Source organism: Cronobacter sp. HA18006, from assembly GCF_011605445.1.
In the GTDB taxonomy this organism is placed as follows: Bacteria; Pseudomonadota; Gammaproteobacteria; order Enterobacterales; family Enterobacteriaceae; genus Cronobacter; species Cronobacter sakazakii.
Map to the genome: position 1 here is coordinate 402,142 of NZ_JAANQB010000011.1, position 56,511 is coordinate 458,652.

The window sequence follows — 56,511 nt, forward strand, 5'->3', positions numbered from 1 at the left end:
ATGATCGACATGATGCCCGCTTCGATGGCGCTGCTTGCGCCAAATGTTAACTCCTACCGCCGTTTCCAGCCGGGGATGTATGTCCCGACTCAGGCCTCGTGGGGCCACAACAACCGCACCGTCGCGTTGCGCATTCCCTGCGGCGATCGCGACAGCCACCGCGTGGAATATCGCGTGGCGGGCGCGGATGCGAACCCTTATCTCGTGATGTCTGCGGTACTTGCAGGTATAGTGCACGGCCTGGAAAACGACTTACCGCTGCCAGAGGCGGTGGAGGGCAACGGTCTGGAGCAGGAAGGAGCGCCGTTTCCTATCCGCCAGAGCGACGCCCTGTATGAATTCCAGGTTCATCCGGCGATGCGCGAGCGGCTGGGCGCGCGTTTTTGCGAGGTGTTTCACGCCTGCAAGAACGACGAGCTTATCCAGTTTGAGCGGCTCATCACCGAAACGGAAATTGAGTGGATGCTGAAAAACGCCTGACGGCTGGCCTGAAACTTTCACCCGCTTTATGGCAGGCGGGCGTTATCCAGGCTACAGGTTGTTAATACCCAAAGCGGATTCAGTACGCACCATGCCGCGCCACAGAAGGCCGCGGCAAAAGCTCGCCGGGCCTGTTGCGCCGGCTTTTCCGGTGTCGCGTGAAGGATTAGCGCGCGACAGCGGTTTACAGACGACGTTCAGGATACGTTACGAGGATATTGAGATGGTGCCACTTTATGTCTGTCCGCTGCGCGCGGGCACCCGCCTGAGCCGCAGTAACTACGGGCCCGCGCCCGAGGCATTGCTTCATCCGCGTTTTCAGCGCGCGTCACGACGACTCCCTCCGGCCTCTGTTTCGCGACGAATCACAGAGACGAAAGGGGGAACGCGCGATGGCGATTAACTACGATCTCAACGTTGCCGCGGCGCGTCCGCAGCTGCGCAAATCGCTCAAACTCTGGCAGGTGGTGATGATGGGCCTGGCCTATCTGACCCCGATGACCGTGTTCGACACCTTCGGCATTGTATCCGGTATCAGCAACGGCCACGTGCCAGCCTCTTATTTGCTGGCGCTGGCGGGCGTGCTGTTTACCGCCATCAGCTACGGCAAACTGGTCAAGCGCTTTCCGACGGCAGGCTCTGCCTATACCTACGCCCAGCAGGCGATTAACCCGCACGTCGGGTTTCTGGTGGGCTGGTCGTCGCTGCTCGATTATCTGTTCCTGCCGATGATCAACGTGCTGCTGGCGAAGCTCTATCTCTCCGCGATGTTCCCCGACGTGCCGCAGTGGATCTGGGTGGTGCTTTACGTGGGCATCATGACGCTCGCGAACCTGAAAAGCGTCAATCTGGTGGCGAATTTCAACACGCTGTTTGTGACGGTGCAGGTGGCCATCATCGTGGTGTTTATTTTCCTGGTGATCCACGGTCTGCATAAAGGCGAGGGGACGGGCACCATCTGGTCGGTACAGCCGTTTGTCAGTGAAAACGCGCAGCTGTTGCCGATTATCACCGGGGCGACCATCGTCTGTTTTTCGTTTCTCGGATTCGACGCGGTGACGACGCTTTCAGAAGAGACGCCGGATGCTGGCAAAACCATTCCGCGCGCGATTTTCCTGACGGCGCTCTACGGCGGCGTGATTTTCATCGCGGCCTCGTTTTTTATTCAGCTCTTTTTCCCGACGATGGGACGCTTTAAAGAGCCGGACGCGGCGCTGCCGGAAATCGCGCTTTATGTGGGCGGCAAGCTGTTCCAGTCGGTTTTCCTGTGCTGTACGTTTGTGAACACGCTGGCGTCTGGTCTTGCGTCGCACGCCAGCGTGTCGCGCCTGCTGTATGTGATGGGCCGCGATAACGTCTTCCCGGAAAAGGTCTTCGGTTATGTGCACCCGAAATGGCGCACTCCTGCGCTGAACGTGATTCTGGTGGGCGTCGTGGCGCTGAGCGCGCTTTCCTTCGACCTGGTGACCGCGACAGCGTTGATTAACTTCGGCGCGCTGGTGGCGTTTACGTTTGTGAACCTCTCGGTGGTGAATCACTTTTTCCTGCGGGAAGGGCGTAACAAAGGCTGGAAGGACCGAATTAATTATCTGATCCTTCCGCTGGTGGGCGCGCTGACGGTTGCGGTGCTGTGGCTGAACCTGGAGAAGAGTTCGCTGACGATGGGGCTTATCTGGGCCGCGCTGGGGCTGATGTATCTGACGTGGCTGACGCGCCGTTTCCGTCGCCCGCCGCCGATGTTTAAGGGTGAATGATTCGTGTAGGGCGGGTAAGCGCAGCGCACCCGCCAGCAAACGAAAGCCGCCGTTAGCGTAGGGCGGGTAAGCAATGCGCACCCGCCAGTAAACGGAAACCACCGTTGCCGTAGGGCGGGTAAGCGTAGCGCACCCGCCATCAGGCAGGTGTTCAGATGATATATACCAGGGCGGTGAACACGTTCCGTTCGCCATAATGTTCCCTTTATATGGATGTACGTATTACGCGAACGTGTAAAGGGGGCTCGCCGCCCCCCCCTTTGCAATCCCGGCTCCCGGCGGAAAGTCGGCCCTGATGGGCCGCTTTTTTTTAGCCGGAGTAAAACCATTACCTTACCGTTCGTTTTGTGGCCGGGTGAAAAAACGGTGGGTGCGCTTCGCTTACCCACCCTACATTAAACGTGAGGCCCAATATCTCGTAGGGCGGGTAAGTGCAGCGCACCCGCCATCAGGCAGGTGTTCAGATGATATATACCGGGCGGTGAACACATTCCGTTCGCCATAATGTTCCCTTTATATGGATGTACGTATCACGCGAACGTGCAAAGGGGGCTTGCCGCCGCCCCTTTGCAATCCCGGCTCCCGGCGGAAAATCGGCCCTGATGGGCCGCTTTTTTTTAGCCGGAGTTAAAACCATTACCTTACCGTTCGTTTTGTGGCAGGGTGAAAAAACGGTGGGTGCGCTTCGCTTACCCACCCTACATTAAACGTGAGGCCCGATATCTCGTAGGGCGGGTAAGCAACGCGCACCCGCCAAAAATCCCCCGCCAAAAATCACTCCCCAAAACCGCAACGCTTACAGCGCTTCCTTATCGATCCCCAGCCGCTTCATTCGTGAAAGCAGCGTCGTGCGCTTCACGCCCAGGCGCGCGGCGGCGCCTTTCGGCCCGGCGATCACGCCGTTGGTTTCCCTCAAAACCCGCGTTATCCGCGCCACCTCATCTTCGCCGTCGCGCACCTCGACGGGCGGCGGCGCGACCGGTTTTTTCGCCGGGCGCAGCGTCAGCTCCGGCAGTGAGAGCTGCAACACATTGCCGCGCGTCAGCAGCACCGCGCGCTCAATCACGTTTTCCAGCTCGCGCACGTTACCCTGCCACTCCATCTCGCTCAGAGCATGCAGCGTTTCGGCGGGAATACTGTCGATGCTGCGCCCCAGACGGCGCGCGATTTTAAACGTGAACGCCTTCACCAGCAGCGGGATATCCTCCGGGCGCTCGCGCAGCGGTGGCAGGTGGATCGGGAACACGTTCAGGCGGTAGTAAAGATCGCTTCTGAACTCGCGGTCCGCCACCATCTGGCGTAAATCGCGGTTGGTGGCGGCAATCAGTCGCACGTCGGTCTGGATAACTTTGTTACTGCCGAGCCGCTCAAACTCCTGCTCCTGCAACACGCGCAGCAGTTTCGGCTGCAAATCCAGTGGCATATCGCCCACTTCATCCAGAAACAGGCTGCTCTTATCGGCAAGCTCAAAACGTCCGATGCGCTGGGCGCTGGCGCCGGTAAACGCGCCGCGCTCATGGCCGAAGAGATCGCTTTCCAGAAGCCCTGCGGGCATCGCCGCGCAGTTCATCTTCACCATGCGCCGCCCGTTGCGGTCGCTCAGGTTATGAATCGCGCGCGCGATAAGCTCTTTACCCGTGCCGGTTTCGCCAAGAATTAGCACCGTGCTGTCGCTTTTGGCGACCATTTCCACCTGCTTCATCACGGACATCATCGCATCCGATCGCCCGATGATTTCGCCGAAATCCGCCGGAACATTGTTAATCTGCTCGGTCAGCGCCAGGTTCTCATCCACCAGCCGCTCTTTAAGGCGGTGGATCTCCTGGTACGCCAGTGCGTTATCCACCGCAATCGCGATGCGCTCGGCAATCTGGCGCAGCAGTTTTAAATTAGCGGCGGTGAAAATATGCTCCTCGCACTGTGCGAGCTTCAGCACGCCCAGCATCTTCTCGCCAAACATCAGCGGCAGCAGGCAGATGGTCTGGATCTGGTTATCCCACATCTCAAACAGCATCTGTTCGTAAGGCGCGAGATCGTCGCGCTGGTGCAGATTCACCAGCAGCATTTCGCGCGAGCTGAACACGCGCGCCGAGAGCGTGCCTTTCTCCTGCACTTCGCTCTGATCGTGCAGCGGCGCGGCTTCATCGACATAGTGCGTGGAGTAAATCGTCAGTTTGCCTTTGCGCGACGCCGGCAGAACGATACTGATGGAGTCGATGCTGAAATAGCGGTGGATCTCATGCGAAATCTCGGTCACCAGCTCGTCGAGATGCAGTTTGGAGAGCACTGCGTTAGTGATGGCGACCAGAATGCGAAAGTCGTCGCGCTCCCGGCACAGCAGCGCGTAATCCTGGCTGTTGCCAAGCCGCGTCTGGATTTGCTCCGCCGCGACGCTCACGATTTGCGTCAGCGTCTGCAGCCGGGAAAACTCTTTTTCGCTAAAGCTCGCGGGCGTGTCGCGAATAAACTCGCAGCCGCCGAAAATATGGCCTTCGGCGGCGAGCGGGGCCAGGCAGTAGTAGCCAAAGGCCGGGTAGAGCGGGAGGGCCGCAAGCTGCGGCCAGGTCTCGGCGAATTCATCATACTGGCAGTGCAGCACTTCGGGGCGCGAGAGCAGCCGACGCACCGGGCCGTGAGAGAGCACCGTTTCGTCTTCATACGTCACGGCATTGCCGACGCTGTCGACGCTGTAAAAACAGGTACGCTGATGTTTCGGGTGATACAGCAGAATGTTAACCCGATCCGCCATGCCGGAGGCGTTAAGCAGCGATTTCAGCGCCTCCGCCAGCGCGCAGAGATCGGGCTGGCGCATCAGAGTGCGAGTGATGTCGAACAGCCCTTGCTGGCCGAGATCGCTCATGGGTGTGTATGACATTGGCTCATCCAGAATGCGTTCGCAACGTGCAGAAACGTAAATCAATATTGTAGGCACAGCCTGTTTATCAGGTTCTTGCGCAAAAACAGGGTTTAGCAGATCCGGGGTAAAGGTTCGCTATGCGGCAGATCAAGCGTGCGCTTCACGCCGTAAATCCCGGCGAGCCGCACGCCTTTTTGCGCCACCACCTCGCCGATGATGGCCGCATCCTGCCCCAGCGGATGCGCACGCAGCGCTTCCAGCACGTGTTGCGCCGCCTCGCGCGCCACGCCTATCACCAGTTTGCCTTCGTTGGCGAAATTCAGCGCATCCAGCCCGAGCAGCTCGCAAACGCCGCGCACGGCGGGTTTGAGCGGCAGCGCGCGTTCCTGTAATTCGATCCCACACCCCGCGCTTGCCGCGAATTCATGCGCCACGGCGTTAACGCCGCCGCGGGTGGCGTCGCGCAGGGCTTTCACGCCAGGCACGGCACGTAGTTGCTGAATCAGCGGCGAGAGCAGGGCGCAGTCGCTTGCAAGCTCTCCTTCAAGCCCCAGTTGTTCTCGCAGGTTGAGAATCGTCGCGCCGTGATCGCCAAGCGTGCCGGAGACCAGCAGCACGTCGCCGGGCGCAAGCTGCTGCGCGCCCCAGTGAATATCCGCAGGGATAGCCCCAAGCCCGGCGGTATTGATAAAAAGCTTATCCGCCGCGCCGCGAGGCACCACTTTGGTGTCGCCGGTGACTATCTGAATGCCCGCCGCGCGCGCCGTCGCGGCCATACTGTGGGCGACTTTCTCAAGCGTCGCCATCGCCAGCCCCTCTTCAAGAATAAACCCGCAGGAGAGCCAGCGCGGAACGGCACCGCTCACCGCGACGTCATTGGCGGTGCCGCAAACTGCGAGCTTGCCGATGTCGCCGCCGGGGAAAAACAGCGGATCGATAACATAGCTGTCGGTGGAAAACGCCAGCCGGTCGCCAGCCGCCGTCAGTTCGGCGAGCGGCAGTCGCGCCTGATCTTCCTGCTCCGCCAGCCACGGGTTTGCAAACGCCTGCATAAACAGGTGGTCGATCAACTGTTGCATCGCCTGGCCGCCGCTGCCGTGGGCGAGGGTAATCGTGTTCATGCGTCGCACTCCTCTGAACGATACTGATACCAGGCGGCGCAGGCTCCTTCCGAGGAGACCATCAGTGCGCCGAAGGCGTTTTGTGGGTTACAGTGAGCGCCGAAGAGCGGGCACTGGGCGGGTTTACAGCGACCGGTCAGCACCTCGCCGCAACGGGCGTCGGGGGAATCGTTGACCTGCTGCGGCGAGGGCGCGAAATGCGCCTCGGCGTCAAAGGACTGAAACGCCTGGCGAAGCCGCACGCCGGAGTGGTTTATCACGCCGAGCCCGCGCCATTCGCTGTCGCCCTCGACACAAAACACCGTGTCGATCGCCTGCTGCGCCGCCGGGTTGCCCGCGTCCGGCACCACGCGGCGGTACTGGTTTTCCACGCGGCTTTCTCCGGCGATGCGCTGTTCAACCAGCATCAGCACGCCCTGTAGCAGATCCAGCGGCTCAAAACCGGCCACCACCAGCGGGCGCGCGAAACGCCCGGCAATGAAATCATACGGGTGCGTGCCGATCACCATGCTGACATGCCCCGGCGCCAGGAACGCGTCGATCTGGTTATCCGGCTGCTCCAGCAGGCTTTGCAGCGTCGGGATAAGCGTAATGTGTTGGCAGAAAAAGTAAAAATTACGCACGTCGCGCGCTTTCGCCTGGATAAGCGTCAGCGCGGTGGCAGGCATGGTGGTTTCAAAGCCTAAGCCGAAAAACACCACCTCGCGCGCCGGGTTCTGCCCGGCGATCTTCAGCGCGTCCATCGGCGAATAGACGATACGCACGTCCGCGCCTTCGGCTTTGGCCTGGAGCAGCGAGCCGTTTTTGCCCGGCACGCGCATGGCGTCGCCGAAGGTGCAGAAAATAACGCCGGGGCGGCGGGCGATTTCGGTGGCGTTGTCGATGCGTCCCATCGGCAGTACGCAGACCGGGCAGCCGGGGCCGTGGATAAACTCGATGTTCTCCGGCAGCAGGCGATCGAGGCCGAATTTAAAAATGGCATGGGTGTGGCCACCGCACACTTCCATAATGCGCAGCGGTTTCTGCGCCGTGTGGCTTAAGCGCGGCGCGCGCTCGCACAGCCGGTCCATCAGGCGCAGCACCCGTTCCGGGTTGCGGTATTCATCGACATAACGCATCAGCGGTTCTCCTCGCCATACAGCAGCGCGCCGACATCCGGCTCCACCTCAAACATCGTTTGCAGCGCCTCCAGCGTCTCGCGCGCCTCGCGCTCATTAATCAGGCTCATGGCGAAACCCACATGCACCAGCACCCACTGGCCGAGGCGCGGCTGGCCGTTCTCGTCATGCGTGCCCACCAGCGTTAAATCGACGTCGCGCCGCACGCCGCACACCTCGACGCGCGCGAGATTGCCGGTGAGCAGTTCACAGATTTGCCCCGGAATGCCTATGCACATCGCTGTTCCTCCAGCCAGGCGAGCCACGCGCTCATGCCGTCGCCGCGCGTGGCGGAGACCAGCAGGATAGTGATATCCGGGTTGACTTCACGCGCGTAAGCCATGCATTTCTCAACGTCGAAGTTCAGGTACGGCAGCAGGTCGATTTTATTGAGCAGCATCAGCGAGGCGGCGGCGAACATATGCGGGTATTTGAGCGGCTTATCTTCACCTTCGGTTACCGAGAGCACCGCCACTTTGTGGCGCTCGCCGAGATCAAACCCCGCCGGGCAGACCAGATTGCCGACGTTTTCAATAAACAGCACGCCGTTATCCGCGAGCGGCAGACGCGCCATCGCGTCCTCTATCATCTGCGCGTCGAGATGACACCCTTTGCCGGTATTGACCTGAATCGCCGGGGTGCCGGTAGCGCGAATACGCTCGGCGTCGTTTACCGTCTGCTGATCGCCTTCGATAACGGCGCAGGGCGTGGTGTCGCGCAGGCGATTAAGCGTTTCGGTGAGCAGCGTTGTTTTGCCGGAGCCGGGGCTGGAGACCAGGTTCAGCGCCAGCTGACCGCGCGCGGCGAGCCGCTGGCGGTTGCGCTGAGCAATCTGGTTATTTTTATCGAGCACGTTGATTTCAATCTCCACCATTTTGCGCTGGCTTAAGCCGGGCGCATGGGTGCCCGCCTCGCCGAGGCCGTAATTGAGAGAGCCATCCGGTGTCTCGTCAGGGGTAAACGCGTTCACGTTTATGCTGGAGATGGGGGCCGTGACACGCGGCGCGGCGGCAAAGGGGGCGGCGCGAAACGGCGAATGCGGGTTGTGCTCATCGCCTTCTATATAAAGGTTGCCGTGCTGGCAACCGCAGGTCGTACACATCTTCTACTCCTGTTCTATTTCGAGACGCTTGATTTGCACGCTGTCATCGGCATCGATGCGCAGATCCGCGCTATGGCAATGCGGGCAGCGGCGTACCAGCGTCGTGAGTAACTGAACGTTGCGCTGGCACTGCGGGCACCAGCACTTCGCCTCCTGCTGGCTTAAATGCAGCGTGCAGCCTTCGGCGCGGGTGTCGCGGCACGCCAGATCAAAGCAAAACTCCAGCGCGCCGCGCTCAACGCAGGAGAACGCGCCGATTTCCAGCCACACGCCGGTGACTTTTCGTGCGCCACGCTGCTGCGCCTGTTGTTCAATGATTTCTACTGCCCGCTGGCAGAGGGTGAGTTCATGCATAACGCCTCCGGTACGCTTTGCGTTTGCGAATGCCACAGGCAATGCAATAACGGTGCCAGCGCATGAGAGGCGCGGCGGGAGGCTGTCGCGGCGGGTGTCGAGGCTGTCGAAATGACACGTCATGACAGACGTTAAAACGTGACGTTTAAGAATAAATCATTAAAAAACAGCAAATTAAAAAATGGCATGGTTCCTGCTAAAGACGGGTATCTCTGTTAAATGAGCTAATAACTATGATCCTTTCCGAATTAAGCCAGAAGGCGGAATTTATCGCCGATCGTCACCGCGCGTTACAGACGCACTGGCACACCTACTGCAACACGCTGGTCCAGGCCATTACGCTGTCGCGCCAGAAGCTGCATCACTCGCTCGGCTGCGAGCCGCAAAACGGGCTGTGCTTCTTTCTTTTTGAGCACTTCGCCATCCGCGTGGAGCAGGCCGAAGGCTTTCACTGCCGCACCATTAACTATCTGATAGCCCGCCGCGACGGCAGCGAAGAGACGCTGCTCGCCACCGCGCAGCTCGACGCAAAAGGCCTGCTGGATGGCGTTGTGGATATCCGCGACCGCGAGCGGGTGCTGGCGCACTATCTCGACAAAATCGGCGCGCTGGTCGACGGACTCTATGACGCCGTGCAGCAGGATACGCCGCTGCGCATCAGCGAGATCCTGGCGGCCCGCGACGCGTCGTCACATTAACCGGGCGAGGTGTCGCTGACTGTCGAAATCGTCCGTCGTCGTCACTTTTCGTCAAAAATGTCCATCACCTGAGGAACACCTGGTGAACCGTTTTATCATTGCCGACTCCACGCTCTGCATCGGCTGCCACACCTGTGAGGCCGCCTGTTCGGAGACGCACCGCCTGCATGGACTGCAATCCAGGCCGCGCCTGACGGTTATGCGTAACCAAAAAGATTCCGCCCCGCAGCTGTGCCACCACTGCGAAGACGCGCCGTGCGCGCAGGTCTGTCCGGTGAACGCCATTACCCGCGAGGCGGGGGCGATTCAGCTCAATGAAAGCCTGTGCGTGAGCTGCAAACTCTGCGGCATCGCCTGTCCGTTCGGCGCGATTGAATTCTCCGGCAGCCGCCCGCTGCATATTCCGGCTAACGTCAACAGCCCGAAAGCGCCGCCCGCGCCGCCTGCGCCTGCGCGCGTCGGCGCGTTTCTCGACTGGACCCCCGGCGTGCGCGCTGTGGCGGTGAAGTGCGATCTCTGCCAGTTCGACGCAGACGGCCCGGCCTGCATACGCACCTGTCCGACCGGCGCGCTGAAGCTTGTCGATAACCACGACATCGCCCGCGCCAGCCGCCGTAAACGCGAGCTGACCATTAACGCCGACCTCGGCGATTTATCGCTGCTGCTGCAACCGCGCGGAGGAGAATAATGAACGCGATTTACTTATATCAGGGCGCGCTGGCGGCCTTTGGCGCGGGGCTTGCGCTCGCACTGCTGTGCGCCTGGCATAAGCCGCTCAGCGCGCTGCTTGGTGGCCTTGGCGGCGCGCTCGGTTGCCTGTGCGCACTGGCGGCGGGCGGCTGGCTGCTGCTCAACGTGAACGACGGGCCGCTTACGACGCACATCGGCGCGCTTGATGTGCATCTCACCGCCTTTAACGCCATCTGGCTTGCGACACTCGGCCTGCCAGGATTTTTTATCTGCCTGTTTACGCTTATCCCTCCGCGCGACGGCCACGCGCGCGCCAGCGGGGCGCTTATCAATCTGCTGCTTGGCGCGGCTACCCTTGCGGTCACGGCGCAGAGCCTCGCCGCGCTGGTGGTGATGGCGGAAATCATGGCGCTCGCCGCGGTATTCCTGACCGGCGACAGCGCGGGCGGCAAGCTCTGGTTTGCGCTGGGGCGTCTCGGCACGCTGCTGCTGGCGCTCGCCTGCTGGCTGCTATGGCGGCAGTACGGCACGCTCGACATGCTGGCGCTGAGTTCCCTTACCGCCGGGCAGCCGTTTAGCGCGACCATCTGGCTCTCGGGGCTGGCAGGGTTTGGGCTGCTCGCAGGCGTTATTCCGCTGCACGGCGGCGTGGTGCAGGGGCATGCGCAGGCCACCGCGCCCGCCGCCGCGCTCTTCTCCGCCGTGGTGTTGAAAGTGGGGCTGTACGGCATCCTGGTCTTTTCACTGATGAACGCCGCGCTGCCGCTCTGGTGCGGCGTGCTGGTGCTGCTGCTCGGCATGTTGACCGCGTTTATCGGCGGGCTTTACGCGCTGCTTGAGCACAATATCCACCGGCTGCTGGCGTACCACACGCTTGAGAACATCGGCATTATCCTGCTGGGGCTCGGCGCGGGGCTTGTGGGCATTTCGCTTGGTGAGCCTGCGCTGGTGGCGCTCGGTCTGGTGGGTGGGCTCTATCATCTCTTCAACCACAGCCTGTTTAAAACCACGCTGTTTCTCGGCGCGGGCGCGGTCTTTCACCGCACCGGCCTGCGCGATATCGAAAAGCTTGGCGGTATCGGCAAAACCATGCCGCTCATTTCGATCTCTATGCTGGTAGGCCTGATGGCGATGGCCGCGCTGCCGCCGCTGAACGGCTTCGCGGGCGAGTGGGTGATTTATCAGGCGTTCTTTAACCTGGGCGCGCAGCCGCTGCTTATCGCCCGTCTGCTCGGGCCGCTGCTGGCGGTGGGGCTGGCGATTACCGGCGCACTGGCGGTGATGTGTATGGCGAAAGTCTACGGCGTGACGTTCCTCGGCGCGCCGCGCACGCAGGCCGCTGCGCAGGCGACTGACGCGCCCTGGCTCATGCGCTTCTGTGTCGCGATGCTGGCGCTGTGCTGTGTGGCAGGCGGCGTCGCCGCGCCGTGGCTGCTGCCGCTGCTGGGCCGCGCCGTTCCGCTGCCGATCGTCACCGCAGGCACTGCCGTCTCGCAGCCGGTGATTACGCTGCTGCTGGCAGGCTCGCTGCTGCTGCCGTTCCTGCTGATGACGATCTTTAAAGGCGACCGCCTGCCGGCGCGCACGCGCGGCAGCGCCTGGGTCTGCGGTTACGACCACGAGCCGGAGATGGTCATTACCGCGCATGGGTTCGCACGGCCCGTCAAGGCCGCCTTCGCGCCGCTGATTCAGCTACGCCACATCCTTAATCCGGCGCGTCTGCTGCCGGGCTGGCAGAGCGCTGGCCTGCCAGTGCTGTGTCGTCGTCTGGCGGCGGTCGAACTGGCCGTGTTGCTGGTCGTCGTGATTTCACGGGGAGTCTGAGATGCAAAACGTTATTTTCCCTCTTTTACAGGCGCTGGTGCTGTTTGCCTGCGCGCCTTTGCTCGCGGGCGTCACCCGCGTGGCGCGCGCCCGTCTGCATAACCGGCGCGGGCCGGGCGTGCTGCAGGAGTATCGCGATCTCATCAAACTGCTGGGCCGCCAGAGCGTCGCGCCTGCGGCGTCCGGCTGGGTGTTCCGGTTCACGCCGTACGCCATGCTGGCGGTGATGTTTACCATCGCCGCCGCGCTGCCGGTCGTGACCGTTCACTCGCCGCTGCCGGGCGCGGGCGATCTCATTACGCTTATCTATCTCTTCGCCATTGCGCGCTTCTTTTTTGCCATTGCCGGGCTGGATACTGGCAGCCCGTTCACCGGCATCGGCGCAAGCCGTGAAGCGATGCTGGGCGTGCTGGTGGAGCCGATTCTGCTGCTCGGCCTGTGGGTCGCGGCAACGGTGGCGGGTTCAACACATATCAGCCAGATAGCCGCACGCGTCTATGACTGGCCCGTCGCGCACAGCCTGACGCTGGTGCTGGCGCTCGCGGCCTGCGCCTTCGCCACGTTCATCGAAATGGGCAAGATGCCGTTCGATCTCGCCGAAGCGGAGCAGGAGTTACAGGAAGGCCCGCTGTCGGAGTACAGCGGTGCAGGCTTTGCGCTGCTGAAATGGGGCGTCAGCCTCAAGCAACTGGTGGTGTTACAGATGTTTGTCGGCGTGTTTGTGCCCTGGGGCCAGATGCTGACTTTCAGTGCGGGCGGCCTGGCGATAGCGCTGGCACTGGCCGTCGTCAAACTGCTGGTGGGCGTGCTGATTATCGCGCTCTTTGAAAACAGCATGGCGCGCCTGCGCTTTAACGCCGTTTCACGCGTTACCTGGACCGGTTTCGGCCTGGCCTTTTTAGCTTTCGTCTCCTTGCTGGCGGCGTGATAAGAGAACTGAACGATGTCTGAAGAAAAAACAGGGCAACACTATCTGCGCGCACTGCACGAGGCGTTTCCCGGCGTGGTGCTCGATGAAGCCTGGCAAACCAAAGACCAGCTGACGGTCACGGTGAAAATCAATTATCTGCCGGAAGTGGTGCAGTTTCTTTACTACCAGCAGGGCGGCTGGCTGTCGGTGCTGTTTGGCAACGACGAGCGCAAGCTCTGCGGCAGCTACGCGGTCTACTACGTGCTCTCGATGGAGCAGGGCGTGAAGTGCTGGATAACGGTGCGTGTCGAGGTGGACGCGAATAAACCGGAGTTTCCGTCTGTGACGCCTCGCGTGCCCGCCGCCGTCTGGGGCGAGCGCGAAGTGCGCGATATGTATGGCCTGATCCCGGTCGGTCTGCCAGATGAGCGTCGTCTGGTGCTGCCGGATGACTGGCCGGACGACCTCTATCCGCTGCGCAAAGACAGCATGGATTACCGCCAGCGCCCGGCGCCGACCAGCGATAAAGAAACCTATGAGTTCATTAACGAACTGGGCGATGCCAAAAATAACGTGGTGCCCATCGGCCCGCTGCATGTCACCTCCGACGAGCCGGGCCACTTCCGGCTGTTTGTGGATGGCGAAAACATCATCGATGCCGACTACCGGCTTTTTTACGTCCACCGCGGCATGGAGAAACTCGCCGAAACCCGCATGGGCTACAACGAAGTGACGTTTCTCTCCGACCGCGTCTGCGGCATCTGCGGGTTCGCCCACAGTACGGCCTACACCACGTCGGTGGAAAACGCGATGGGTATTCAGGTGCCGGAGCGCGCGCAGGCGATCCGCGCCATTCTGCTGGAAGTCGAGCGGCTGCACAGCCACCTGCTGAATCTCGGTCTGGCGTGCCATTTTGTCGGGTTCGACTCCGGCTTTATGCAGTTTTTCCGCGTGCGTGAAACCTCCATGAAGATGGCGGAAATCCTGACCGGCGCACGCAAAACCTACGGCATGAACCTGATTGGCGGCATTCGCCGCGATCTGCTGAAAGATGACATGACGCAGACCCGTCAACTGGCCCAGCAGATGCGCCGCGAGGTGCAGGATCTGGTGAGCATTTTGCTCAGCACGCCGAATATCGAACAGCGTACGGCGGGCATTGGCCGTCTCGACCCGCAGATCGCCCGCGATTTCAGTAATGTCGGGCCGATGGTGCGCGCGAGCGGCCACGCCCGCGACACCCGCGCCGATCATCCGTTTGTGGGGTACGGCCTGCTGCCGATGGAAGTGCACATCGAGCAAGGTTGCGACGTGATTTCCCGCCTGAAAGTGCGCATTAACGAGGTGTTTACCGCGCTCAATATGATCGACTTCGGGCTGGATAACCTGCCCGGTGGGCCGCTGCTGGTGGAAGGGTTTACCTATATTCCGAACCGTTTCGCGCTGGGGTTTTCCGAAGCGCCGCGCGGCGATGATATTCACTGGAGCATGACCGGCGACAACCAGAAGCTCTACCGCTGGCGCTGCCGGGCGGCGACCTATGCCAACTGGCCGACGCTGCGCTATATGCTGCGCGGCAATACGGTGTCGGACGCGCCGCTGATTATCGGCAGCCTCGACCCGTGCTACTCCTGCACTGACCGCATGACGGTGGTGGACGTACGCAAGAAGAAAAGCCAGGTTGTGCCGTACAAAGAGCTGGAGCGCTACAGCATTGAGCGCAAGAACTCGCCGTTGAAATAGGCGGCCACGGTGGGTGCGCTGCGCTTACCCACCCTACGGAGACGGCTCACCTGTTAATCCTGGCGGGTAAGCGCAGCGCACCCGCCGGGTAGAACCGTCACAAAATGATCGTAGGGCGGGTAAGCGACAGCGCATCCGCCGGTTAAAACCGTCGCAAAGTGTTCCCAGGGCGGGTAAGTGACAGCGCACCCGCCAGGTAAAACCGTCGCGCAGGCGACAGGAGACAACATGTTTACCTTTATCAAAAAAGCCTTAAAAACCGGCGTGGCGACGCAGCCTTATCCGCTGCAACCGATGCCGGTCGACAAAAATTTTCGCGGCAAGCCGCAGCACAATCCGCAGCAGTGTATCGGCTGCGCGGCCTGCATCAACGCCTGCCCGTCCAATGCATTGACGGTTGAAACTGACCTTCAACACGACCGCCTCGACTGGCAGTTCAATCTCGGCCGCTGCATCTTCTGCGGCCGCTGCGAAGAGGTCTGCCCGACGGCGGCCATTCGCCTGACGCCCGAATATGAACTGGCGGTCTGGCGCAAAGAGGATTTTCTCCAGCAGGCAAGCTTCGCGCTCTGTCGCTGCCGCGTCTGCCAGCAGCCGTTCGCGGTACAAAAAGAGGTGGATTACGCAATAGCGCTGCTGGCGCATAACGGCGATGAACGCGCCGAGCGCCATCGCGCGAGCTTTGAAACCTGTCCTGACTGCAAACGCCAGCAGGGCCTTGCGCCCTCGGAGCTTATCGACCTGACCCGCGAAATGAAGGAGGCGGTGTGATGAACCTGCTCGGCCCACGCGATGGCAACAACATTCCGGTGCCCGTGACGGTGGAGGAATCCATCGCGCGTATGAAAACGTCGCTTCTGAAAAACATCAGGCGCTCGGCGTATGTCTACCGCGTCGACTGCGGCGGCTGCAACGGCTGCGAAATCGAAATTTTCGCCACCCTCTCGCCGCTCTTTGACGCCGAACGCTTCGGCATCAAAGTGGTGCCGTCGCCGCGCCACGCCGACATTCTGCTGTTTACCGGCGCGGTGACGCGCGCGATGCGCTCGCCCGCACTGCGCGCCTGGGAATCGGCGCCCGATCCGAAAATCTGTATCTCTTACGGCGCGTGCGGCAACAGCGGCGGCATTTTCCACGATCTCTACTGCGTGTGGGGCGGCACCGACAAAATCGTTCCGGTGGATGTTTACATCCCGGGCTGCCCGCCGACGCCCGCCGCGACGCTCTACGGCTTTGCGATGGCGCTCGGCCTGCTGGAGCAGAAAATCCACGCCCGCGCGCCTGGTGATGAGGACAATCAGGCTGCCGCCATTCTGCAACCGGAGATGGTGCAGCCGCTGCGTGTGCGCGTTGACCGCGCCGCACGTCGTCTGGCGGGGTATCGCTACGGTCGTCAGATTGCCGATGCCTACCTGCGCCATCTGACGGCAGGCGAGCAGAGCGTGGCGGGGTGGCTGTCGCAGGAAAACGACCCGCGTCTTAGCGAAATCGTCGCGCAGCTTGAGGCGGTGGTGGCGCAGGAGCGCATCGGATGAGCGAAACCGTCGTGTTCAGCCGCCTGTCGCGCAAGTTCGTTGATGAAAATGATACGACGCCGCCGCAGGCGCAGCAGGTTATCTACTACAGCCTGGCGATAGGCCATCATCTGGGCGTGATCGACTGTCTTAAGGCGTCGCTGGTCTGCCCGTTTGAGGCCTATCAGGCGTGGATCGCCACCCTCGCGCCCGGCGAGGCGCAGCGCAAAATGCAGGGCGTGCCGCGCTACGGAGAGATCGTTATCGATCAGAATCATGTCTCGCTGCTGGCGCGGGCGTTTGACGAGGCGTTGCCGCGCCAGAACGCGCAGCAGCAGGCGTGGAGCCGCGAGCTTTTAGGGCTGCTTCAGGCCATCCAGCGTGAGCCGGCGGTGTATGTGATGGTGAGGAGAGATCGTGTCTGACGTTTTATTGTGTGTCGGGAACAGCATGATGGGCGACGACGGCGCAGGGCCGCTGCTCGCCGAGAAATTCCGCGCCGCGCCGCAGGGCGAGTGGGTGCTGGTGGATGGCGGCAGCGCGCCGGAGAATGACATCGGTGCCATCCGCGAACTGCGCCCGCGTCGGTTGTTGCTGGTGGATGCCACCGAGATGGGGTTGAACCCAGGCGAGATCCGCATCATTGATCCGGACGATATTTCAGAGATGTTTATGATGACGACCCACAATATGCCGCTGAATTATCTGGTGGATCAGCTGCGCGAGGATGTGGGCGAGGTGATTTTCCTCGGCATCCAGCCTGATATTGTGGGGTTTTATTACCCGATGACTGACGCGGTAAAACGCGCCGTTGATACCGTGTATGACCGTCTGGCGCAGTGGACCGACAACGGCGGGTTTGCGGCGCTGGCGGTGGAGGAGGGCGTGTAGTCAGGTGGGATGGCGGGTGCGCGATGCTTACCCGCCCTACAAACTACAAACCACGCGGCGCTGATGTCGGTGGTTATGCTCCGGCTAAAAAAAATCGGCCCCTTAGGGCCGATTTCCGCCGGGAGCCGGGATTGCAAAGGGGGCGGCGGCGAGCCCCCTTTGCACGTTCGCGTGAGGGAAGCGCCCATATAAAGATGACGTTGTGGCGAACGGAACGAATTCACCGACCTGATATATTAAAAGCTGGATGGCGGGTGCGCTGCGCTTACCCGCCCTACGGCGAAGGTGAGCGCCTTTGGATGGCGGGTGGGGTGCGCTTACCCGCCCTACGGTGAAGGTGAGTGCCTTTGGATGGCGGGTGCGCATTCGCTTACCCGCCCTACGGTGAGAATGCTTTTTTGTAGGGTGGGTAAGCATCGCGCACCCACCTTTATTTTCATTGTACATATCTTGCTCACTCACCAACTCAATCTTTAAAAATCAACGCCTCCCGCTTACCGGAACCTTCCGAAACCGCCTCATGCCTACCAGGAATCCTCTGAATAAAAAAAGCGCGGTGCAGCATCGTATACAGTTGTTGAACTGGAGGGAGAAACTGATGAACAGACAAGATATTTATTCGTTCAAGAACTTTGATTTTCTGGCGAGCAGTTTTGCCCGTATGAACGGAGAAGGACGTCGTATCGATATCGATGCCGTCACCGGCAATATGAGCGAGGCGCAGTCCGCCTGGTTTCGTGAACGTTACAACCACTACCGTAAACAAGGGCTGCAACTGACAATGAGCGCCGCCCGTAATGAAACGGATCTGTGCGCATAACGGCATAAAACGTACTACCGATGAAGCGGGTTATCAGACCCGCTTTTTTGTTGCCTGAAATCCGTCAATTTCATCGTCATAAATGTCGATGACACCTTCGCTCCAGCCTCCCTCGAAAATAAAATCATTTAAAATCATCATATTAAAATCTGGCACGGATCGTGTATTAGCGAGTGGGTTCAACCCATAGCCGGAGATCATGATGAACCGCTTCATCATTGCTGATTCAAGTAAATGTATAGGATGCCGCACCTGCGAGGTGGCGTGCGTGGTATCGCACCAGGAAAACCAGGACTGCGCCGCGCTCACCCCGCAAACCTTTCTGCCGCGCATTCACGTCGTTAAAGGCGTCAACGTTTCAACCGCCACCATGTGCCGCCAGTGTGAAGACGCACCGTGCGCCAGCGTCTGTCCGAATGGCGCGATCACCCGCGACAATGATTTTGTCCACGTCCACCAGCAGCGTTGCATAGGCTGCAAAACCTGCGTCGTGGCGTGCCCGTACGGCGCGATGGAAGTCGTGGTGCGCCCGGTGGTACGCAACAGCGGCGCGGGCCTCAACGTCCTGGCCGAGAAAGCCGAAGCTAACAAATGCGATCTCTGCCATCACCGCGCCGAAGGCCCGGCCTGCATCGAGGCATGCCCGACTAACGCCATCGTCTGCATCGATCGCAACCGCCTGGAAGCGCTCAGCGCCGAACGCCGCCGCCGTGCCGCGCTCGATGGCCTCTCATCCCTGGCTTTCTAAGCCACTGATTTCACTTTTAACAGGTCTGTTACTGATGAAAAAAATCACCAGCGTCTGTCCGTACTGCGGTGCGGGTTGCAAACTCAAGCTCGTCGTGGATAACAATAAAATCGTTCGCGCCGAGGCCGCCGAAGGCGTCACCAACCAGAACCAGCTCTGCCTGAAAGGCTATTACGGCTGGGATTTCTTAAACGATACCCAGCTTCTGACGCCGCGCCTCACCCAGCCGATGATCCGCTACCAGAAAGGCTGCGCATTCCAGGCGGTCTCCTGGGATGAGGCCATTCGCTATACCGCAGAGCGCCTCTCGGCCATCAAAAAGCAGTATGGCCCGCGCGCCATCATGACCACCGGCTCCTCGCGCGGCACCGGCAACGAAACCAACTACGTGATGCAGAAATTCGCCCGCGCAGTGCTCAACACCAATAATGTCGACTGCTGCGCGCGCGTCTGTCACGGGCCGTCGGTGGCGGGGCTGCAGCAGACGCTCGGCAACGGCGCGATGAGCAACTCCATTGGCGATATTGAAAACTCAAAATGTTTGCTGGTGTTTGGCTATAACTGTGCCGATTCGCACCCGATTGTGGCGCGTCGCGTGCTGAAAGCCAAAGAAAACGGCGCGAAAGTGATTGTCTGCGACCCGCGCAAAATCGAAACCGCGCGTATCGCCGATCAGCATCTGCAAATCAATAACGGCTGCAACATGGCGCTGGTCAACGCTTTTGGTTACGTGCTGCTTGAAGAAGCGCTGTATGACAAAGAGTATGTGGCGCGCTACACCGAAGGGCTCGACGCCTACCGCGAGACCGTAAAAGATTACGCGCCGGAAGCCGTCGAGCATCTCACCGGCGTCAGCGCGCAGCAGATCCGCCAGGCGATGCGCACCTTCGCCGCCGCGCCGTCCGCCACCATTATGTGGGGCATGGGCGTCACGCAGTTCGGCCAGGCGGTGGATGTCGTCAAGGGGCTCTCAAGCCTGGCGCTGCTTACCGGTAATCTCGGGCGCGAGCATGTCGGCGTCGGCCCGGTGCGCGGCCAGAACAACGTGCAGGGCGCGTGCGATATGGGCGTGCTGCCAAACCAGTTCCCTGGCTATCAGGATGTCGAAGACGCGGCGGTGCGGGAAAAATTCGCGCGCGCCTGGGGCATCGATCCGGCCGTGATGGACGACAAAATCGGCGTGCGCATCACCGAGGTGCCGCACCTGGCGCTCGAAGGCAAAGTCAAAGCCTACTACATCATGGGCGAAGATCCGCTCCAGACCGAAGCCGATCTCGGCCTGGTCCGTCAGGGCTTCGACGCGCTCGATTTTGTGGTGGTGCAGGACATCTTTATGACCAAAACTGCCGAAGTGGCGGACGTTCTGCTGCCCGCCACCTCCTGGGGCGAACATGGCGGTGTCTTTACCTGCGCCGATCGCGGTTTCCAGCGCTTTGAAGCGGCGGTGAAACCTAAATATAACGTCAAGCGCGACTGGGAAATCATCAGCCTTATCGCCACCGCGATGGGCTACCCGATGCATTACGACAACAACCAGCAGATCTGGGACGAAATGCGCGAACTCTGCCCGCTCTTCTACGGCGTGACGTACCAGAAAATGGGCGATATGGGGCACGTGCAGTGGCCATGCCCGACGCTGGAACACCCCGGCACGCCGTACCTCTACGCCGGGAATCACTTCGATACGCCGACCGGCAAAGGCCAGCTTTTCGCGGCACCGTGGCGCGCGCCGGCGGAACAGCCGGACGCCGACTACCCGCTGGTGCTGTGTACCGTGCGCGAAGTGGGGCACTACTCCTGCCGCTCGATGACCGGCAACTGCGCGGCGCTGCAAACGCTCGCCGACGAGCCGGGCCGCGTGCAGATGCACCCGCAGGATGCGGAACGCCTCGGCGTGCGGGACGGTCAGCTGGTGTGGGTCAACTCGCGTCGCGGGCGGGTCATCAGCCGCGCTGACGTCAGCGAGCGCATCAATCCCGGTGCGGTCTACATGACCTATCAGTGGTGGATCGGCGCGTGCAACGAGCTCACCCAGGACAATCTCGACCCGGTCTCCAAAACGCCGGAAACCAAATATTGCGCGGTGAATGTCGAGGCTATCGCCGATCAGCGCGAGGCCGAAGCCTATGTCCAGACCACCTATACCAGCATGAAGGCGCGCCTGCGCGACGCCGCTGCGGTATAGCTCAGCCTGCGCGGGCCTTGTGCCCGCGCGTTTTTGACGAGACGATGAACCTTAACGGTACGATTTTACGCATTCAGGGCCGCGTGCAGGGGGTCGGTTTTCGCCCCTTCGTCTGGCAACTGGCGCAGCGGCTGGCGCTTACCGGCGACGTCTGCAACGACGGCGCGGGGGTGGAAGTGCGCCTGACCGGCGGCGAAGGGGCGTTTATCGCCGCGTTGTGGCAGCACTGCCCGCCGCTCGCGCGTATCGACAGCGTCAGCGCCGCGCCGTTTCGCTGGCCGCAGCGGCCTGACGCGTTTTCCATTCGCGAGAGCGGCGGCGGGGCGATGCGCACGCAAATCACCCCGGACGCCGCCACCTGCCCGCAATGCCTGCGCGAACTCAACGATCCCGCAGACCCGCGCTGGCGCTATCCGTTTATTAACTGCACCCATTGCGGCCCGCGCTTTACCATTATTCGCGCGATGCCCTATGACCGTCCCAATACCGCGATGGCGGGCTTTCCGCTCTGCGCGCCATGCGAGACGCAATACCGCAATCCGGCCGACCGGCGCTTTCACGCGCAGCCCGTGGCCTGCCCGACATGTGGCCCGCAGCTGAGTTGGGTGAGCGGTGAAAAGACGGCACAAAAAGAGGCGGCGCTGCAGGCCGCCATCGCTGCGCTCATTGCAGGCCAGATTGTTGCCATTAAAGGCATCGGCGGGTTTCATCTCGCCTGCGACGCGCAAAACGCTATCGCCGTGGCGCGCCTGCGCGTGCGTAAGCATCGCCCGACCAAACCGCTGGCGGTGATGCTGACGGACGCCGCAGGGCTGCCGGATGACGCCCGCGCGCAACTGACTACGCCTGCTGCCCCGATTGTGCTGGTGAATAATGCGCACCTGCCGCCGCTGTGTGAGGCCATCGCGCCGGGGCTTAACGAAACTGGCGTGATGCTGCCTGCGAACCCGCTACAACACCTGCTGATGCAGGGCGTCGGGCGTCCGCTGGTGATGACCTCCGGCAACCGCAGCGGCGAGCCGCCCGCGCTCACCAGTGCGCAGGCGCTCTCGCAGCTTAGTGAGATTGCCGACGGCTTTTTGCTGCATAACCGCGACATCCTGCAGCGGATGGATGATTCGGTGATGCGATCCTGCGGCGAGATGCTGCGCCGGGCGCGCGGCTTTGTGCCGGACGCCATCCCGCTGCCGCCGGGCTTTGCCGATATCCCCGCCACGCTCTGCCTCGGAGCCGATCTTAAAAACACCTTTTGTCTCGCGCGCGGCGGCGAGGCGGTGCTGAGCCAGCATCTGGGCGATCTCAGCAATCCGCAGACCGAAGCGCAGTGGCGCACGGCGCTGGCGCTGTTTCGCGACATTTACGATTTTCACCCGCAGCAGGTGGTGGTGGATGCGCATACGGGGTATCGCAGCAGCGCGCTCGGTGAGGCGATGGGGCTGCCGGTGAAACGCGTTCTGCATCACCATGCGCATATTGCCGCCTGCCTTGCCGAGCACCGCTGGCCGCGCGACGGCGGCCCCGTCATTGCGCTGGCGCTGGATGGCATCGGCATGGGAGAGGGCGGCGCGCTGTGGGGTGGCGAGTGTTTGCTGGTGGATTATGACCGCTGCGAACGGCTCGGCGGCCTGCCTGCGGTGGCGCTGCCGGGCGGTGACCTCGCGGCGCGTCAGCCGTGGCGTAACTGGCTCGCACAGTGGCAGGCGTTTGTGCCGCAGTGGCAAACGCTTCCGCAGGCCGCCGGGCTTCTCGTTAAACCCTGGGCACCGCTTACGCGCGCGATGGTGCGCGGCATTAATGCGCCGCTTGCGTCATCGACCGGGCGTTTATTTGACGCCGTGGCGGCGATGCTCGGCGTGGCACCTGAGACGCAAAGCTATGAAGGCGAGGCGGCCTGCCGCCTGGAAGCGCTGGCGCAGCGTCATGGCCCGGTGTCGCATTCAGTGACGTTGTCACTTAAGGGCGATGCTTTCGACATGCCCGCCTTCTGGGCGAGTCTGCTGGCATTTGACGCACCATCGGGTGCCCGCGCCTGGGCGTTTCACGACGCACTCGCAAGCGGCCTCGCGATAATGGCGCGCCGTCACGCCAGCGCGCGCGGCATCACCACCATCGCCTGCGGCGGCGGGGTGCTGCATAACCAGCTTATGCGCGAACGGCTCGCCTTTTATCTTCACGATTTCCGGCTGCTGCTGCCGCACGTGTTGCCCGCAGGCGACGGCGCGGTGGCGTTCGGCCAGGCGGCGATTGCCGCCGCCGCGTTTTCATCACTTACAGGAACGACGTCATGCTGACTCAAATGCGTAATCTTCCCCCCCGCGCGCTGGCCCTGGTGGCCGTGCTCGGTCTTGCCAACCTGGCCGCCTGGATCTGGGCGTTTTATGCGTTTCACGACACTCCCGCGCTGATGGCCGCGAGTCTGCTCGCCTGGGGCTACGGCCTGCGCCACGCGGTTGACGCCGACCATATCGCCGCCATTGATAACGTTACGCGTAAAATGATGCAGCAGGGTAAACACCCGTGTGGCGTCGGGGCGTGGTTTTCGCTCGGCCACTCCAGCATTGTGGTGCTGGCGTCGGTCGCCATTGCCGCGACCGCCGCGGCGGTAAAAGAAGACATGGCCTGGTTTCATGAGGTGGGCGGCGTGATTGGCACCACCGTCTCGGCGGTATTTCTGCTGGCGATGGCGCTGGTGAATCTGGTTATCCTGCGCGGTATCTGGCAGAGCTTCAGCCGCTTAAAACGTGGCGAACCGCTGAATATGCCCGCGGATGCCGTGACCGCCGGCGGGCTGATGAGCTGGGTGTTTCGCGCCACCTTCCGGCTGGTGAGTAAAAGCTGGCATATGTATCTGGTCGGTTTTCTCTTCGGGCTCGGCTTTGACACCGCCACCGAGATTGGCGTGCTGGGCATCTCGGCGGCGGGCGCGTCACACGGCATGTCGGTCTGGTCGATTCTGGTCTTCCCGGCGCTCTTTACCAGCGGTATGGCGCTTGTCGACACGCTCGACAATCTGGTGATGGTCGGCGCGTATGGCTGGGCTTTCAGCAAACCGCAGCGCAAGCTCTACTACAACATGACCATTACCGGCACGTCGGTGGTGGTGGCGCTGTTTATCGGCGGGCTGGAGGCGCTGGGGCTGCTGATGGATAAATTCGGTCTTTCCGGCGGTTTCTGGAGCTGGGTGGCGGGCGTGAACGATAATCTTGGCGACGCCGGGTTTATCGTGGTTGGTTTGTTCATCGCCTGCTGGGCGCTGTCTATTCTCAACTACCGCCTGAAAGGCTACGACGCGCTGCCTGCGCGCTGAGCCGCCACGCGCCTTTCGTCACGTCACTTTTGACGAAAGGCGCGCCCTCGACAGTGATTTTTCCTTTTCAACCCGCGTGCGGCGCGCTTTCCGGCAGCTGGCACGCTTTCTGCATTATTCGCTCCACTCTTTACGCAGTTAACTCTGGAGCATAACCGATGAAAAAAGTCGTTACGGTTTGCCCCTATTGCGCGTCGGGTTGCAAAATCAACCTGATCGTCGATAACGGCAAGGTCGTTAAGGCGGAAGCGGCAATGGGGAAAACGAATCAGGGCGATTTATGCCTGAAAGGCTATTACGGCTGGGATTTTATTAATGATACCCAGATCCTCACCCCGCGCCTGAAAACGCCAATGATCCGCCGCAGCCGCGGCGGCCGGCTGGAAGCGGTCTCCTGGGAGGAGGCGCTCAATTATGTGGCGCAGCGCCTTGGCGACATCAAAGCCAAATATGGGCCCGATGCCATCATGACCACCGGCTCCTCACGCGGTACCGGCAACGAAACCAACTATGTGATGCAAAAATTTGCCCGCGCGGCGATCGGCACCAATAACGTCGATTGCTGCGCGCGCGTCTGACACGGCCCCTCGGTTGCAGGTCTGCACCAGTCGGTCGGTAACGGCGCCATGAGCAACTCCATCACTGGCATTGAAAATACCGATTTAGTCTTTGTATTTGGGTACAACCCGGCGGATTCGCATCCGATCGTCGCTAATCGCGTGATCAAAGCGAAGAAAAACGGGGCGAAAATTATCGTCTGTGACCCGCGGAAAATCGAAACCGCGCGGATTGCGGATAGACATCTGGCGCTGAAAAACGGCTCCAACATCGCGCTGCTGAACGCGATGGGGCACGTGATTATCGAAGAAGATCTCTGGGACCACGCCTTTGTATCGGCGCGTACTGAAGGTTTTGAAGAGTATCGCAAAATCGTCGAGGGCTATACGCCGGAGTCGGTGGAAGCTATTACCGGCGTCAGCGCTGAGGAGATCCGCGAAGCAGCGCGGATGTACGCCCGCGCGGAACGTGCGGCGATCCTCTGGGGCATGGGCGTGACGCAGTTTTACCAGGGCGTCGAGACCGTGCGTTCACTGACCAGCCTCGCGCTGCTGACGGGTAACCTCGGCAAACCGAGCGCGGGCGTTAACCCGGTACGCGGGCAGAATAACGTACAGGGCGCGTGCGACATGGGCGCGCTGCCGGATACTTATCCGGGCTATCAGTATGTGAAATTCCCTGAGCACCGTGAGAAATTCGCCAAAGCCTGGGGCGTGGCGTCGCTGCCGGCGCATACTGGTTATCGCATCAGCGAGCTGCCGCACCGCGCGGCGCATGGCGAAGTGCGCGCCGCTTACATCATGGGCGAAGATCCGCTGCAAACCGATGCCGAGCTCTCGGCGGTGCGCCAGGCATTCGAGACGCTGGAGCTGGTGATTGTGCAGGACATTTTCATGACCAAAACCGCTGCGGCGGCGGACGTGATTTTGCCTTCCACCTCCTGGGGCGAGCATGAAGGGGTCTACACGGCGGCGGATCGCGGCTTTCAGCGTTTCTTTAAAGCGGTGGAGCCGAAGTGGGATCTGAAAACCGACTGGCAGATCATCAGCGAGATCGCCACCCGGATGGGCTACCCGATGCATTACGACAACACTAAACAGATCTGGGATGAGCTGCGCGCGCTGTGCCCCGATTTTTATGGTGCCACCTACGAGAAAATGGGTGAGCTTGGCTACATCCAGTGGCCGTGTCGTGATGAATCCGACGCCGATCAGGGCACCGATTACCTCTTTGAGAAGGAATTCTCCACGCCTAACGGTCTGGGGCAGTTCTTCACCTGCGACTGGGCGCCGCCGCTCGACCGGGTCAATGAGGAGTATCCGCTGGTGCTCTCCACGGTGCGCGAAGTGGGGCACTACTCCTGCCGCTCGATGACCGGCAACTGCGCCGCGCTGGCAGCGCTGGCGGATGAGCCGGGTTATGCGCAAATCAACAGCGCCGACGCACAGCGCCTCGGCATTAAAGACGAGGCGCTGGTGTGGGTGGTATCGCGCAAAGGCAAAGTCATTACCCGCGCGCAGGTGAGCGACAGGCCGAACAAAGGCGCGGTCTACATGACGTACCAGTGGTGGATTGGTGCCTGTAACGAGCTGGTGGCGGAGAATCTAAGCCCGATCACGAAAACGCCGGAGTATAAATACTGCGCCGTGCGGGTCGAACCGATAGCCGATCAGCGAGCCGCCGAGCAGTATGTGATTGACGAGTATAACGCCCTGAAAACCCGGCTGCGGGAGTCGGCGCAGGGTTAAATAGCTAATCCCCCGCAAGGGGGATTTTTTTGCCCGGCATTCAGCCTTCCGGCATCCGCGCGCGGCACTCCGCCAGGACAAACTGGCGCAGCCAGCGGTGCGCCGGATCTGCATCCAGACGCGGATGCCACATCTGTGAGACGGTAATGGGCCGGGTCGCCACAGGTAATTCAAACCACGTAAGCCCGGTATCGCCCGGCAGATTAATCAGAAACGAGGCGGGCACCAGCGCCACCAGATCGGTACCGCGCGCGACGGCGAGCGCCGCCGGGAACCCCGGCACCACCGCGGCAATATTACGTGACAGCCCCAGTTGCTCGAGCGCGTCATCGACCGGCCCGGTCAGCACGCCGCGCCGCGACGCCGCCACATGGTTCCACGCGGTGTAATCCTCTGGCGTGACGTTACGCCCGGCGAGCGGGTGATCGCTTCTCACCACGCCCACGAAGCGGTCACTAAACAGCCGCTGCTGTTTGATTTCCGGCCCCATCTCGCCCGGCACACCGATTTCCAGATCCGCCTCGCCTTCACGCAAGGGCCGGTCGCTTTTCACCGGCTTGGGCGCAAAACGCAGGCGTATGCCGGGCGCACATCGTGCAGCCGCCGCAATCAGCGCCGGGCCGAACGCCTCCACAAAACCGTCGTTGGCGCGCAGTGTAAACGTCTGCTGGTGGCGTGTGATATCAAATTCCTGCGGCGCGGGGCGCAGTACGGCGCGCGCGGCAAAGACCGCGCCCTGCGTGCGCTCGCGAAGGGAATCAGCGTAGGGCGTGAGCACCATCTGGCGTCCGGCGCGCACCAGCAGCGGGTCGCCGGTGGTCTCGCGCAGGCGGCTTAGCGTGCGGCTCATCGCCGACGCGCTTAAATTCAGGCGACGCGCCGCCGCCGCAACGCTTTTCTCGGCGAGCAGGACATCCAACGCGAACAGCAAATTTAAATCCGGGTCATTCATCGTCAGGCTCCGGGTGTCATCATGACAGATGGCGTTTCATGCAGGGATAAAATGCAATCGTTGCGTCTTCCGCTATGTATCGCCGGAAAGTAGAGTGAACGCAAGCACACATTTTCGGAGTGACCATGACGTTATTTACTGACCTGCCCGGCGATGAAGGGCTGCCGGGGCGCGAGCGCGCGCTGGCGATGATCGCGGTGATGACCAGTACCACGATGGCGGTTTTTGATGGCGCGATGGTGAATATCGCGCTGCCGGAAATGGCCCATACCCTGAATGCGACGGCGGCGCAGACTGTCTGGGTGGCGAACGGCTATCTGCTCTCGGCGGCGATGACGCTCGCGATTTTCGCCGCGCTGGCCGGGCGGCTCGGCTTTCGCACGTTATTTGCCGCAGGCGTCGGGCTGTTTACGCTCGCTTCACTCGGCTGCGCGCTTTCACCGTCGCTCCCCTGGCTTGTGGCGATGCGAATTTTACAGGGCGTGGGCGGCGCGGCGACGCTCAGCATCGCGCCCGCTATTCTGCGCACCATTTTCCCGAACCGGCTGCTCGGGCGCATTCTCGGCATGAACGCGCTGCTTATCGCCACCAGCACGGCCATCGCGCCGGTGCTGGGCGGCGCGCTGCTCGCCACGCTCGGCTGGCCCTGGCTGTTCGCGATCAACATTGCACCGGGCGTGCTGGCGCTGCTGCTGACGCTGCGCACGCTACCCAATGATACACACCCGTCGCGCGGGCCGTTTGATGTGCCAGGCGCGCTGCTTTCGGCGCTGATGCTCGGCGCGGCGGTGATGGCGTCAGACGCGCTGTCGCTTGAGGCGCTACTCGGCTTCGGCGCACTGGCGCTGGTGGCGGGCCTGCTGCTGGCCTGGCGTTTAAAACGCGCGCCAGCGCCGCTGCTCCCGCCACAGCTCTTTGCCAACGCGCGGTTTTCGCTCGCGGCGCTGACCTCGCTGGCGTCGTTTGTGAGCCAGGGGATGACCTTCGTGGCGCTGCCGTTTCTGTTCCAGAGCGTCTACGGTTACAGCGCGCTCCACGCCGCGCTGCTCTTCACCGCCTGGCCTGTCGGGATCATTCTGGTGGCCCCGCACGCCGGGCGATTGGCCGACCGCTACGCGCCGTCGGTTATCGCAACCGTAGGCCTGGGGCTCTTCGTGGCGGGCCTGGTGGCGCTGGCGTTGCTGCCTGCGCACGCCGCCGCCTGGGACATCAGCCTGCGCGGATTGCTGTGCGGCATTGGGTTCGGCTGCTTTCAGAGCCCGAATAACCGCGAGATGCTGGCGGGCGCGCCGCGTGAATACAGCGGTTACGCCTCCGGCGTGCTGGCGATTATGCGCACCTTCGGGCAGTGCCTGGGCGCGGCGCTGGTGGGTGTGCTCCTCACTGTAGGGGCAACGTCTGCCAGTGGTATCGCCGAGGTCGCAGGCGTGCGTCTCGCGCTGTGGATCGCCGCTGCGGCCTCGCTGCTGGCGCTGGCCTTCAGCGTCAGTCGTTTACGCAAGCGTTAAGGCCACAGGGCGGTCACCTGTGCTATTCCCGCGTTACCGGGCGGGTTATAAAATCAGGCGCGCCCGCGTAGCCTGTGTTAAGGTCGATTTTTAATCGAACCAGAGGGCTGATAAATGCCAAAGAATGTCGTGACAATTTTGCCAGGCGGACAGGTTGAGCATGTTGCTGTGGATGATGAGCTGCAGGTCATGCGGATCAGCGGAGAAAAGGGCGCCACGCTTGAGCTGCCGATCGAAAGTTATAAGCTCGACGGAGAAACGTATCTGGTGGCGCGGTTTTCCGGGCTGGTGAGCGATCAGGAAACCGAAAACGCGATCCGACAGTTCTATTAATGTTGGGTTACAGGGGCACAGAGCCCCTGTAACGTTTATTCGCGGTCAGAATTGCTTATCGCTGGTGAGAGAGGATGAGAGTTTACGCAAGGCGTCAATATCCAGTTCCGGCTTCTCTTTATCCAGTACGCAGGCAATGGATAACAGCTCGTTAAACTGGTTGAGTAATATTTCAGTGTCCGATTTAAACGCGTTATCTTCTGCATCCAGCGCCGCATTGATGGCTTTTTTCACGCCCTCAATCATCTCATCCATTCCGCCGTTTTTCCCGATAGTCATTAGCATGGCGCTTAACAGCAGTGCCTGCGCTTCTACCTGAGCCGTCAGAATTTTCGCTTCCGCATCCATTTTCGAGATTTTAGCAATCATGCTGTAAATCACATTATTCATGGCACTTCCTCCTTTTGCTCGACCAGCATATCAGGGAGGCGAGCACGGGCAATGTTGTGTAGTCTTAAATCAGCGCAGCGCGCCGCAAGAATGCTGAACGCAACGGCCTGTGCCTTGCGCGCAGGTGTGGTTCAGAGAAAGTCGTTAAAAGCTGTCATTAAAAGAGAGGGGGTACCTATTATATATACGATAACAGGCCCGTCTGTCTGCATATTCACACGTAAAAGCGCGGGCGTAATCGCATAATCCCCACGTACCGCCTCGCGCGGGCGAGCGCCGCTGAAAATAATTTATTGGCAAGGAGATATATAGCGTGGAAAAAATGAATGGCCAGTGTCACTGCGGTACGGTGAAATTTACCGTGGAATTAACGGACGGGCTGAATACCGCCCGCCGCTGCAACTGCTCTTATTGCCGGATGCGTGGCGCTATTACGGTGTCGGCACCGCTCAGTGGTATTACGGTGCTGGAGGGTAAGGAAAAACTGACGGAGTATCGTTTTAATACCCGCCAGGCCGCGCACTATTTCTGTTCGGTGTGCGGCATTTATACCTTTCACCAGCGACGTTCAAACCCGGATCAATATGGCGTGAATGTGGCTTGCCTTGAAGGCGTTTCGCCCTTTGATTTTCCTGAAATCAAAGTGACAGAAGGTATTCACCACCCGAACGACGGTGGGGGCGGGGTCGCCGGTTATTTACGTTACACGCCGGTTGAAAAGTGACGGCCTGCGCCAGAAGAACCGCGTTAGCAGAAACGTGACCAGATAAAGGTCCGCGCCAAAACAAGATGTGCGATCACGCCGGGGTGAGGCTATATACACGAGATGGCGTTTGCCGCCGCGCTGGCGGGCGAAAAGCCGGTAAGCGGCGAGCTTACCGGCAAGGGAAGGGTTATGGACGCAGGGGTTCGCCGCGCACCGGGCGGTCGCCCGCCACAAAATAGCGGGCGGTGCTGCGCGGCAGCGGCGTGCGGCCACGGATGTTATCCGCGATTTTCTCGCCGATCATGATGGTGGTCGCGTTCAGGTTGCCGGTGATAATCAGCGGCATGATGGACGCATCCACCACGCGCAGGCCTTCCAGCCCGTGCACGCGGCCTTCGCCATCCACAACGGCCATCTCATCGCTGCCCATTTTGCAGGTGCCGCACGGGTGATAGGCGGTCTCTGCGTGGTTACGGACAAATTCGTCAAGCTGTTCGTCAGTCTGGCAGTCGATGCCCGGGCTGATTTCCCGGCCACGGAATTTATCCAGCGCGGGCTGGTTGATTATCTGGCGCGTGATGCGAATGGCGTCGCGGAACTCCTGCCAGTCCTGCTCGTGCGACATGTAGTTAAACAGGATCGCCGGATGCTGGTGTGGGTCGCGCGATTTAATGCGCACGTGGCCGCGGCTCGGCGAGCGCATAGAGCCGACGTGACACTGGAATCCGTGCGCTTCGACGGCGTTCGAACCGTTGTAGTTAATCGCCACTGGCAGGAAGTGGTACTGAATGTTCGGCCAGGCGAACTCTTCGCGGCTGCGGATAAACCCGCCGCCTTCAAAGTGGTTGCTGGCACCAATGCCGGTGCCGTTAAACAGCCACTCGGCGCCGATTTTCGGCTGGTTCCACCATTTGAGCGCCGGGTAGAGCGAGACTGGCTCTTTACATTCGTACTGCAGATACATCTCCAGGTGATCCTGAAGATTTTCGCCGACGCCCGGCAGATCATGCACCACCGGAATATCAAATTGTTTCAGCAGTTCCGCATTACCGACGCCGGAACGCTGGAGGATCTGCGGCGAGGCGATAGCACCCGCGCAGAGCAGCACTTCACGGCGCGCATGAACCTCCTGCGGCGTGTTGCTGGCACCGTGAAGATACGCCACACCCACCGCGCGTTTGTTCTCAAAAAGAATGCGGTCGGTTGTGGCATGGGTGATGATTTTCAGGTTCGGGCGCTGTTTCGCGGTATCCAGATAGCCGCGCGCGGTGCTGGAGCGGCGGCCCTTCGGCGTGACGAAACGATCCATCGGACCGAAGCCTTCCTGCTGATAGCCGTTCAGATCGTCGGTACGCGGATAGCCCGCCTGCACGCCTGCTTCTATCATCGCTGCGAACAGCGGGTTGTTGCCTGGCTTGCAGGTGGTGATGCTGACCGGGCCGTCGCCGCCGTGGTAGTCGTTCGCGCCGATATCGCGCGTTTCCGACTTACGGTAGTAGGGCAGGCAGTCGAGATAGGTCCAGCGCTCAAGGCCGGGCTGCTGCGCCCAGTTGTCGAGATCCATCGCGTTGCCGCGGATATAACACATGCCGTTAATCAGCGACGAGCCACCGAGGCCCTTGCCGCGCCCGCACTCCATGCGGCGGTTGTTCATATACGGCTCAGGCTCGGTTTCATAGGCCCAGTTATAGCGTTTGCCCTGTAACGGGTACGCCAGCGCCGCCGGCATCTGGGTGCGGAAATCAAAACGATAGTCAGGACCGCCCGCCTCCAGCAGTAATACAGTGACATCGCTGTCTTCGGTCAGTCTTGTTGCCAAAACATTCCCTGCGGATCCGGCTCCGATAATGATGTAATCAAATTCCATTAGTCGTTCCTCAGGTTAAAAGGTGGATCAAAATACGGACTGAAAGCGGGTCATCTCGACCTGCACGGATTTCACCTGCGTGTAGTTTTGCAGGGTCATCAGCCCGTTTTCACGGCCAATGCCGGAGTGTTTGTAGCCGCCGACCGGCATCTCGGCTGCGGATTCACCCCAGGTGTTGATCCAGCAAATCCCGGCTTCAATCTGGTGAATCACGCGGTGCGCGCGGTTGAGATCCTGCGTGACGACGCCTGCGGCGAGGCCGTAATCGGTGGCGTTGGCGCGCTGTATGACTTCGTCTTCGCGCTCGTAAGTCAGAATCGACATCACCGGCCCGAAGATCTCTTCGCGCACGATGGTCATGTCATCGCGGCAGTCGGTAAAGACGGTGGGCTCAACCCAGGCACCGTTATCGAACCCGTCGCCGGTCAGACGTTTACCGCCGCACAGGACGCGCGCGCCTTCACGAATGCCGGTGTCGATATAACGCATGACGTTGTCGCGGTGTGCGAAGCTCACCAGCGGGCCGAAGTTCGTGGCGGGGTCGTTCACGTCGCCCGCTTTGATACGCGCCACGCGCGCGGCGATTTTCTCTTCAAAGGCCGCCTGCCATTTCGCCGGGATAAACACGCGCGTGCCGTTGGTGCAGACCTGGCCTGAGCTGTAGAAGTTGGCCATCATGGCGATATCGGCGGCGAGATCGAGATCCGCATCGTCAAAAATGATGAGCGGCGATTTACCACCCAGCTCCATCGTCACCTCTTTCAGCGTCGATCCCGCCGCGTTCGCCATGACTTTTTTGCCGCTGGCGACGCCGCCGGTGAAAGAGACTTTATCGATGCCCGGATGTTCGGTCAGCAGTTGTCCGGTGACGGCACCGCTGCCGTTAAGCACGTTAAAGACGCCGTCCGGCACGCCCGCTTCGGTGTAAATTTCCGCAAGCTTAAGCGCGGTAAGCGGCGTCACTTCGCTCGGCTTGAAAATCATGGCGTTACCGGCGGCAAGCGCCGGCGCGGATTTCCACAGCGCAATCTGGATCGGGTAGTTCCACGCGCCGATGCCCGCCACCACGCCGAGCGGCTCGCGGCGCGTGTAGACGAAAGCGGTGTCGCGCAGCGGGATCTGCTGCCCTTCAAGCGAGGGGATAAGCCCCGCGTAGTATTCCAGCACGTCGGCACCGGTGACGATATCCACCGCCTGGGTTTCGCTCAGCGGTTTACCGGTGTCGAGCGTTTCCAGCGCGGCCAGTTCATCGTTGCGCTCGCGCAGGATATCGACCGCGCGGCGCAGGATGCGCGAGCGCTCCATCGCAGTCATCGCCGCCCAGATTTTCTGGCCTTTGCGGGCCGCTTCCACGGCACTATCGACATCGGCCTTGCCTGCTTCATGCACCTCGGCGAGCACGTCGCCGTTTGCCGGGTTGATGGTCTGGAAAGTGTTACCCGTGGCGGAGGGTACATATTTGCCGTCAATATAAAGCGGCTGTTCTGCGAATCGGGACATCATTCCTCCTTCTCATGGGGTGCTGCGCCAGCCAGTTGCTGGCGGATGAATTGGGTGGTGAGCGTGCGGGCGGTCTCCAGATTAAACGGCTGGCCGCTCAGCGCCGCGCGCAGCCACAGGCCATCAATGAGCGATGCCAGACCATGCGCCGCCAGCCGCGCCTGTTCGCGCGGCAGCTCGCGGCGAAACTCGGCGGCGAGCGTCGAAAACAGGCGGCGGCTGCTGACGCGCTCAAGCCGCCCGAGCTGCGGCTGATGCATGCTGCTGGCCCAGAAATCGAGCCAGGCTTTCATCGCCGCGCTGTGTACCTGGGTGTCATCAAAGTTGCCTTCGACGATCGCCAGCAGGCGCGCCTCAGTACTGGCCTGCGCCAGCGGCCTCAGGCGGGCGGCGACGGCGTCGCGAAGCTGGCGAGTAATGTCGCGCATGGTCGCTTCGAGCAGGCCGTTTTTGTCCTTAAAGTAGTGGCTGATAATGCCCGCCGAGACGCCCGCCCGGCGCGCGATCTGCGCGATGGTGGCGTCGTTGATCCCAACATCATTAATGGTGCTTAACGTTGCATCAATTAACTGCCTGCGCCGTATCGGCTGCATTCCTACTTTGGGCATGACCCGGACTCCGCTTCACCACGTTGTTAATATCTATTAGAACTTTTTTTGATTGGACGTTCAATATAAAAAAAGAAATTGTTAAGATGCTGTGATTGTTTTGTCGCAAAAGCGAAACGGTACGCTACGCTAAAAGGTGATTAATCACCGTCATGAATTATTGGAAAGGAGAAGAGACGCGCCTTAGGGGCGGAGAACAATAAACACGCTAACGCTTTCATTTTTGACAGGATATTAACCAGAGGTAACCGATGACTAATCCACCTGCCAGTGAAAAAAACAGAATTAACCCCGTGGTGTTTTACACCTCAGCCGCGCTGATTCTGACTTTTTCACTGGTCACTATCTTCTTCAGTGAGCTGTCTGCGGCCTGGATCCAGACGGCGGTCAACTGGGTCTCGGCGACGTTTGGCTGGTATTACATGCTAGCCGCCACGCTCTATATCGTTTTCGTTATTTTCATGGCCTGCTCGCGCTATGGCGATATTAAACTCGGGCCTGAACAGTCAAAACCCGAATTCAGCCTGCTGAGCTGGTCGGCGATGCTGTTTGCCGCAGGCATCGGTATCGACCTGATGTTTTTCTCCGTGGCTGAGCCGGTCACGCAGTATATGCAGCCGCCGACAGGGGCAGGGGAAACCATCGAAGCCGCGCGACAGGCGATGGTCTGGACGCTGTTTCACTATGGTCTTACGGGCTGGTCAATGTACGCGCTGATGGGTATTGCGCTCGGCTACTTTAGTTATCGCTATAACCTGCCGCTGACCATTCGCTCCGCGCTGTACCCAATTTTCGGTAAACGCATTAACGGACCTATCGGCCACACCGTTGATATCGCGGCGGTGATCGGCACCATTTTTGGCATCGCGACGACGCTTGGCATCGGCGTGGTGCAGCTTAACTACGGCCTGAAAGTGCTGTTTGATATCCCGGAAGGGCTGACGGCGCAGATGGCGCTGATTGTGCTGTCGGTGATTATCGCCACCATTTCGGTGACATCGGGCGTCGATAAAGGCATCCGTTTTCTTTCGGAGCTGAACGTTATTCTGGCGCTGGGGCTTATCCTGTTTGTGCTGTTTATGGGTAAAACGGATTTCCTGCTGAACGCGCTGGTGCTCAATATTGGCGATTACATCAACCGTTTTATGGGGATGACGCTCAATACCTTCGCTTTTGATATGCCGCGCCAGTGGATGAACAGCTGGACGCTCTTCTTCTGGGCCTGGTGGGTGGCGTGGTCGCCGTTTGTCGGGCTGTTCCTGGCGCGCATTTCGCGCGGGCGCACCATTCGTCAGTTCGTGCTCGGCACGCTGATTATTCCGTTTACCTTTACGCTGCTGTGGCTCTCGGTGTTCGGCAACGCGGCGCTGTATGAGATCATTCACGGCGACGCAGGCTTTGCGCAGGAAGTTATCGCTCACGCCGAACGCGGCTTTTACAGCCTGCTGGCGGAGTATCCGGCGTTTAAACTGAGCGCGTCGGTCGCGACCATCACCGGCATGCTGTTTTATGTGACGTCCGCCGATTCCGGCTCGCTGGTGCTTGCGAACTTCACCTCGAAGCTGAAAGACATTAACAGCGACGCTTCTAACTGGCTGCGTATTTTCTGGTCGGTCGCCATCGGCGTGCTGACGATGGGGATGCTGATGACCAACGGCATCTCGGCGCTGCAAAACACGACAGTTATCATGGGCCTGCCGTTCAGCTTCGTCATTTTCTTCATCATGGCAGGCCTCTATAAATCGCTGAAGGTGGAAGATCACCGTCGCGCCAGCGCCAGCCGCGATACGGCGCCGTATATTCCATCGGGCAACGACCGTCTGAGCTGGAAAAAACGCCTGTCACGGCTGATGAATTATCCGGGAACACGCTATACCCAGCAGATGATGGAAACCGTCATTTACCCGGCAATGGAAGACGTGGCGAAAGAGCTGGAGCTGCGCGGCGGCCGCGTGACGCTGAGAAAAGTGGCGCCGGACGACGAGACGCCGCTGGGATACCTGGATCTGCGCGTGCATCTTGGCGAGGAGCAGGATTTTATTTATCAGGTGTGGCCGCAGCAATATTCGGTGCCGGGCTTTACCTACCGCGCCCGCCGCGGGAAATCGCACTATTTCCGTCTGGAAACCTTCCTGCTGGAGGGCAGCCAGGGCAATGATCTGATGGATTACAACAAAGAGCAGGTGATTATCGATATTCTCGACCAGTACGAGCGTCATTTGAACTTTATTCATCTTCATCGCGAAGCGCCGGGCAATAATCTGGTTTTCCCGGAGGTGTAAAGGAATGAGGCCACGCGAGTGGCCTTTTTTGATCCCGGCGCGGGAGAGGCGGAATGAGAAACAGGCCAGGCCATCAGGACAGTTTGTGTTGATTACTGGCATGGCGGAATTAACGCGGTTTGTGCCCGTATCCAGTGGGCTCGTGCCCGCGGCGTGGCGAATGGAATTTCCGCCAGTTCATAGCCGTAGCGCGTGTAGACTTGCTTCATTGCTTCCCAGGTACGTACCGCTTCTTCAAATGTCTGCCTGCGTTCGGCGTCCTGCGTGAAGATAGCTTTCCAGGGCGGCGCGATGAAAACGGTGGCGTCGTAGCGCAATCGAAGTGCGGCGTCGTGAAGCGTTTCTGGTACAGGCAACTCACACAGATTCAGGTAACCAATGATATCCGGAATGCCTCTGTCGAAGAACACCACATCATTCATCGCGTCGGCTGCATACCATGCCTGCTTTTCCCGGTTGAGCATCATCGCCGCGAACGCTTCTCTGTCGAGCCACGGCAGCGCAACGCCGCCCGCGCTTACCTGTTCCTGAATAATTGCTCTGCCGGTTTCTGGCGATGTGTTCCATCCCGCGCGGGCAAGGCTCGCCAGTAGCGTACTTTTGCCTGCGCCGGGCCCGCCTGTGATGACGATTTTACGGGTTGTTAAAATCATAATAACGGCCTCTTTGCTTTCAGAAGTCTGTTCGCACGCTATGCTTTCTGGGGCGCGCCTCGCGCGAACTTTTATGCGGAGTAAGGTGATGAAATTAATCGTGACGATGATGTTTTTCGGCGGGATGTGCAGTCTCCCTGCGTTTGCCTCAAGCGATGACAGCTGGCAGGCATTGTTCTCCGCGATGAACAAGGCTTGTGTCAGCGCGGCGGGGATAGACGAGGTGCAAGTTTCGAAACCGGTGTTATTCCCGGATGAAACGGGTATGGCAGGGCTAATGATGAAAGGCAACACTGGCAAGATGAAACACAAGGTTAGCCTGATTTGTCTGTATGACAAAGCAAAAAAGAAAGCGTTTGTCAGCGAGTATACGTGGTGAAAGGGAACATGTGTCGTGCTATTAACGCCGACATTTAAACGAGCAGTAGTATTATTTATTAATGGATGATTTCGAATTGGCGCCCTGATTATTATTAGTGCGTCAAATGTATTTTTGGGATGAATTGCCTGCGGGTGAATGTTATTCCCTGAAATATATTTTTATGGTGAATTTTTTTTGAGGCTGAATTTTTGGTGGGGGATTCGCCTTTGCGCAGTGCGGATTTTTCCTCTTATTTCTTCGTAGTCCAGATCCGGACGTCATTTTCACCTGCCGGTTTCTGTGTTTGTGTATAAATACACGGAGTAGGAGTCGTTTTGTATTATATCAAAGGCTGTCTGTAAGCTTTATTGTTTTTTGAAATGCAGTGTAACAGATATAAGAATCGGGCCTCTTGTATACGCTGGCTTCGGGCGTAACATATTTAAAGTGTTTGATTTTATCTGCCGTAAAGGATGCGGCAGAGAATGCGGCAGGGATTGTCGCTGACGCTCCCTGTTCTTTCCGTCAACGTCAAATTGCCTTAATGAAGGAACACGTCATGTCTGGTTCATTTCAGGAAGAAATTCCTAAAGCCCGTATTAACCTGAAGTTAAATCTGCACACCGGCGGCGCGCAGAAAAAAGTTGAGCTGCCGCTGAAATTACTGGTCACCGGCGATTTCAGTCACGGCCAGGAGCACCGGCCGCTGTCTGAGCGCAAAAAAATCGACATAAACAAAAATAATTTCGACAGCGTGCTTTCGGAATTTTCACCGGCGCTGAATCTCGCCGTGGAAAATACCCTGGCCGGTGACGGGCGCGAAGAAAACGTGCGCCTGACCTTCCGCCAGATGAAAGATTTCGAGCCGGAGCAGGTGGCGCGGCAAATTCCCCAGCTGAAAGCCATGCTCGCGATGCGCAATTTACTGCGCGACCTGAAATCCAATCTCCTTGATAACGCCACCTTCCGCAGGGAGCTGGAAACCATCCTGAAGGATCCGGCGCTGAGCGATGGCTTACGCGCGGAACTGGCGTCGCTGGCCCCGAAACACGCCTGAGGCGCACCGGGTTTATTACGGATTAACGAGAGAAATGCTGATGTCTGTTCAGAACACCCCCACTGCTGCCGGCGCCACGCAGGTGCAGGAAACCACCGGCGGCGTTTACGCCTCGCTGTTTGAAAAAATTAACCTTCACCCGGTCGACGCGCTCGATGATATCGACGCCTGGCAGGACAGCCAGCGCCTGGCGGACGCCTCCGCCGATGAACGCGTGACCGCCGCGGTCCGGGTTTTTCTGGAGCGCCTGAAACAGTCCGGCCAGCAGGTTGAAAAGCTCGACAAAACGCTGCTTGACCACCATATCGCCGAGCTGGACCGGCAAATCAGCCGCCAGCTGGATACGGTGATGCACCATCCGGAGTTTCAGCAGGTGGAATCGCTGTGGCGCGGCCTGAAGCATCTGGTGAACCGCACCGACTACCGCCAGAACGTGCGCACGGAAAGGGGCGGATTTCTATCTTTCGGTGCGTTCAGCGCTGCCGAATCACGAACTCCAGACCCGTTTTCCGCAATTGTGCAAAGCGGGCAGCCATGACGACGTTTCAGAGGTCGTCAATATCGCGCTCAGCGGTATTGTTATCAAACCGCTCAGTCATGTTCCTGCAGCGATTCCGCTGCGTCTCGAGAATCAGTATTTCGCGCTGGATCTGACCACCGATGCCGCCCGCGCCATGCTCGACGCCGGGAACTGCGCCTTCTACACGCCGCAGTCTCTCGGTGAGGTGAAACTGGAACTGTTTGCGGTGCTGCGGTCATGAAAAAAGATGAAATAAACCTCATAAACAGGGTGTTTTATCCTGGCTGGCTGATGGTCAGCCAGTTACGCAGCGGGCAGGTGGTCAACGATGGTGAAGCGCTTTATCGCCGCGCCTGCCAGTGGATCACTACAGCACGCCAGACGCTGACTGACGCAGGTTTCAGCGAGGCGAGTTGTGAAACGATGGTGTATGCGTACTGCGCGCTGATCGATGAAAGCGTGATGAACCGTGACAGTCAGGACGACGGGTATCGCACCACCCGTGATGTGGCGCTGAACCCGCTTGCGATATCACAGGTTGCCATGACCGTGGAGCCTGACGGGCGTTCCGTGCTGCGTATCCGTTTCGCCTGCAGCGAACAGGCCGACTGGCGACAGGTGGATCTGCGCCACCTGCCGATGTATCTCGGCGAGGACGCTATAACAGCCAATGCGCTCCACTTCATGCTGACTAAACGTCAGGCGGCTCTCTATCTGCGGCTGCCGGGAAAGACAGAACGAATAAAACTGGATGGCTATTTTTCTCCAGGCGGGTTTGGCGACGACGACATGCTATGGCCGAAAGGCGATAGCGCCTTCAGCGGCTGGCAGCTTTTGCTGGAGTACTTCACCTTTCGTGAAAAGTTTATGTTCGTTCATCTTAACGGTCTGGAAGGGGTTACATTGCCGCCGGGAACGTCGCATTTTGACATCGACGTGGTGTTCAGCCAGCTCTGGCAGGCCGATTTACCCGTCACCGACAGCGCGCTGCGCCTGCACTGTGTGCCGGTCATTAACCTGTTCACGCTGGAAGCCGATCCGCTGACGATAAACGGGCTGGAAAACGAATATCTGCTGCGTCCGAAGCGCCTGCAGGACGGGCATACCGAAATTTATTCCGTGGATGCGGTCACCGGATCGGGCCGAACCGGCGAGGCCCGGTATGTGCCTTTCACCAGCTTCCGTCATCAGGGCGGCATGATGCGCCGTCACGCGCCTGAACGTTACTACCACACCCGCGTAAAGCGTGGCGTCACCGGAATGCATGATACCTGGCTTATTCTGGGCGGCGAGAAGTGGGAGAGGGATCGGATGCTGGAGAAAGAAACCATCTCATTGCGCATCACCTGCACCAACGGACAACTGCCGCGCCGGGCTTTGCAAAGCACGCTGCTGGATCGTTGTGAACAGGTCACGGAAACGCCACTGACCGTTCGTAACCTGTGTAAGCCAACGCTACCCGCGTATCCCCCCGTCGAGGACCGTTTCCACTGGCGGGTAATGAGTCATCTGGGCACCCGATTTATCAACATGATGAGCAGCGCAGAAGTGCTTCGCGGCACGCTGGCGCTGTACAACTGGCGTGATGATGAACTGAATAACCGTCGGCTGGAGGCGATCCTCGCGATAAATCACTACCGCATTCAGCGGTTTGAAGACGGGTTTCTTTTACGTGGGCTCGACATCGAAGTCACGCTCGACAGTCACGGTTTTGCGGGCGAAGGCGATATCCACCTCTTCGGGGAAATGCTCAACCGCTTCTTCGCGCGCTATGCCGATATGAACCAGTTTAATCAGCTAACGCTTATTGTTCAGCCAGAAGGGAAATGTATCCGTTGGAAAGAGAATCACAGTCCGCGCCTGCCCGGCTGAAGGAAGAGACGCGGCAACAGCTGCCGTATATGAATTTTTATCGGTTTTGTCAGTGGCTTGAGCGAAGCCATCCGGGGCTTCCTGTTACCGGTAGCGACTGGCAACTTCGCCATGAGCCGGTACGTTTTCGCCCGCATCCGGGTATGGGATTTCCGGCTGGTGAAATACGCGGCTCAGAGACCAGCGAACATCCGCATCTCCCGCCGACAGTACGTATCACTTTCATGGGGCTTTATGGTATTGAGGCACCGTTGCCGACGCAGTATATCGACGACATCGCGCAGCGGCGGGAAGGCTACGAGGCGACGTGCGATTTTCTCGATATCTTTAATCACCGGTTAATAGCCCAGTACTACCGCATCTGGCGAAAATATTCGTATCCCGCCACCTTTCAGTCAGGCGGAGTGGATAACACCTCACAGTATCTGCTCGGCCTCGTGGGGCTTGGGATCCCTGGCTGCGCATCTGCCGCGGGTACGCCACTTTCACGTTTTCTGGCGCTGTTGCCTGTAATGATGTTGCCCGGGCGCACGGCAGAAGGCCTGGGCGCGCTGGTCAGGCTTCTTGCGCCGCAAACGCAGACTGCGGTATTTCATCACGACCGCTGCCGTGTTCCGCTGAAAGCGTCCGCCAGAATGAGTATGCGTCAGCCGCTTAGCCTGAAGCATCGTCCCGTCATGGGAACCTACGCCACCGACGTTAATGGTCAGGTCTTATTGATGCTCACCACTGACGATGCCGAAGAGGCCCGGGGCTGGCTGCCTGACGGAGAGCTTAACCGCGATCTTAACGCGCTGCTGCACGTCTATCTCGGCGTGCACCTTAATGTGCGAATGCAGCTGCGCGTACCGCGGCACTTATTAGCGGATGCCCGCCTGTGCTGTAAGCCGGAATATCCCGTGCAACTGGGCCGCACGGCGTTGCTGAAGCCGCTTAATGCCGCTGCGCGGCGCAATAATGAGATGATTACCATTCCTCTGGGCCGTTGGGAACAGGTTCAGGAAAACATTCACCGTAGGGAGAGCGATGAAGATGGCGAATACCGCTGGTAAAGTGGTGGCTGTAATGCTGACGATGGCAGTGCTGGCGGGCTGTGGGTTGACGCAAAAAGTCACAGACGGTGCCGCTTCGGTGACCCGCTCGCTGTTCTTCAGACAGATAAAAACGCTGCATCTGGATATTCGGGCAAGGGAAGGCGTCAATAACAATGAGAGCGGGGCGGCGCTGGCGACGGTCGTGCGTATTTACCAGCTGAAAAACCGTAAGGCGTTTGACAGCACTGATTACCCCTCGCTATTCGCCGATGACAGCCAGGCCATTAAAGCGGATCTGGTCGCTGAAAAAGATATCCAGTTGCGGCCAGGAGAATCATTCTCACTGGATATGCCTCTGGAGGAGACGGCGCAGTATGTGGCCGTGGCGGGGATGTTTATGGCCCCTGACGACACCAACGATAGCTGGCGTCTGGTGCTGTCACGTGACGATCTCGAACCGGATACGCCGAGAATTATTGAGGCCAGCAATAATCGCCTCACGCTTCAGCCGGTTAACGACAAATAAAGAAAGGGCCACCCGCAAAAGTGGCCCTTTTTATTACTTACAGGCCACCAGATCGGCCATCTGTTCGGCGTTCGGCAGGCCGATTATCTGCTGAAGCAGCCGGTCTTTGTTCAGATAATAAATCGCTGGCGTGCCGTTTGCGCCAAGTTGCGTCATCAGCTGCTGGTTATACTGAATCTGCTTAAAGGCCGCAGGCGACGTTTTCTCCGGCAGCGCCGGTTTGTTTTTCCCGGCTGAGCTTTCAAGATCCTGCCAGGTTTTTTGCGGATCGTCGGAGCCCAGCACCGCGGCGGCGTAGCGCCCGCTGTCCGGGCGGATCACGCCCACCAGCAGCGTTTTCAGGCTGATGCTTTTATCGTTGAGGTACGGCTGCGCCTGCTCCCAGAACTTATGGCAGTAAGGGCAGAACGGATCGGCGAACACCACCACTTTGCAGGCGGCCTGCTCGCTGCCTTCGTGAATGCCCTTCGCCTGATCCAGCGTTTTCCACATTTCGCGCCCGGCCGGGATGTACAGCTCGTCGTTAATCAGCTTTTCACTGAGGTTATTGCCCTGCGCGTCATACATATAGCCGGTGATGACATGCTTTTTATCGGGCGTCAGATAAAGCGTCACGCCGGTGTCCTGATATTTACCAAGCCACGCCTGAACGCCGCCCGGCGCGGTGAAAGGCTTGATAATCGTAATGCCCTGTTTTTCCATCTCTTTTACCGGCTCCGGTAAATCATCAGCCTGCGCATGGAACGCGGCGAGCAGTGCGCCCGCCATCAGTAACTTTTTCATTGTCTGTCCTTATTGATTGTCTGAGAGGTGGCCGCGCCAGCGTTATCCAGCGCGTCAAGCAGTTCAGTTTTACTCAGCAGCGAAGAGAGCACTTCGCCATCCGGTATAGCAGGGCCGAACACGGCGTTAAACGGAATGCCGCTTGCGCCGTGGCGGCGCAAAAATGCTTCAATTTCCGCAGATGGCTTGCTCCAGTTACCCTGTAACAGCACCACGTCATTCTGATGCAGCGCGTCTACGACATCGGGGCGGTGCAGCACCAACACTTCATTGACCTTACAGTTCAGGCACCAGTCGGCGGTGATATCCACAAGCACCCGTTTATGCGCGGCAAGCGCGTTATCCAGCGCCGCCTGGCTGAAGGGCTGCCAGTGAAGCGGCCCTTCGCGGCGGCCGTCCGGTGCAGGTGCCAGAAACGCATATAACCCGGCACCGAACAGCACGCCGAACGCCAGCGTTCGCAGGTTTTCCCGATGGCGCGGCAGTTTTACTGCGCAGCGCCAGAGAAACAGCGCAATCATCAGACCGCCTGCGATAAGAACGTAGCGCGCGCCCCATTCCTTCGCCAGCAGCGACATCAGCCAGAGACTGGAGCCAAGCATCAGCAGCACCAGCACCAGGCGCAGCTTACTCATCCACGGGCCGGGCCGCGGCAGCCAGCGCGCCACGCCGGGCCTCAGGCTGACGAGCAGCCACGGCAGGCTCATGCCGGTGCCGAGCGCGAGGAAAATCAACCACAGCTCCGGTAACGGCGCGGCCAGTGCAAAAGCGACGGCAGTACCGAGAAAAGGCGCGGTGCAGGGCGTCGCCAGCAGCGTCGCGAAGGCACCCTCCAGGAAACTGCCGCCAACCCCCTGGCCGCCCGCCGTGGCGAGCCGGGTAGTGAGCGCGGCGGGCAGCCTGATCTCCATCACGCCCGCGAGGCTAAAACAGAAAGCCCAGGTGACGACCGCCATCGTGGCGATAAACCCGGCATGCTGGAACTGAAATCCCCAGCCTGTCCACGCGCCCGAGAGCCGCAGCGCGCTCATAACGGCCGCCAGCACCAGGAATGAGAAAATCATCCCGGCGCTGGTGGCGAGAAAGCGGATGCGGGTCCGGCGACGGTCCGCCTGCGCCAGCGTCATCAGCGAGGCGAGCTTCATTCCCATCACCGGCAACACGCAGGGCATCAGGTTCAGAATAAGCCCGCCGAGCAGCGCCACCGCGACGGCCTGCCAGAACAGCGGCGCGCCGTCCGGTTTTACCGTCATCTGCTGGCTGGTGGCCCCACTACTGAGCACCAGCGAAACCGCCTGAATACGGCTGGCGTCTGTGGGTTCGCCACGTTCGTTGAGGGTAGTGAACCGCGCCGTGAGCGTGTCGCCGTCCGTTTGCAGTTGCGGAACTGAAAGCGACACGTTGTCAGGGTTATCGGCAAACAGCGCCGGTTGCGGCCAGCCATCGGGTGAGGTCGCCATCAGGCTGAGCGTTGAACCGCGAGCGGAAACGTTCGTCACCGTAATGTTGCCGGTGTCTGGCGGAACGGTCGCCATTGCCGCGTTCCAGTCATCATCAAAACCAGGCGACGGACCATCGGCCAGATCGACATCCAGCGGGAAGGTGTTCACCACGCAGAGGTTGCTGCACAGTGATAGCGTCAGCGTGCCGCGCAGCCGCGCGGTTTCAGTGGTAGTGACTTCCAGCGGGAAGGTCACGCCGTCATGATAGCCGACCGAGCTGAACCCGGCGGCGTCAAAGCGCACCGGCTGCGGCCAGTGCCAGGTGGTCTGCGCTGGTGTTGACCAGTCAATAACGGGCCGGAACCCGCCGTCGCCGGGTGTTCGCCAGTAGGTTTTCCAGCCTTTATCGAGCGTGATAGCCAGCAGCAGACGCACTTTGCCATCGGCGGGCGCGTCGCTGCGTACCTGAATATGGGCGTGTGAAGGCTGCGCCGGTGGCAGCCAGCCGCTGTCCGCAGCCCAGGCCGCAGACACGCCGAGAACCAGAAGCCACAGGCTCCTGAAAAGCATTTTCATCTGTTTTCTCCATGAATAATTAACCGAACAGGACGAACCCGGTCAGTCATTCACGGAACACGCAGTTTTTAAGATGTATTCGTCGTTGGGGAGGGCGGGGGATTGCATCCGGCAGGGCGCGGACGTTCACAGCGATCAGCACAGCCAGCAGGATAACCAGCAGGCCGGGCCAGAGAATAATGGTGTCGAAGTGTAGCGGCTGCGCGGCAAGCAGCGAATGCGCGCTAAGTTCACACGGGGAGAGCGACGGCGTGGTCGCTTCATGACCACTGTTTTGCGTCGCGAGGCTGATCTCAGCCGCTTTGACCTGCATCTGATGCAGAATGCTGGCGCGCTGAGTCAGGCAAATCAGCATCACGCAACAGGCAATGACCAAAAGCAGTGTTGCTTTCAGTTGCCGGTTTTTTGTGTAAGCGGAGCCTGCGGTCGTCATCATCGGCAAAAGAATAGTGAGCGCCCGGTTATCGGGCAAGCGCTGTTTTGTAAAGTAATCATGACAATTCACGCAAAGCCATTCAGCGCGGCAATAAAACCCGCCCGAACGCAAACTCAGCCGCGATCGTCTTTCGGCCCCAGAAAATAGAACGCGAAGGGAAGCGAGATGATAAACGAGAACGGCACGCTGTAAATCAGCACCCACGCGCCCTGCATGATAAACATCGACGCACTCCAGTGCTCCATCGGCATGTTGTACTGTTCTTCCACGCCCTCAAACGTGACGCGGGAGACGACCGTCAGAACGGTGATGAAGACAATCACCAGCGCCGTCAGAAATTTTTTCCCGTCACGGGTACGCAGTTTTTCCAGCATGATCTCTCCGGTTTGTTTTCCCGCGGTGTTTTGGCGTTTGTACCTGCTGGCGACGCCATGTAGTTGCATAAACAGCGAGAATGAAAAGTGGCGCAAGTGTATCGTAAATGGCTGACGAATGTTACGGTCTGGAGGCAGATGCCCTGGTGTCGATATCAAGTTTAATAGTGCGCGCAATCTATCTTATGTTAAATAACCATATTGTGGCTGATAATTTCCGGTTTTCAGTTGCCACTCTTCTCCATGTCATGCTTACTATAAAACGTTTATCACAAAGCCGGATCCTGGGCTTATCAACAGCGTAAACGACAAAGAGAAAAGCATTTTATGACAGCTCCAGAACTGACGTTTTATGTGGATGATGAAGGAATTTCCGTTGACCTGGTGTTGTCGGCGTTTGGCGAAAAACCTGTCCAGTGCATAAATCTGGATACTGATACAGTCGATAAAAAATACCAGGCTGATATTCATTTTCTTATTGAGAAGCAAAATTTTTTTCTTGATAAAATTACTGAGGAAGCCAGAGAATACTGCCAGCGAGTGTATGGTTGCGCTGCAAAAAATCTGCTCCTGATAAAAATTTATCTTTCTCCTGAGACGGAAAAAAGTTTTGGATTTATGTTTTCTGTCGATGTGGATCCCGAACACGGATTGGGATTGAAATTCAATGGGTTGCGGTTGATAAAAACAGGTAGTAGCGAAACGGCATTTTTATAGTATTTTAAAGCAATCTGGCGTGAACTTATCTTTAGCTGTCAAGATAATATCTCTACTGATAGATTGAAAGAGCCAGTCACCCTAACTCAGAGAAGGAAAAGTATGCCGGTTTCCTGTGGAAAAATGATTACAGAAGCGGATATCCAGCGGCTGGAAAAAACATACTGCATCAGCTTGCCTGAAGATTATAAAACGTTCCTCCTGTTAAATAATGGGTTTGTGGTTAAAAGCCCGGATTATTGTAATTTAGCGTATGGCGGTGTCGATGAGGGCGCTATTGCGTTTAATGCCCTGTTTGGGTTGGGAACTGAAAATGAATACTATGATATTGAGTATAATAATGAAGAACTATTCAGTGAACTGGATTTTATCGACAGCAAATTAATCATCGGCGACGATCCGGGTGGTAACTATTATTTGATGCTGAATGGAGAACGCCAGCAGGGCATATTTTACTGGGACAGAACGCATCTGCATGCTGAAGATATCCTTCAACAGTTTGAGATACCTGAGCAAAATGAGTGCGGCAACCTTTACAGGTTAAGCGATACATTTACGCAATTCTATCAAAGCGTTATCGACAATACGCTTGCTCAGGGAATGCAGGTAACGCGTGATCTGTGATAGCCATTGCTGACGCCGCTTCGCCATTTCCCGCGCCAGCGCGCAGCCAGAAATGGTACTATCTTACTCATAACGCCCTGTCCCGGCAGGCATAAACACCACCATCAGGAACGCCCTATGAGTAATGATATTCCTATCAAGTTTTATGACATCGCTGACGAGTACGCGACGGAAACAGAGTTGCCGGTAAGCGATGCAGAGCGCGACCGCCTGGCGCACTACTTCCAGCTGTTAATCACCCGTCTGATGAACAACGAAGAAATCAGCGAAGAAGCGCAGCATGAGATGGCGCGCGAAGCGGGGATCCCTGAAGGGCGTATCGATGAAATCGCCAACTTCCTGAATCAGTGGGGCAACGAGTAACGCCTCTGCGCTACACAGCCTTTGCGAAAAAAAAAACGGCCCCTTTACGGGGCCGTTTTACGTTACGGTTTCTGATTACACAAAGTGGATGTGCTTTTTGCCGTGATGGGGTGAAACCTCAATGCGCGCCTCCACCTTGAAGACCTCGCGCAGCATCGCCTCCGTCAGCACCTCATCCGGCGTGCCGCTCGCCACCACCTGCCCGCCCTGCATCACAATCAGCGCATCGCAAAACATCGCGGCGTGGTTGAGATCGTGCAGCGCCACAATACTCGTCACCGGCAGCTCGCTGATGAGGCGCATCAGGTGCATCTGATGATGAATATCGAGATGGTTGGTCGGTTCATCCAGCAAAATCTCGCCGGGCGACTGCGCCAGCGCACGGGCGATATGCACGCGCTGCCGCTCGCCGCCCGAAAGATGCTGCCACCCGTCGTCGCGACGGTCGAACATATCCACGCGCTCCAGCGCCTGGCGCACGATCTCGTCATCTTGGTGAGTCCAGGACGAGAGCGGCGAATGGTGCGGGATACGTCCGAGTTTCACCACGTCGCGCACGCGAATATTGGCATCGGTCATCGCGTGTTGTTCAACGAACGCCACGCGCTGCGCCAGCCTTTTCCTGGACAACCGCGCGATATCGCCATCGTCCAGCAGCACCCGGCCCGCATCCGGGCGGCGAAGCCCGGCGAGAATGCGCAGCAGCGACGATTTCCCGGAGCCGTTCGGCCCGAGCAGACCAAGTGTCTGTCCGGTTGGTACGCTCAGCGACACGTTATTCACGATGCGCTTTTTACCCGCCGACCAGCTGATGTTTTCCGCGCGGATGCTCATGAGAATCTCCTTGAGCGATACAGGATCACCGCAAAGAACGGTACGCCGACCAGCGCAGTCACCACGCCCACTGGCAGGCTCTGCGGCGCAATCAGCGTGCGCGAGGCGATGTCCGCGAGCACCATCAGAATAGCGCCCATCATCGCGCAGGCGATCAGCAACCGGCGATGCAGTGGCCCGAAGAAATAGCGCATCACGTGCGGCACCACCAGCCCGACAAAGCCAATCGAGCCCGCCATACTGACGATAGCCGCCGTCATCAGCGCCGTTACCGCAAAGAGGATCAGGCGCACGTAACCGACCGGAATGCCGAGTGAGGCCGCCGCGTCATCGCCAAAGGTAAAGGCGTCCAGCGCTTTGGCGTGCCACAGGCAGACCGCCAGCCCAATGACGACCACCGCCAGCACCAACTGAAATTCCGGCCAGCGCACGCCGCTGAAGCTGCCGAGCAGCCAGAACATCACGTCGCGCGCCTGCTGGGCGCTGGCGGCGGTACTGATGGTATAGGCGGTGATGGCGTTGAAAAGCTGTGAGGCGGCGACCCCTGCGAGGATCGTGCGCTCATTGCCGCCGCGCGCGCCGTTGGTCAGCAGTGCGACGAACGCGAACGCGGCGAACGCGCCGGTAAACGCGCCCACAGAGAGCGACACCGCCCCGCTGCCGATACCGAGCACCACGATCGACACCGCGCCGGTTGACGCCCCGGCGGAAACGCCGAGCACGTAAGGTTCCGCCAGCGCGTTTTTCAGCAGACTTTGCAGCACCGCGCCGCAGATGGCGAGGCCCGCGCCGCTGCACGCGGCCACCAGCGCCCGGCTGAGACGAAAATCCCAGATAACCGTTTCATGGATGCGGTTAAGTGGCACGGCGGTCAGCCCGAGCTTGTTAGTCACCGCCGCAAAGGTGGTTTGCAGCGGAATGGAGAGTTCGCCGATGCCCACGCTCAGCGCGATCACCAGCGCCAGCACGGCGACAGAGAGCGCCAGCAATATGAACGACGGCAGACGCCGGGTGACGGTTAAAGAGACGTCCGCCATCAGTTCAGCCCGAGCTTCTCAAGCTGCGCCGCCACCTGCTCCGCGCCATAGAGGGTGCGGATGGTCGGATTCATCGCCTGGCCATCCATCACCACGATATGGCCTTTTTTCACGGCGTCGAGCTGGCTGACCGCCGGATCGCTTTTCAGGAACTGGATTTTGGCGTCGGCGTTATCCAGCGCCCAGCGGTTGCGGTCAAGGCTTGAAACGACGATCACATCCGGGTTGGTGGCGATGATGCTCTCCCAGCTCAGCGTTGGCCACTCGCTTTCTGACGTGACGGCATTGTGGCCGCCGAGCAGATGCGCGATGTAACCCGAAGCGCCGTTTTTGCCGCCAACGTAGGCGTCAGAGGAAGGCGACGCGCTGGAGAACCAGAAGAGATACGACAGGTTTTTATGGTTTTTGCCGAATTTTTCTTTCAGGGCCGCTTCGCGCGCTTTGAAATCTTTGGTGAGCGCCTCGCCGCGCGCCTCGACGTTGAAAATCTTCGCTAAATCGTCGATTTCTTTATAGAGGTACGTCATATCCCACAGCTGGCTGCGGCTGCCGTAGATATCGCCGGTGTTTTTCTTCGTGACGCAGACGCCAGGCGACAGATAGCTGTTAATACCCACCGCCGCGAAATCTTCACGCTTCGCCACTTTACTGTCCGGGCCTAACAGCAGCGGGATCTGCGCGGCGACAAAATCGGGGTTCTGCGCGAGGATTGACTCAAGCGTCGGGATCTCAACCGTCAGCAGTTTGACCTTTTCATTTTGTTTTGCGAGCTGCGGCAACACTTTTGTCGGCCAGAAGGCGCTGGCGGCCATTTTGTCTTCAAGACCCAGCAGCAGCATGATTTCGGCGGTGTTCTGCCCGAGTGCCACCATGCGCTCCGGCGCTTTCTTGAAGGTGACTTTCATGCCGCAGTTATCAAGGGTCAGCGGGTATTGTGTGGCAAGAACGGGCGCCGAAGCGGCGCAGAGCAGGCAGAGCGCCAGCGCGTTTTTTACTAAAGCATTCATCAACATCAACCTTAACGTGTTTTTATCGCCGCGTGCCGCACGGGAATGGTTACGGGCCGGACAAATTAGAATTTGTATTATGCAAATGAAAATCATTCTTAAGAGGAGGTCTTATACCGGGGCGCCTGCGGGAAGTCAATATCGCCTCGTAAGCGGTCTTTGGCAGGTGAAAGTTGCCAGAGACGGCGCAAATATGTTTTAAGAGAGCCCTCACTTTTTCTGAACAGTTATGCGGTCTTCATGTCCACTCATGCACCCCATGCCGCGAGGCATACTTCTCCTTACCTGCTCTCTGCCAGCCAGCTGGTGTTTAACATCGGTTTTTATGCGGTTGTACCGTTCCTGGCGATTTATCTGCGCGACGATATGCTGCTCTCCGGCGGGCTTATCGGCACCATCATCGGGCTGCGCACGTTTTCACAACAGGGCATGTTTCTGCTGGGCGGCGCGCTTTCCGACCGCTACGGTGCGCGCGCCATTATCCTGTGCGGTTGTGTGGTGCGTATTACGGGCTATCTGCTGCTGGCGCTGGGCGGCTCGCTGTGGGCGGTGGTACTCGGCGCGTGTCTGACGGGCGTTGGCGGCGCGCTGTTTTCGCCGTCGATTGAATCGCTGCTGGCGCAGGCCGGCACGCGCAGCGAAGCGGAAGGCAGGCGCAGCCGCGCCGAGTGGTTCGCGCTCTTTGCCGTATGTGGCGAACTGGGCGCGGTGCTCGGCCCGGTACTTGGCTCGCTGATGGCCGGGTTTGGTTTTAAAACGATGGCGCTCGCAGGCGCAGGCGTATTTATTGTCGCGCTGGTGGCGCTGTTTATACTGCTGCCGCGCACGCCGCATCGCGACGGCCCGCTGCAGATTGTTCCCTGGTGGCAGACCTTTCATCAGCCGCGCTTTGTCGCGTTTATCCTCGCCTACAGCGCCTATCTTTACAGCTATAACCAGCTCTATCTGGCGCTGCCGGTAGAGCTGCGCCGCTCCGGCAGCAGCGATGCCGCGCTCGGGCCGCTCTTTATTCTCGCCTCGCTGTTGATTATCACGTTGCAACTGCCGCTCGCGCGCGTCTCGCGCCGTTTCGGGGCGGCGCGTATGTTACCGCTCGGTTTCGGGCTGCTGGCGGCCTCGTTTGTCAGCGTGGCGCTGTTTGCCCCGCTCCCGCCTTTTGCGGGCTGGCTGAGGCTGTTGCCTGCAGCATGCATGGTGACGCTCCTGACGCTGGGTCAGATGATTATCGTTCCGGTGGGGATGGATTTGGTTCCGCGTTTCGCCGCGGGCCGTAATCTCGGCGCGCACTACGGCGCGCTGGCCTCGATGGGCGGCGTGGCGGTGCTGACCGGCAATTTTCTGCTGGGCGACGCGCTGGATAACGCGCTGACGCCTGGCCCGCAGGCAGCGGTGCCATGGCTGCTGCTGGCGGTCTTTCCGCTGTGCAGCGCGCTGGCGATGGCTGTGCTGTGTCGCTTCTACGCGCCGAAGGGCTAAGACGCAGTCGGGAGAAGGAATATTACTCGCTGAGTGACGTTGTCACTTTTTAAGCGGTTCCGTGGGCTGTTAACCCGCTATGGCGGCGGGGAAACCACACAACGGCTGGCTTCTTTGAATGCTATGTGTGCACTACGGTACGCGTTAGCGGAACAGGTCAAACGGTAACTTATCTTTAACAAAATTAATCTATCGCTGCACACGCCAGTGTGCAGCGTCGGCTGCCTGAAGAGAACGTTCAGGCGCAAATTATCAGGCCAGTTATCATCCGCAGGGCGCGCCGGGATCCCAGGACGTGACTGTTGGGTGTGACGGATCGCAGCGCATAAACACACACCATGCCAGGCGTTGATGCCTGCCGTCTCTCTTTACTTTTTATGAATGGTTAAAAACAGCAGAATAATATTAGAAACGCTTAAGAATTTTCTTGGTTTCTGAAACCGGTCTCATCTTTCAATCCACATATGGCTTTATTTTTGTGTTTTTAATCAGACTTACCTTTACTGATACTTTCCTGACAATATCTCCATAATTTTTTAAATAGATGGCACGATATAACCTTTTCAATAAGTTCTAAAACTGTGTTTTAAATAAAAGGAATAATGGGTGAGGTAATAAAAGCCGTACGCTATTTCACCACGGTGATTAAAGAAGATACAGATAAGTGGATGAAAAAAGGAGATTTAATGGAAGAGCGGAAGCGTCATCAGCCCTGATAACGCTTCCGGGAGAGTGTTTAACGGCGCTTGCCGCCGCGTGAAGGCAGCGTACGCGCTTTCACCAGAACAGTATGCTTATAAAAAGCATAGCCGATGATGACAACCAAAAAGACAATCAATGCTATGGTCATTTTGACGATAACCTTCCTGATGGTGCGACTATTTTAATAATGACGGTATATCATACATGAATCTATATTACAGATGCATCTTTATTATTTTCAGGGCTGTTTAGTCTGCGTTTAATAATATTCTGTGCCGCAAGCCATTATCAATAGCACGTTAAACCGGCGCAGGTTTTATCCTGAGGTTATTTGTTATGCACGTCCATGTTGGTGAAAAAAACGCCTGCTGATTTACGCTACCATAACCCCTGCGTTCGGTTGTCATAGCAAAAATGGATGATCCGCTGTTTCCGCCCTTTCTGTTCTCCTCCACGTACCACCTCTGCAGATTGCTACTTATTAAAATGTACCTTTGAAAAAGTAGCTTTACCGAAAAGCACGCTTAAGGGGATAATCCTGCTACTTTTTACGAGACGCAACATCGCGGCTGTGTGCGTTTACGAGGGGATGATGACGGAAATGCCTGACGACAATCTGCTGCCTGGCGCTTTTTCAGGTCTCGATCCCCATGCGCTGTCGGTGGGTGACGAGGCGCGGCCCCTCAACCCGGCGATGGCCTATCTTTTAAGCCTGCCTTCCGCCGCGAGCCGCCAGACCATGCGATCCTTCCTGCATATCGTCGCAGGCATGCTCGGTGCTCGCGCGTTGCAGCACTGCCCGTGGGGCAGCCTGCGGCGTCATCATGTGCAGGGCTTACTGGAGATGCTGTCGGCTTCCGGGCGCGCACCTGCCACCATCAATACCTATCTGTCTGCCCTGAAAGGCACCGCGCGCGAGGCGTGGATGATGAAGCTGATGGACACCGACAGCTATCAGCAAATCCTTGCCGTGCGGGCGGTACGCGGTAGTCGTCTCACCCGCGGGCGTGCATTAACTCCGGAAGAAGTGCGCGCGCTGTTTTCGCTCTGCGAGCAGGACAAAAGCTGTAAAGGCCCGCGTGACGCGGCGATGCTGGCGGTGATGCTGGGCTGCGGACTGCGCCGTTCGGAAGTGGTCGGGCTGGATTATGCGAACATTCTTGAGCAGGACCAGGCGCTGCGCGTGCTCGGCAAAGGAAACAAAGAGCGGCTGGCATTTATGCCGGACACCGTCTGGCAGCGGCTCCGGCACTGGACTGACAGCGTACGCGGCGAACACCCCGGCCCGCTCTTCACCCGCATCCGCGCGGGTGACGATGTCACGTCTGAGCGCCTGACCCCACAGGCGGTGTACCATATTCTGAACGAACGCCGTCTGCAGTGCGGCATCGATAACTGCGCGCCGCACGATCTTCGCCGCACGTTCGCTTCCATGATGCTCGATAATGGCGAAGATCTGATAACGGTACGCGACGCAATGGGCCATGCCAGCGTCACGACAACGCAAAAATATGACCGCCGTGGCGATGCCCGCCTGCGCCGCGCGGCAGGCAAAATTAAGCTTTAAAAAAGCTGTTAACGGCCCATTGCGTGGCCCGGCAAAATGTTACGCTCACCATCATCGTTTAACCCTTTCTCAACTTCCAAAACCAGGGACAGGTATGGTTTCAACACTGACATGGATTGACCACGACAGCCGCGCGCGTGAACGCACACTTCGCATCCTCGCACAGTTTCAGGAAAAAGAGAGCCGGGATGAACTCGGCATCGGCACGGTGCGTGATAGCCTCGCGGACTTACTTTTTCCCGGCACCAGCACCATCCAGACACGGCTGCGTTATATGCTCTTCGTTCCCTGGATTTACCGGGCGCTGGAAGACAAAAAAGTGACTGCCGCGCAGTTTGCCGGCGCTGCGGATAAGCACGAAAGAGAACTGGTCAGACGGCTCCAGACGGCCGATGACCATCACGGGATGTTCGGTAAAAATGCCGGTGGAGATATTAAACGTCTGCCCAGCTCCGTTTACTGGGCTGGTCTTGGTGCCTGGCACATTCGGCTTACACCTTTTTCTCAGGGCCAGTATCACCAGCGGATCGATGAGACCTATCGCCAGAAGCACCGCATTGCACGCCAGCAGCGTCACGCCCGCGATCGCGCGGATGATCCCGATACCGAACCCGACAACGTGCATAACTGGCATCCGCGGTTACCGGCGACGCCTGCTGACTTTCCTGAAAAGGTGACGTTCCTGCTCACTCGCGATGAGGCTGAGTTCATCCGCGACCGTCTCCAGGCGGCATGTCCGCACAGCCTGCTGGCCTTTCTGGCCTTACAGGACGATAAGCCGACAGGCGCGTATCCCTGGGAGTATGCCAATAGCGGTCGCTTTTCCGCGACACATCAGACGATCCTTCACCACGCGCGGCTTTTCTCGGAAGTCATGCATGGCGCGGCGCTCTCCTATAACTACCAGCTTGCCGGAAAGATCGAGCGTGAAGGGCTGCGTGAACTGCATGAAGAGAATTTCCAGGAATGGCGCAATGCTCTGCCGCTTGCGGAGATTGCACGCTGGAACATAAACGAGTTGTGGGCGCTTACTCACCGGGAAGGCCATCAGATAGCTCCGCAGACACGCCATTTTATCGAATCCTGGGTGCGGTATCTTCGCACGACGCCAGACGCGCTTCTGAAGGGCGATGCCAGCGCGCTGATTCAGTATCGTGAACAAAAATTAAAAGGACCGCGCTCGCGGTTCACTAACAAGCGCGCGCAGGAGCAATGGCGCGGTCACTCGGGTACGAGACGGATCAATTATCGCTGGAATACCGTTAAAACGTTGCTCGCTGATTTGCATCAGGGGCTGTGTCAGGAGGCGGTATGCTAAGCCCGGATGCAAGAAGCCTCTATACCGCCGCGCTGACGCCACCGCCGGGTATGCGTTTTGATGAAGCGCTGGCCACGACATTTTCACTGGATCCTACCTGTCTGCTCGAAGCGCCGGTGCATCTTGCACTGATGTCCATGGAAAACCAGGCGGAACAGGACGGCCTTGCCATGCTTGAATCCCTGCGTCGTTACGCCGGACGCATGACGGTCTATGTTCAGCGCGGACGCATTCAGTTGCCTGCCATAGTGCGACCCAATCCGTTATTTAGTCTGCTTGAGCCGATGATTGTCGAAGTGAGCGCGCCCAACGGCGGTGTGTTTCACCCGAAAATCTGGGTGTTGCGTTTTGTCGCTCCCGGTCAGGACACGGTGATGTACCGCCTGTTGGTGCTGACCCGCAATATAACGACCGATCGCTCGTGGGATCTTTCGCTGCAGCTTGAAGGCGTCATGGGGCGCAAAAAAAGGCCGGTGAATAAGCCGCTGGCTTATCTGCTGCGCCTGCTGCCGGGTCTCGCGAGCAGAGGCATTGCAGATGAGAAAACGATGCAGGCGCAGCGAATTGCTGATGAGCTTTATCGCGTTGAATGGGAGTTACCGGCAGGTTTTCAGGAGATGGCGTT

The 56,511-nt window shown here is 59.1% G+C and carries 52 protein-coding genes and 4 pseudogenes (2 of these 56 cut by a window edge); 36 read left to right on the forward strand and 20 right to left on the reverse strand.

Going from position 1 to position 56,511, the window contains the following annotated elements:
* On the forward strand, positions 1 to 480 hold the 3' end of the coding sequence (locus G9X48_RS03645) for a glutamine synthetase family protein (RefSeq protein WP_012124971.1). The gene continues 939 nt to the left of window position 1, outside the view; only the last 480 of its 1,419 coding nucleotides appear in the window; its start codon lies off the left edge, out of view; the stop codon is at positions 478 to 480.
* Positions 481 to 872: 392 nt separating this feature from the next.
* Positions 873 to 2,234, forward strand: a complete 1,362-nt coding sequence (locus tag G9X48_RS03650) for an APC family permease (protein WP_004386883.1) — start codon at positions 873 to 875, stop codon at positions 2,232 to 2,234.
* Positions 2,235 to 3,030: 796 nt separating this feature from the next.
* On the opposite strand, the gene flhA is transcribed toward G9X48_RS03650, so the two are convergent.
* The 6 genes from flhA to hypA all read right to left on the reverse strand — a co-directional run bounded on the left by flhA (position 3,031) and on the right by hypA (position 8,825).
* Complete coding sequence (flhA, locus tag G9X48_RS03655) at positions 3,031 to 5,109, reverse strand: formate hydrogenlyase transcriptional activator FlhA (protein WP_097641990.1); 2,079 nt, start codon at positions 5,107 to 5,109, stop codon at positions 3,031 to 3,033.
* 92 nt (positions 5,110 to 5,201) lie between these two features.
* Entirely contained in the window at positions 5,202 to 6,212 is a 1,011-nt protein-coding gene (gene hypE, locus G9X48_RS03660) for a hydrogenase expression/formation protein HypE (RefSeq protein WP_097583958.1), read from the reverse strand.
* The gene (gene hypD, locus G9X48_RS03665; RefSeq protein WP_097641991.1) at positions 6,209 to 7,330 is read right to left on the reverse strand and encodes a hydrogenase formation protein HypD; all 1,122 of its coding nucleotides are present in this window, start codon (positions 7,328 to 7,330) and stop codon (positions 6,209 to 6,211) included. The genes hypE and hypD overlap by 4 nt, the downstream gene beginning before the upstream one ends.
* Positions 7,330 to 7,608 carry a HypC/HybG/HupF family hydrogenase formation chaperone gene (locus G9X48_RS03670; RefSeq protein ID WP_007867307.1) on the reverse strand — a complete coding sequence of 93 codons (279 nt, stop codon included), beginning with the start codon at positions 7,606 to 7,608 and terminating at the stop codon, positions 7,330 to 7,332. Before G9X48_RS03670 ends, hypD begins: the two co-directional genes overlap by 1 nt.
* Positions 7,599 to 8,471, reverse strand: coding sequence for a hydrogenase nickel incorporation protein HypB (hypB, locus tag G9X48_RS03675; protein ID WP_097641992.1), 873 nt, complete (start codon positions 8,469 to 8,471; stop codon positions 7,599 to 7,601). The genes G9X48_RS03670 and hypB overlap by 10 nt, the downstream gene beginning before the upstream one ends.
* A gap of 3 nt (positions 8,472 to 8,474) precedes the next feature.
* Positions 8,475 to 8,825, reverse strand: coding sequence for a hydrogenase maturation nickel metallochaperone HypA (gene hypA / locus G9X48_RS03680; protein ID WP_097641993.1), 351 nt, complete (start codon positions 8,823 to 8,825; stop codon positions 8,475 to 8,477).
* Between the two features lie 233 nt (positions 8,826 to 9,058).
* Between hypA and hycA the strand changes: the two genes are divergently transcribed.
* The 10 genes from hycA to glgS all read left to right on the forward strand — a co-directional run bounded on the left by hycA (position 9,059) and on the right by glgS (position 17,915).
* Positions 9,059 to 9,523, forward strand: a complete 465-nt coding sequence (gene hycA, locus G9X48_RS03685; protein WP_004385378.1) for a formate hydrogenlyase regulator HycA — start codon at positions 9,059 to 9,061, stop codon at positions 9,521 to 9,523.
* 82 nt (positions 9,524 to 9,605) lie between these two features.
* Complete coding sequence (locus G9X48_RS03690; RefSeq protein ID WP_004385377.1) at positions 9,606 to 10,211, forward strand: 4Fe-4S dicluster domain-containing protein; 606 nt, start codon at positions 9,606 to 9,608, stop codon at positions 10,209 to 10,211.
* Entirely contained in the window at positions 10,211 to 12,037 is a 1,827-nt protein-coding gene (hycC, locus tag G9X48_RS03695) for a formate hydrogenlyase subunit 3 (RefSeq protein ID WP_097641994.1), read from the forward strand. Before G9X48_RS03690 ends, hycC begins: the two co-directional genes overlap by 1 nt.
* A 1-nt stretch (position 12,038) precedes the next feature.
* Positions 12,039 to 12,965 carry a respiratory chain complex I subunit 1 family protein gene (locus tag G9X48_RS03700; protein ID WP_097641995.1) on the forward strand — a complete coding sequence of 309 codons (927 nt, stop codon included), beginning with the start codon at positions 12,039 to 12,041 and terminating at the stop codon, positions 12,963 to 12,965.
* Between the two features lie 15 nt (positions 12,966 to 12,980).
* Positions 12,981 to 14,690 (forward strand): formate hydrogenlyase subunit HycE, encoded by a 1,710-nt coding sequence (gene hycE / locus G9X48_RS03705; protein ID WP_097641996.1) that lies wholly within the window; start codon positions 12,981 to 12,983, stop codon positions 14,688 to 14,690.
* 228 nt (positions 14,691 to 14,918) lie between these two features.
* Entirely contained in the window at positions 14,919 to 15,461 is a 543-nt protein-coding gene (locus G9X48_RS03710; RefSeq protein ID WP_007760608.1) for a formate hydrogenlyase complex iron-sulfur subunit, read from the forward strand.
* Positions 15,458 to 16,225 (forward strand): NADH-quinone oxidoreductase subunit B family protein, encoded by a 768-nt coding sequence (locus G9X48_RS03715; RefSeq protein WP_085045480.1) that lies wholly within the window; start codon positions 15,458 to 15,460, stop codon positions 16,223 to 16,225. Before G9X48_RS03710 ends, G9X48_RS03715 begins: the two co-directional genes overlap by 4 nt.
* Positions 16,222 to 16,629 carry a formate hydrogenlyase maturation HycH family protein gene (locus G9X48_RS03720; RefSeq protein ID WP_097641986.1) on the forward strand — a complete coding sequence of 136 codons (408 nt, stop codon included), beginning with the start codon at positions 16,222 to 16,224 and terminating at the stop codon, positions 16,627 to 16,629. Before G9X48_RS03715 ends, G9X48_RS03720 begins: the two co-directional genes overlap by 4 nt.
* On the forward strand, positions 16,622 to 17,095 hold the full coding sequence (gene hycI / locus G9X48_RS03725; RefSeq protein ID WP_007867342.1) for a hydrogenase maturation peptidase HycI: 474 nt from the start codon (positions 16,622 to 16,624) through the stop codon (positions 17,093 to 17,095). Before G9X48_RS03720 ends, hycI begins: the two co-directional genes overlap by 8 nt.
* Before the next feature lie 598 nt (positions 17,096 to 17,693).
* Positions 17,694 to 17,915 (forward strand): cell surface composition regulator GlgS, encoded by a 222-nt coding sequence (glgS, locus tag G9X48_RS03730; protein ID WP_004385853.1) that lies wholly within the window; start codon positions 17,694 to 17,696, stop codon positions 17,913 to 17,915.
* 33 nt (positions 17,916 to 17,948) lie between these two features.
* On the opposite strand, the gene G9X48_RS03735 is transcribed toward glgS, so the two are convergent.
* The gene (locus tag G9X48_RS03735) at positions 17,949 to 18,134 is read right to left on the reverse strand and encodes a hypothetical protein (protein ID WP_105551799.1); all 186 of its coding nucleotides are present in this window, start codon (positions 18,132 to 18,134) and stop codon (positions 17,949 to 17,951) included.
* Here G9X48_RS03735 and hydN point away from each other — a divergent pair.
* The 5 genes from hydN to fdhF (G9X48_RS03760) all read left to right on the forward strand — a co-directional run bounded on the left by hydN (position 18,118) and on the right by fdhF (G9X48_RS03760) (position 26,461).
* Positions 18,118 to 18,663, forward strand: coding sequence for an electron transport protein HydN (gene hydN, locus G9X48_RS03740; RefSeq protein WP_004385851.1), 546 nt, complete (start codon positions 18,118 to 18,120; stop codon positions 18,661 to 18,663). The genes G9X48_RS03735 and hydN overlap by 17 nt on opposite strands.
* 34 nt (positions 18,664 to 18,697) lie before the next feature.
* Entirely contained in the window at positions 18,698 to 20,848 is a 2,151-nt protein-coding gene (fdhF, locus tag G9X48_RS03745) for a formate dehydrogenase subunit alpha (RefSeq protein WP_097641988.1), read from the forward strand.
* A gap of 44 nt (positions 20,849 to 20,892) precedes the next feature.
* Positions 20,893 to 23,139 (forward strand): carbamoyltransferase HypF, encoded by a 2,247-nt coding sequence (gene hypF / locus G9X48_RS03750; protein WP_097641989.1) that lies wholly within the window; start codon positions 20,893 to 20,895, stop codon positions 23,137 to 23,139.
* A complete protein-coding gene (locus tag G9X48_RS03755) occupies positions 23,133 to 24,155 on the forward strand; it encodes a HoxN/HupN/NixA family nickel/cobalt transporter (RefSeq protein ID WP_105536317.1) in 1,023 nt (340 codons plus the stop codon). The genes hypF and G9X48_RS03755 overlap by 7 nt, the downstream gene beginning before the upstream one ends.
* A gap of 158 nt (positions 24,156 to 24,313) precedes the next feature.
* Entirely contained in the window at positions 24,314 to 26,461 is a 2,148-nt protein-coding gene (fdhF, locus tag G9X48_RS03760; protein WP_097641626.1) for a formate dehydrogenase subunit alpha, read from the forward strand.
* 40 nt (positions 26,462 to 26,501) lie between these two features.
* Here fdhF (G9X48_RS03760) and G9X48_RS03765 read toward each other — a convergent pair whose 3' ends face one another.
* Positions 26,502 to 27,413, reverse strand: coding sequence for a LysR family transcriptional regulator (locus G9X48_RS03765; RefSeq protein WP_097641625.1), 912 nt, complete (start codon positions 27,411 to 27,413; stop codon positions 26,502 to 26,504).
* A gap of 125 nt (positions 27,414 to 27,538) precedes the next feature.
* On the opposite strand from G9X48_RS03765, the gene G9X48_RS03770 reads away from it, so the two are divergent.
* Positions 27,539 to 28,921 carry an MFS transporter gene (locus G9X48_RS03770; RefSeq protein WP_097641627.1) on the forward strand — a complete coding sequence of 461 codons (1,383 nt, stop codon included), beginning with the start codon at positions 27,539 to 27,541 and terminating at the stop codon, positions 28,919 to 28,921.
* Between the two features lie 114 nt (positions 28,922 to 29,035).
* Positions 29,036 to 29,254, forward strand: coding sequence for a hypothetical protein (locus tag G9X48_RS03775; protein ID WP_012124949.1), 219 nt, complete (start codon positions 29,036 to 29,038; stop codon positions 29,252 to 29,254).
* A gap of 45 nt (positions 29,255 to 29,299) precedes the next feature.
* Here the strand turns inward: G9X48_RS03775 and iraP are convergent, their stop codons facing one another.
* The gene (gene iraP, locus G9X48_RS03780) at positions 29,300 to 29,644 is read right to left on the reverse strand and encodes an anti-adapter protein IraP (protein ID WP_004385463.1); all 345 of its coding nucleotides are present in this window, start codon (positions 29,642 to 29,644) and stop codon (positions 29,300 to 29,302) included.
* Positions 29,645 to 29,966: 322 nt separating this feature from the next.
* Between iraP and G9X48_RS03785 the strand changes: the two genes are divergently transcribed.
* The gene (locus G9X48_RS03785; RefSeq protein ID WP_199780280.1) at positions 29,967 to 30,368 is read left to right on the forward strand and encodes a GFA family protein; all 402 of its coding nucleotides are present in this window, start codon (positions 29,967 to 29,969) and stop codon (positions 30,366 to 30,368) included.
* A 169-nt stretch (positions 30,369 to 30,537) separates the two neighbouring features.
* Here G9X48_RS03785 and betA read toward each other — a convergent pair whose 3' ends face one another.
* The 3 genes from betA to betI are packed head-to-tail and all read right to left on the reverse strand — an operon-like array spanning position 30,538 to position 34,325.
* Entirely contained in the window at positions 30,538 to 32,217 is a 1,680-nt protein-coding gene (gene betA / locus G9X48_RS03790) for a choline dehydrogenase (protein ID WP_097641624.1), read from the reverse strand.
* Positions 32,218 to 32,244: 27 nt separating this feature from the next.
* Positions 32,245 to 33,717, reverse strand: a complete 1,473-nt coding sequence (gene betB / locus G9X48_RS03795) for a betaine-aldehyde dehydrogenase (protein WP_097583923.1) — start codon at positions 33,715 to 33,717, stop codon at positions 32,245 to 32,247.
* The gene (gene betI, locus G9X48_RS03800; protein ID WP_004387948.1) at positions 33,717 to 34,325 is read right to left on the reverse strand and encodes a transcriptional regulator BetI; all 609 of its coding nucleotides are present in this window, start codon (positions 34,323 to 34,325) and stop codon (positions 33,717 to 33,719) included. Before betI ends, betB begins: the two co-directional genes overlap by 1 nt.
* A 251-nt stretch (positions 34,326 to 34,576) precedes the next feature.
* Between betI and G9X48_RS03805 the strand changes: the two genes are divergently transcribed.
* The gene (locus G9X48_RS03805) at positions 34,577 to 36,607 is read left to right on the forward strand and encodes a choline transporter (RefSeq protein ID WP_087599917.1); all 2,031 of its coding nucleotides are present in this window, start codon (positions 34,577 to 34,579) and stop codon (positions 36,605 to 36,607) included.
* Between the two features lie 92 nt (positions 36,608 to 36,699).
* Here the strand turns inward: G9X48_RS03805 and G9X48_RS03810 are convergent, their stop codons facing one another.
* Complete coding sequence (locus G9X48_RS03810; protein ID WP_038880760.1) at positions 36,700 to 37,260, reverse strand: AAA family ATPase; 561 nt, start codon at positions 37,258 to 37,260, stop codon at positions 36,700 to 36,702.
* Between the two features lie 88 nt (positions 37,261 to 37,348).
* Here G9X48_RS03810 and G9X48_RS03815 point away from each other — a divergent pair, with 88 nt between their 5' ends.
* The 8 genes and pseudogenes from G9X48_RS03815 to tssJ all read left to right on the forward strand — a co-directional run bounded on the left by G9X48_RS03815 (position 37,349) and on the right by tssJ (position 42,630).
* Positions 37,349 to 37,639: a hypothetical protein gene (locus G9X48_RS03815; RefSeq protein ID WP_004387945.1), complete on the forward strand. Its 291-nt coding sequence runs from the start codon at positions 37,349 to 37,351 to the stop codon at positions 37,637 to 37,639.
* A 541-nt stretch (positions 37,640 to 38,180) separates the two neighbouring features.
* Positions 38,181 to 38,678, forward strand: coding sequence for a type VI secretion system contractile sheath small subunit (gene tssB / locus G9X48_RS03820; protein WP_007849582.1), 498 nt, complete (start codon positions 38,181 to 38,183; stop codon positions 38,676 to 38,678).
* A 34-nt stretch (positions 38,679 to 38,712) separates the two neighbouring features.
* Positions 38,713 to 39,123: pseudogene (locus G9X48_RS03825) on the forward strand (type VI secretion system contractile sheath large subunit); the annotation flags it as partial.
* Positions 39,119 to 39,439 (forward strand): annotated as a pseudogene (gene tssK / locus G9X48_RS03830) (type VI secretion system baseplate subunit TssK); the annotation flags it as partial. The pseudogenes G9X48_RS03825 and tssK, both read left to right, overlap by 5 nt.
* Positions 39,436 to 39,666: pseudogene (locus tag G9X48_RS21585) on the forward strand (DotU family type IV/VI secretion system protein); the annotation flags it as partial. The pseudogenes tssK and G9X48_RS21585, both read left to right, overlap by 4 nt.
* A 21-nt stretch (positions 39,667 to 39,687) precedes the next feature.
* Positions 39,688 to 41,070, forward strand: a pseudogene (gene tssF, locus G9X48_RS03835) (type VI secretion system baseplate subunit TssF); the annotation flags it as partial.
* The gene (gene tssG, locus G9X48_RS03840) at positions 41,025 to 42,122 is read left to right on the forward strand and encodes a type VI secretion system baseplate subunit TssG (RefSeq protein WP_085046860.1); all 1,098 of its coding nucleotides are present in this window, start codon (positions 41,025 to 41,027) and stop codon (positions 42,120 to 42,122) included. The pseudogene tssF and the gene tssG, both read left to right, overlap by 46 nt.
* A complete protein-coding gene (gene tssJ, locus G9X48_RS03845) occupies positions 42,103 to 42,630 on the forward strand; it encodes a type VI secretion system lipoprotein TssJ (RefSeq protein WP_181145375.1) in 528 nt (175 codons plus the stop codon). Before tssG ends, tssJ begins: the two co-directional genes overlap by 20 nt.
* Before the next feature lie 33 nt (positions 42,631 to 42,663).
* Here tssJ and dsbG read toward each other — a convergent pair whose 3' ends face one another.
* From dsbG to G9X48_RS03865, 4 genes are read right to left on the reverse strand one after another with little or no spacing between them, the layout of a single operon-like run.
* Positions 42,664 to 43,413: a thiol:disulfide interchange protein DsbG gene (gene dsbG / locus G9X48_RS03850; RefSeq protein ID WP_097641064.1), complete on the reverse strand. Its 750-nt coding sequence runs from the start codon at positions 43,411 to 43,413 to the stop codon at positions 42,664 to 42,666.
* The gene (locus G9X48_RS03855) at positions 43,410 to 45,431 is read right to left on the reverse strand and encodes a protein-disulfide reductase DsbD domain-containing protein (RefSeq protein ID WP_097641065.1); all 2,022 of its coding nucleotides are present in this window, start codon (positions 45,429 to 45,431) and stop codon (positions 43,410 to 43,412) included. The genes dsbG and G9X48_RS03855 overlap by 4 nt, the downstream gene beginning before the upstream one ends.
* Before the next feature lie 46 nt (positions 45,432 to 45,477).
* On the reverse strand, positions 45,478 to 45,936 hold the full coding sequence (locus G9X48_RS03860; RefSeq protein ID WP_097641066.1) for a copper-binding protein: 459 nt from the start codon (positions 45,934 to 45,936) through the stop codon (positions 45,478 to 45,480).
* Positions 45,937 to 45,980: 44 nt separating this feature from the next.
* Positions 45,981 to 46,241: a DUF2534 family protein gene (locus G9X48_RS03865; RefSeq protein WP_007780653.1), complete on the reverse strand. Its 261-nt coding sequence runs from the start codon at positions 46,239 to 46,241 to the stop codon at positions 45,981 to 45,983.
* A gap of 327 nt (positions 46,242 to 46,568) precedes the next feature.
* Between G9X48_RS03865 and G9X48_RS03870 the strand changes: the two genes are divergently transcribed.
* The 3 genes from G9X48_RS03870 to G9X48_RS03880 all read left to right on the forward strand — a co-directional run bounded on the left by G9X48_RS03870 (position 46,569) and on the right by G9X48_RS03880 (position 47,945).
* Positions 46,569 to 46,958, forward strand: a complete 390-nt coding sequence (locus G9X48_RS03870) for a hypothetical protein (protein ID WP_097641067.1) — start codon at positions 46,569 to 46,571, stop codon at positions 46,956 to 46,958.
* Between the two features lie 102 nt (positions 46,959 to 47,060).
* Positions 47,061 to 47,582, forward strand: coding sequence for an SMI1/KNR4 family protein (locus G9X48_RS03875; protein WP_007873263.1), 522 nt, complete (start codon positions 47,061 to 47,063; stop codon positions 47,580 to 47,582).
* A gap of 117 nt (positions 47,583 to 47,699) precedes the next feature.
* Positions 47,700 to 47,945, forward strand: coding sequence for a YmjA family protein (locus G9X48_RS03880; RefSeq protein ID WP_007798844.1), 246 nt, complete (start codon positions 47,700 to 47,702; stop codon positions 47,943 to 47,945).
* Positions 47,946 to 48,020: 75 nt separating this feature from the next.
* Here the strand turns inward: G9X48_RS03880 and G9X48_RS03885 are convergent, their stop codons facing one another.
* Genes G9X48_RS03885 through G9X48_RS03895 form a run of 3 tightly spaced genes read right to left on the reverse strand, consistent with a single transcriptional unit; the run spans position 48,021 to position 50,823 of the window.
* A complete protein-coding gene (locus tag G9X48_RS03885; protein ID WP_097641068.1) occupies positions 48,021 to 48,779 on the reverse strand; it encodes an ABC transporter ATP-binding protein in 759 nt (252 codons plus the stop codon).
* Positions 48,776 to 49,816 carry an iron chelate uptake ABC transporter family permease subunit gene (locus tag G9X48_RS03890; protein ID WP_007873266.1) on the reverse strand — a complete coding sequence of 347 codons (1,041 nt, stop codon included), beginning with the start codon at positions 49,814 to 49,816 and terminating at the stop codon, positions 48,776 to 48,778. Before G9X48_RS03890 ends, G9X48_RS03885 begins: the two co-directional genes overlap by 4 nt.
* The gene (locus tag G9X48_RS03895; RefSeq protein ID WP_097641069.1) at positions 49,816 to 50,823 is read right to left on the reverse strand and encodes an ABC transporter substrate-binding protein; all 1,008 of its coding nucleotides are present in this window, start codon (positions 50,821 to 50,823) and stop codon (positions 49,816 to 49,818) included. Before G9X48_RS03895 ends, G9X48_RS03890 begins: the two co-directional genes overlap by 1 nt.
* Positions 50,824 to 51,063: 240 nt before the next feature.
* On the opposite strand from G9X48_RS03895, the gene G9X48_RS03900 reads away from it, so the two are divergent.
* The 4 genes from G9X48_RS03900 to G9X48_RS03915 form a co-directional block, all read left to right on the forward strand.
* Positions 51,064 to 52,299, forward strand: a complete 1,236-nt coding sequence (locus G9X48_RS03900; protein ID WP_097641070.1) for an MFS transporter — start codon at positions 51,064 to 51,066, stop codon at positions 52,297 to 52,299.
* Between the two features lie 1,294 nt (positions 52,300 to 53,593).
* Entirely contained in the window at positions 53,594 to 54,568 is a 975-nt protein-coding gene (locus tag G9X48_RS03905) for a tyrosine-type recombinase/integrase (RefSeq protein ID WP_097641109.1), read from the forward strand.
* Positions 54,569 to 54,662: 94 nt separating this feature from the next.
* Positions 54,663 to 55,886 (forward strand): DUF6361 family protein, encoded by a 1,224-nt coding sequence (locus G9X48_RS03910; protein WP_085661147.1) that lies wholly within the window; start codon positions 54,663 to 54,665, stop codon positions 55,884 to 55,886.
* On the forward strand, positions 55,880 to 56,511 hold the 5' portion of the coding sequence (locus G9X48_RS03915; protein ID WP_097641071.1) for a phospholipase D family protein. It continues 1,186 nt past the right edge of the window; only the first 632 of its 1,818 coding nucleotides appear in the window; it begins with the start codon at positions 55,880 to 55,882; its stop codon lies off the right edge, out of view. Before G9X48_RS03910 ends, G9X48_RS03915 begins: the two co-directional genes overlap by 7 nt.

Excerpts from the sequence above, each read along its gene's own strand:
- G9X48_RS03810 (WP_038880760.1), bottom strand. The coding sequence starts at position 37,260 with ATGATTTTAACAACCCGTAAAATCGTCATCACAGGCGGGCCCGGCGCA.
- dsbG (WP_097641064.1), bottom strand. The coding sequence starts at position 43,413 with ATGAAAAAGTTACTGATGGCGGGCGCACTGCTCGCCGCGTTCCATGCG.
- hycA (WP_004385378.1), top strand. The coding sequence starts at position 9,059 with ATGATCCTTTCCGAATTAAGCCAGAAGGCGGAATTTATCGCCGATCGT.
- G9X48_RS03785 (WP_199780280.1), top strand. The coding sequence starts at position 29,967 with ATGAATGGCCAGTGTCACTGCGGTACGGTGAAATTTACCGTGGAATTA.
- betA (WP_097641624.1), bottom strand. The coding sequence starts at position 32,217 with ATGGAATTTGATTACATCATTATCGGAGCCGGATCCGCAGGGAATGTT.
- tssJ (WP_181145375.1), top strand. The coding sequence starts at position 42,103 with ATGGCGAATACCGCTGGTAAAGTGGTGGCTGTAATGCTGACGATGGCA.
- G9X48_RS03700 (WP_097641995.1), top strand. The coding sequence starts at position 12,039 with ATGCAAAACGTTATTTTCCCTCTTTTACAGGCGCTGGTGCTGTTTGCC.
- hypE (WP_097583958.1), bottom strand. The coding sequence starts at position 6,212 with ATGAACACGATTACCCTCGCCCACGGCAGCGGCGGCCAGGCGATGCAA.
- hypB (WP_097641992.1), bottom strand. The coding sequence starts at position 8,471 with ATGTGTACGACCTGCGGTTGCCAGCACGGCAACCTTTATATAGAAGGC.
- G9X48_RS03855 (WP_097641065.1), bottom strand. The coding sequence starts at position 45,431 with ATGAAAATGCTTTTCAGGAGCCTGTGGCTTCTGGTTCTCGGCGTGTCT.
- betB (WP_097583923.1), bottom strand. The coding sequence starts at position 33,717 with ATGTCCCGATTCGCAGAACAGCCGCTTTATATTGACGGCAAATATGTA.
- hycE (WP_097641996.1), top strand. The coding sequence starts at position 12,981 with ATGTCTGAAGAAAAAACAGGGCAACACTATCTGCGCGCACTGCACGAG.
- tssB (WP_007849582.1), top strand. The coding sequence starts at position 38,181 with ATGTCTGGTTCATTTCAGGAAGAAATTCCTAAAGCCCGTATTAACCTG.
- G9X48_RS03895 (WP_097641069.1), bottom strand. The coding sequence starts at position 50,823 with ATGAATGCTTTAGTAAAAAACGCGCTGGCGCTCTGCCTGCTCTGCGCC.
- G9X48_RS03870 (WP_097641067.1), top strand. The coding sequence starts at position 46,569 with ATGACAGCTCCAGAACTGACGTTTTATGTGGATGATGAAGGAATTTCC.
- G9X48_RS03735 (WP_105551799.1), bottom strand. The coding sequence starts at position 18,134 with ATGATGAAGCGGTTCATCATGATCTCCGGCTATGGGTTGAACCCACTC.
- G9X48_RS03670 (WP_007867307.1), bottom strand. The coding sequence starts at position 7,608 with ATGTGCATAGGCATTCCGGGGCAAATCTGTGAACTGCTCACCGGCAAT.
- G9X48_RS03880 (WP_007798844.1), top strand. The coding sequence starts at position 47,700 with ATGAGTAATGATATTCCTATCAAGTTTTATGACATCGCTGACGAGTAC.
- G9X48_RS03815 (WP_004387945.1), top strand. The coding sequence starts at position 37,349 with ATGAAATTAATCGTGACGATGATGTTTTTCGGCGGGATGTGCAGTCTC.
- G9X48_RS03865 (WP_007780653.1), bottom strand. The coding sequence starts at position 46,241 with ATGCTGGAAAAACTGCGTACCCGTGACGGGAAAAAATTTCTGACGGCG.
- iraP (WP_004385463.1), bottom strand. The coding sequence starts at position 29,644 with ATGAATAATGTGATTTACAGCATGATTGCTAAAATCTCGAAAATGGAT.
- G9X48_RS03755 (WP_105536317.1), top strand. The coding sequence starts at position 23,133 with ATGCTGACTCAAATGCGTAATCTTCCCCCCCGCGCGCTGGCCCTGGTG.
- G9X48_RS03770 (WP_097641627.1), top strand. The coding sequence starts at position 27,539 with ATGACGTTATTTACTGACCTGCCCGGCGATGAAGGGCTGCCGGGGCGC.
- G9X48_RS03885 (WP_097641068.1), bottom strand. The coding sequence starts at position 48,779 with ATGAGCATCCGCGCGGAAAACATCAGCTGGTCGGCGGGTAAAAAGCGC.
- G9X48_RS03650 (WP_004386883.1), top strand. The coding sequence starts at position 873 with ATGGCGATTAACTACGATCTCAACGTTGCCGCGGCGCGTCCGCAGCTG.
- betI (WP_004387948.1), bottom strand. The coding sequence starts at position 34,325 with ATGCCCAAAGTAGGAATGCAGCCGATACGGCGCAGGCAGTTAATTGAT.
- G9X48_RS03905 (WP_097641109.1), top strand. The coding sequence starts at position 53,594 with ATGACGGAAATGCCTGACGACAATCTGCTGCCTGGCGCTTTTTCAGGT.
- G9X48_RS03720 (WP_097641986.1), top strand. The coding sequence starts at position 16,222 with ATGAGCGAAACCGTCGTGTTCAGCCGCCTGTCGCGCAAGTTCGTTGAT.
- fdhF (WP_097641988.1), top strand. The coding sequence starts at position 18,698 with ATGAAAAAAATCACCAGCGTCTGTCCGTACTGCGGTGCGGGTTGCAAA.
- hypA (WP_097641993.1), bottom strand. The coding sequence starts at position 8,825 with ATGCATGAACTCACCCTCTGCCAGCGGGCAGTAGAAATCATTGAACAA.
- glgS (WP_004385853.1), top strand. The coding sequence starts at position 17,694 with ATGAACAGACAAGATATTTATTCGTTCAAGAACTTTGATTTTCTGGCG.
- G9X48_RS03710 (WP_007760608.1), top strand. The coding sequence starts at position 14,919 with ATGTTTACCTTTATCAAAAAAGCCTTAAAAACCGGCGTGGCGACGCAG.
- G9X48_RS03910 (WP_085661147.1), top strand. The coding sequence starts at position 54,663 with ATGGTTTCAACACTGACATGGATTGACCACGACAGCCGCGCGCGTGAA.
- tssG (WP_085046860.1), top strand. The coding sequence starts at position 41,025 with ATGTATCCGTTGGAAAGAGAATCACAGTCCGCGCCTGCCCGGCTGAAG.
- G9X48_RS03775 (WP_012124949.1), top strand. The coding sequence starts at position 29,036 with ATGCCAAAGAATGTCGTGACAATTTTGCCAGGCGGACAGGTTGAGCAT.
- G9X48_RS03890 (WP_007873266.1), bottom strand. The coding sequence starts at position 49,816 with ATGGCGGACGTCTCTTTAACCGTCACCCGGCGTCTGCCGTCGTTCATA.
- hydN (WP_004385851.1), top strand. The coding sequence starts at position 18,118 with ATGAACCGCTTCATCATTGCTGATTCAAGTAAATGTATAGGATGCCGC.
- G9X48_RS03875 (WP_007873263.1), top strand. The coding sequence starts at position 47,061 with ATGCCGGTTTCCTGTGGAAAAATGATTACAGAAGCGGATATCCAGCGG.
- hypD (WP_097641991.1), bottom strand. The coding sequence starts at position 7,330 with ATGCGTTATGTCGATGAATACCGCAACCCGGAACGGGTGCTGCGCCTG.
- hycC (WP_097641994.1), top strand. The coding sequence starts at position 10,211 with ATGAACGCGATTTACTTATATCAGGGCGCGCTGGCGGCCTTTGGCGCG.
- hypF (WP_097641989.1), top strand. The coding sequence starts at position 20,893 with ATGAACCTTAACGGTACGATTTTACGCATTCAGGGCCGCGTGCAGGGG.
- G9X48_RS03805 (WP_087599917.1), top strand. The coding sequence starts at position 34,577 with ATGACTAATCCACCTGCCAGTGAAAAAAACAGAATTAACCCCGTGGTG.
- G9X48_RS03765 (WP_097641625.1), bottom strand. The coding sequence starts at position 27,413 with ATGAATGACCCGGATTTAAATTTGCTGTTCGCGTTGGATGTCCTGCTC.
- flhA (WP_097641990.1), bottom strand. The coding sequence starts at position 5,109 with ATGTCATACACACCCATGAGCGATCTCGGCCAGCAAGGGCTGTTCGAC.
- G9X48_RS03900 (WP_097641070.1), top strand. The coding sequence starts at position 51,064 with ATGTCCACTCATGCACCCCATGCCGCGAGGCATACTTCTCCTTACCTG.